Below are 54,053 nucleotides of genomic sequence, written 5' to 3'. Positions count from 1 at the left end.
TACGATCTGGATCAGAACCAGCTGAAGCCCTACTTCGAGCTGAACGCGGTCCGCGCCGGCTCCTTCGCCATGGCCGAACGCCTGTACGGCTTCCAGTTCAAGAAGTTGCCCAAGGGATCGGTGCCGACCTTCGAGCCCGACGTCGAGGCCTACGAGGTCTATGACAAGAGCCGGGACGGCCGACTGATCGGTTTGTACTACACCGACGACTACGCCCGTCCGGGCAAGCGTTCGGGCGCCTGGATGACCACCTATCGGTCGTTCTCGCAGCTCGACGGCTCCAAGGTCATCCTGGCCTCGAACAACAACAACTTCACCAAGCCGGAGCCAGGCGAGCCCGTTCTGATCTCGCTGGACGACGCCGAGACCCTGTTCCACGAGTTCGGCCACGCCCTGCACTATCTGTCGTCGGTGGTGACCTATCCGTCGTACGGCAACACGCCGCGCGACTTCGTCGAATATCCGTCGCAGGTGCACGAGCACTGGGTGCTGAGCCGCCCGATCTTGGACGGCTATCTGAAGCACTATCAGACAGGCGCGGCCATGCCGGCCGAATTGGTCAACAAGATCGAGGCCGCCGCCACCTTCAACCAGGGCTATGCGACGGTCAGCTATCTGTCCTCGGCCATCGTGGACATGGACCTGCACACCCAAGCCGTACCGCCGACCGATATCGACGCGTTCGAAAAGGCCAGCCTGGCGCGGATCGGCATGCCCAAGGAGATCGTGATGCGGCACCGCCTGCCGCAGTTCAATCACCTGTTCACGTCGGACGCCTATTCGGCGGGCTACTACAGCTATCTGTGGTCCGAGACGATGGACGCCGACACCTGGGCCTATTTCGAAGAGTCGGGCGACGTGTTCAATCCGGACATCGCCGGCCGCTTCAAGTCGATCATGCTGGCCCCCGGCAACACCACCGATCGCGCCGAAGCCTATCGCGCCTTCCGCGGTCGCGACCCGAACGTGGCGGCCCTGCTGAAGGTCCGGGGCTTCCCGGTTTCCTGATCTTGGAGGTTATCGCCTTTCGGGCGACTTGAGCCTGATTGGTGACTGAATAAGCGAACGGCCGGTGGAGCGATCCGCCGGCCGTTTCGTTTGGCGAAAACCTGGCCTAGAGCAGGTCGAGACCCGCGCAGATCCCGGAACCCCGCATGACCGTCGTCGCCTCCTACGTTTATCGCGACGGTCAGCGCGTGCGAGAGGCGCCGCTGACGCCCGAGGGGCTGGCGCTGGAGCCGGGCGAGTTCGTGTGGATCGGCCTTTACGATCCGACGGACGCCGAGATCGAGATCCTGGTCGATCGATTCAAACTGCATCCGCTGGCGGTCGAGGACGCCCTGGCGGCGCACCAGATGCCCAAGGTCGAGGTCTATGGCCGTGAGCTGTTTGTCGTGGCGCGCACGGCGATGAAAATCGATGACCGGCTGGCCTATGGCGAAACGCACGTCTTCGTCGGCGACGACCATGTGGTCAGCATCCGTCACGGCTCGGCCCGCGCCCACAACCATTTGCGCACACAGCTGGAAGCCTCGCCCCTGCAGCTCAAGAAGGGTCCCGACTTCGTCCTGCACGGCATTCTGGATTTCATCGTCGACGCCTATGCCCCCATCGTCGACGATGTCGAGGACAGCGTTCTGGAGATGGAGCAGCGGACGCTGGACGCTTTTCTGTCACGCCTGGAAATCCGCCGGCTCTTCACCCTGCGTCGCGAGCTGCTGAAGTTCAGGCGCATCCTGGGGCCGATGGAGGAGGTGCTGGGACGGCTTCAGTCGCTGGACCTGCCCTGTATCGACCCGGACGTGCGGCCCTATTTCCGCGACGTGGGGGACCATGTGCGGCGGGTGAACAGCCGGCTGGGGGGCTTGAACGACATCCTGTCGTCGGTGTTCGAAGTCGCCAACCTGCTGGAGCAGCAGCGTCAGGGCCTGATCACCCGCAAGCTGGCCGCCTGGGCCGCCATTCTGGCCGTGCCGACCGCCATCGCCGGCATCTACGGCATGAATTTCGAGCACATGCCCGAGCTGCGCTGGGAATACGGATACTATGCGGTTCTGGGCGTGATCGCGGCCATCTGTGCGGCGCTGTATGTGACGTTCAAGCGGACGAAGTGGCTGTAGTCAGCCGCTGTTTCTTAATCCCGCCGCCACGCCGTTGATGGCCAGAAGGATGCCCTCGCGGACGCGGGGGTCGTCGTCGCCTGCGCGGCGGCGGCGGATCAGTTCGATCTGGACGTGGTTCAGCGGCTCGACATAGGGCATGCGCAACCGGATGAGCCGGTCCAGCTCGGGCTGGCCGCCCAGCAGGGCGTCATGGCCGGTGATGGCCAGGATGGCGTCGTGGGTCCGCTGCCATTCCTCCCGGATCTCGCCATAGATGCGGGCGGCCAGAGAGGCGTCGGGGACCAAGGTGGCGTAGCGACGGGCGATGGTCATGTCGGACTTGGCCATGACCATCTCCATGTTCTGGACCAGCGTCTTGAAGAAGGGCCAGGCCTCGGCCATCGCCTTCAGCTCGCCCATGTCCTTACCCTGCACCGCCGAACCGAAGCCGAACCAGCCGGGCAGCATGACCCGGCTCTGCGACCAACTGAACACCCAGGGAATGGCGCGCAGATCCTCGATCCGCGTCGAGGCGGTGCGCGACGACGGGCGCGAGCCGATCTTCAGATCGGCGATCTCGGCGATGGGGGTGGCGGCGCGGTAGTAATCGACGAAGCCGTCGGTCTCATAGACCAGCTTGCGATAGGCGGCCATCGAACGCGCCGACAGGTCCGACAGGGTCGCGCCGTGTTCGGCGGTGAAGGCGTGATCCGTGCCCTTGCCCAGAGAGGCCAGCATGGCGCCGCAGGTCAGGGCGTCCAGATTGCGAAGCGCGATTTCCGGCTCGCCGTATTTGTTGGCGATGACCTCGCCCTGCTCGGTGGTGCGGATGCGGCCCTGGACCGTGCCTTCGGGTTGGGCCAGGACGCCGGCGAAGGACGAGCCGCCGCCACGCCCGACCGTGCCGCCTCGTCCATGGAACAGTTGCAGTTTCAGCCCGTGCTTCTGCGTCACCTCGACCAGGGCGCGCGAGGCCTCGTGCAACTCCCAGCCCGAGGTCAGATAGGAGCCGTCCTTGTTCGAATCCGAATAGCCGATCATCACCTCCTGCACGCCTCGCGCCTTGGCGACGGCGAGGGCCGACGGCTCCTGCAACAGCCGCTCCAAGGTAGGGCGCGCGGCGCGAAGGTCTTCGATGGTCTCGAACAGAGGCGCGGCCTGAATCGGGCAGGCGGCGGGGTCTTCGGGTCGGTAGAGACCGACCTCCTTGAGCAGCAGATAAACTTCCAGCAGGTCGGAAGCCGCGTCGGTCTTGGACACGATATGAGTGCGGATGGCCTGCGGGCCGAAGGCGGCGAGCGCTGTCGCGGCGGCCTGAAGGATGGCGCGTTCCTTCAGCGTTTCCGGCTCATAGTCGGCATAGGGGCTGAACAGCAGGCGCGACGAGGCTAATTCGGCGGCCAGCACCTTCAGGCGACCTTCCTCGTCCAACGCCAGATAGTCGGACTGGACGCCCGCGACCTTGAGCAGGTCGGCGACGACGCGTTCATGGACGTCGGCGTTCTGGCGCATGTCCAGGGTCGCCATATGGAAGCCGAACACCTCGACCGCCGTGATCAGGTCGCTGAGCCGGTCGTCGGCGAAGACACCGCCGTGGTGTAATACCAGGCTGTCGTGAAGCGTCTTCAGATCGGCTTCGAAGGCGTCGGGGCCGGGATAGGGTTCGGCCTGGACCGCGGGGCGACGGGGCGGGGGGGCGTCGCCCAGCTTCTCGTGCGTGGCGGCCAGGCGAGCATAGACGCCGGTCAGGGCGCGGCGATAGGGCTCGTCCGCGCGGTGGGGCGAGGGGTCGTGGGCGGCGTCGGCCAGGGCCTGAAGCTCGGGCGACACCTGCGCCAGTTCGGCGGCGAGGCTGAGTTCGGCGCCCAAGGCGTGCACCTCGTCCAGATAGAAGGTCAGCACAGCCCGCGCCTGGGTGCGGAAGGCGGCGGCCATCACCGTGGCGTCCACGTTGGGATTGCCGTCGCGGTCGCCGCCGACCCAGGTGCCGACGCGCATGAAGGGCTTCAGCTCGGGCGCCTCCAGCAACCGCCGCCAGGCCGACAACTGCTTGGGCGCGACGTGCAGGAAGATGCGGTCCAGGAAGGAGACCACGGTGTCGATCTCGTCCTGCACCACCAGCCCCTGGGTGCGGACCAGGCGCGTGGCCCACAGGATGACAATCTGGCGGCGCAGCGGTTCGGCGATGGCGTCCAGGGTGCAGGCGTCGCCGGCCTTGTCGCAGGCGTCCAGCAGGTCGGTGATGGCGGCGATACGGTCGATGACGCTCTTGCGCCGGACCTCGGACGGGTGGGCGGTCAGGACGGGCGAGATCAGCGACTGATCCAGCAGGGCGCGCACGGCCTCGCGGTCCACGCCTTGATCGGCCAGACGCTTCAGCGCGCCTTCCGGAGTGTCGGGCCGGGCGCCGGCCTCGGCCTGGCTCTGGGCGCGGCGGCGGGTCGAGCGGTCTTCGGCGATATTGGCCAGCAGAGAGAATAGGGCAAAGCCGTGCGCCAAGCCGGCCGCCTGATCCACTGACATGGCGGTCAGCAGCTTCTCCAGCCGCTTGGCGGGGTGCGAGGCCGGGTCGCGGTGATAGGCGATCGAAGCCTGTCGCACCGCCTCGACATGGTCGAACAGGGCCTGACCGCCCTCGTCGCGGATGATGTCGCCCAGAATGCCGCCGAGCAGTCGGACCTCGTCACGCAGGGCGTCGTCGGCGGCGGGGCTCATCATCTCAAATATCCTAGGACCGCTCTGGGTCGGCGCGGGGAGGTCGGCATCTGGAAGGGCGAAGTCGCCCGCGTCAACGCACGATCCGTGACAGCCGCTCCCGGAAATCACCGCGTCGATCATGGTGAACCGCCCGTTAGGGTTTCTTAACCGACGGCGCCCGATGATGCGGGCGTAGGATTCCAGATCGGTTCCACTCTTGCCCATGTTCGCCAAACGCCAATCCGCACTCGCCGCCACCGCCGGGACCGCCCCGCGCGGCAAGGACGGCCCGAGCCTGAAACCTGTCGTCGACGCCCTGAAGAAGCCGCCGGTCGCGGCGGGTCTGGCAGGCTTGCTGCTGCTCAGCACTAGCGCCCTATTTTTGACGGTGCTGGGTGATCCCAAGGCGGGAACACCCTCGGCCCATGTCGCGCTGGAACGCGAGGCGGCCGCAGCGCCAGCGCCGGCGCCGACGGGCTTCGAAGCCTTCTCCATGGGCGCGATGGGGCTGTATCAAAATCTGGCGGGCGGCGCCGATCCGGCCGCAGGCGGCGACGCCGTCATCACCCTGCCGGACGGCGGCAGCGTCTCGGGTCAGGGCGCGCCCATCACGGCGCCGGTCCACGCCGCCTCGCCCCTGGCCAAGGCCCCCATCGCCGGCCTGTCGCAGCCCGGATCGAACGGTCCCCTGCCGATGATCGCGCCCGACGGCCGCGTGCCGGCCCAGGCCTATGCTCGCCCGTTCCGTCCCAACGGCAAGCCGCGCGTGTCGCTGATCGTCGGCGGGCTGGGCCTGAACGCCGTCACCACCCGCGCGGCCATCGAACGGCTGCCGCCGGAGGTCACGCTCAGCTTCGTGCCCTACGCCGACAATCTGCAGGGCTGGATCGACCAGGCGCGCGCGCAGGGCCATGAGGTCATGCTGGAAATGCCGATGGAGCCGACCGGCTATCCCGACAACGACCCCGGCCCCTATACGCTGCTGGCCGACGGCGGCGCCGACGACGTGACCGCCAAGATGGACTGGCTGCTGAGCCGCGCCACCGGCTATTTCGGCGTGACCAACTATCTGGGCGACCGGTTCGCCGGCTCGGACACGGGCATGAACGCCTTCCTGAGCGTCCTGCGCCAGCGTGGCGTCGCCTTCCTGGACGACGGCTCGTTCCAGCGTCGACCGGGCGCCTGGGCGCGGGCCAGCGCGGATCGCGTCATCGACCGGACCCAGTCGCCCGCCGCCATCGTCGCCGCCCTGAATGGTCTGGAAGCCCAGGCCAAGCTGCGCGGTTCGGCCCTGGGGGCCGGCTTCAGCTATCCGGTGACGGTCGAGGCCGCCGCCCGCTGGACCGCCGGCCTGGAACAGCGCGGCCTGCAACTGGCGCCGGCCTCGTCCATGTCGATGCGGCCGGGGCGCTAGTGTCCGATCTCGACGCCTATCGGCCCAATGTCGGGGTCGTGCTGTTCAACCGCGAGGGCCTGGTCTGGTACGGCCAGCGCCACGCCACGCCCGGCCCGCATAACTGGCAGTTCCCGCAAGGCGGCGTCGATGCGGGTGAGGATCTGGAAGCCGCCGCCCGCCGCGAACTGCATGAGGAGACCGGCGTCACCTCGATCGAACTGCTGGCGCGGACGGACGACTGGATCCTGTACGACTTCCCGCCCGAAGCCATGAACAACGCCAAGGCCTGGCGCGGTTTCAAGGGTCAGAAGCAGCAGTGGTTCGCCTTCCGCTTCACCGGCGACGAGGCGGAGATCGATCTGGCGGCCGACGACGAGGTCGAGTTCGACGCCTGGCGCTGGGGGCCGCTGTCGGACGCCTGCGACCTGATCGTGCCGTTCAAACGCCCGGCCTATGAAAAGGTCGTCGCCGCCTTCTCGCACTTGGCGGCATAGAAAAAGGGCGGCGCGAACGCCGCCCTTTCATAGTTCGCCTTGAAACGGCTTAGGCCGCTTCAGCCTTCTTCTCGGCCTGGCCTTCGATCAGCGGCTGGCCGGCTCCGATTTCGATGCGGCGGGGCTTCAGCGCCTCGGGCAGTTCGCGCTTCAGCGAGATCGACAGCAAACCGTTGACCAGATTGGCGTCGTTGACGACGACATAGTCGGCCAGTTGGAAGCGGCGCTCGAAATCGCGCTCGGCCAGACCGCGATGCAGATAGGTCTTCTGCGTCGCCGTATCGTCATTGGCGGTCTTGCGGCCGGTCACGGTGAGCAGATTTTCCTTCACCTCGATATTCAGCTCGTCGGGGCTGAAGCCGGCGACGGCGATCTCGATGCGATAGGCGTTCTCGCCCGTGGTCTCGATGTTGTAGGGGGGGTAACCCGTGTCCTGGCTGGTCGCGCGCGAGGCGTTTTCCAGCAGATTGGCCAGACGGTCGAAGCCGACGGCCGAACGGTATAGCGGGGTGAAATCATAGGTACGCATCAGCATCCTCCTGAGGATCAGCAAGGTTGAGCCGCCCGGCGTTTTGGCCCGGACGGTAGGAGATCAGATCGACGACCCGAAACCGGCGCCGTCAGTCTGGAGAACCCGAAATCGGCATCCTCGGAAGCAAAGATGGGAACCGGCGAAACGGCGTCAAGGGCGCCGCCGCGACGATTTTGCTTGCGTCAAATCCGCCTGTGTCTCGCGAAGTTCATTTGCGCGGGCGGCCCGCCTGCCTATGGAGAACGACCTGAACCTGGAGCCCTCGATCATGCGCCTTGCCGTCTACGGCCTCGCCGCCGTCCTGCTGTCCGCCGCCCCCGCCCTGGCCCAACAGTCGCCCCAGACCCAGGGCGCGTGGACGCCGCCGCGTTCGGCCCTGTCCAGCGCCATGCCGACGTTCTCCGACGACACGGCCTTGCAGACCGCCATCGCGGCCGAGACCCGGCCCGCCGCCGACCGGGGGCGCGACGTCTATCGTCATCCGTATGAATCCCTGACCTTCTGGGGGCTGACGCCGGGCATGACGGTGGTGGAGATCGAGCCGGGCGGCGCCAGCTGGTGGCGGCACATTCTTGAGCCCTATGCGGCGGCGACCGGCGGTCGTTATGTGCCGGTCAATCGCCCGCTGGAAAGCATGGGCGCGGCGGACGGAACCGCCGACTTCATCCTGGTGGCCCGCGCCTTCCATAATTGGTCGCGCGACGGCCGGACCCAGCCGTATCTGCAGGCCTTCTTCAAGGCCTTGAAGCCCGGCGGCGTGCTGGCCGTCGAGCAGCACCGCAGCGCGGAAGGGCTGAACGTGGCCGATGTCGCCTCCACCGGCTATGTGCCCGAAAGCTATGTGATCCATGAGGCGCGAAACGCTGGCTTCGTGCTGGAGGCGCGCAGCGAGCTGAACGCCAATCCCAAGGACGACCACGATCACCCATTCGGCGTCTGGACCTTGCCGCCGATCCGCCAGTCGGCCGCGCGCAACGATCCGTCCGGCCGCACCCTGACGCCCGAGGAACGCGCCGCCTTCGACGCCATCGGCGAGAGCGATCGGATGACCCTGCGTTTCCGCAAGCCCGAATAGGCCGTCTTGCGTTTTGACCGGACCTGCGAACCCGATTAAGCCCAAGGCGTCAGGGTGCGTCGGACGCGGGTCCCGGCGTCCTGCGGAGGTTTTGAATGGCTGATCGTCTGGCGAGCGCGAGCGGATTGTCGCGTCGGTTTCTGCTGAGCGGCGCTGCGGCGCTGGGGCTGACCGGCGTGGCGGCTTGCGGGCGCAAGGACGAGGCCGCAAAGGCGCCCGCCGCGCCGCCCACACCCGCGGGGCCGCCGGAAGGCTCGCTGGAATGGGCGGTTGAGGGATCTTGGCGCTCGGCCCAAGACAAGGCGCGCGACGCCTTCCGTCACCCGATGGAGACGCTGCGGTTCTTCGGCCTTCAACCCAAGATGACGGTGGTGGAGTTCTGGCCCGGCAGCGGCTGGTACACCGAAATCCTGGCGCCCTATCTGGCCAAGGGGGCGGGCACCTATGTCGCAGCCCTGTTCCCCGAGGGGCCGACCGCCGATCCGGCGCAGGCCGTGCTGAACACCGCCTTCCGCACCCGGTTCTCCAGCGACAAGAAGCTCTATGGAGAACCGCAGTTTTCGGTCTTCGGCGCGGGGTCCGGTCCGGTAATCGCGGCGGGTACGGCCGAGATGTGCCTGTTCATGCGGACCCTGCATGGCTGGATGGCGGCAGGCATTGCGGAAAAGGCCTTCGCCGACGCCTTCGCCGCCCTTCGCCCGGGTGGCATCCTGGGCATCGAACAGCACCGGCTGGCCCCTGCGCAGGATCAGGATCCGGTCGCGGCCAACGGCTATGTGCAGGAAGCCTTCGTGCGCCAGTTGGCTGCCGAGGCGGGCTTCGTTTTCGTCGAGGCGTCCGAGATCAACGCCAATCCGGAAGACACCAAGGATCACCCGTTCGGCGTCGACACCCTGGCGCCCACGCGCCTGACGGCGCCGCGCGGCGAACCGGCGGACCCCGCCTTCGACCGATCCAAATATGACGCGATCGGCGAGAGCGATCGCATGACCTTGAAGTTCAGGAAGCCCGAGTGAACCGCGCCCAAGCCTTCGCCGCCAACGCCCCGTTGATGGGGGTTCCCGGCGCCGCCCCGCCGCCCGGCGGAAAGGGCGACTGGTTTCGCGGCGCGGGCGGAATGCGCCTGCGCGCCGGGCTGTGGAAGCCGTCTCATCTCGCTGCGGACAAGGTGCGCGGCACCGTGGTGCTCAGCCCCGGCCGCACCGAGCCGATCGAAAAATACTATGAGGTGATCGGCAACTTCCTGGCGCGCGGCTGGTGCGTGCTGACCCACGACTGGCGCGGCCAGGGGCTGTCGGCGCGGCTCTTGCCGGATCGGCTGAAGGGGCACGCCCGTGCGGTCGAGGAGTTTCTGGACGACTACAACCGCCTGCTGAACGCCTATGAAGACCAGTGTCCCAAGCCCTGGATCATGGTCGGCCATTCGATGGGCGCCTGTCTGAACCTGCTGACGCTGGAAAGCGGCGAGAGCCGGTTCGCGGGCGCGGTCCTGTCCAGCCCCATGCTGCGGATCAAGACCGGCAAGCGGTCGATGTGGTCGGTCAAGCTGGTGGTGCGCTGGAACATTCGCCACGGCCAGGCCGGCGACTACATCCTGGGCGACCCCGACGATCCGTTCGACCACAACTTCGCCGAGGACGCCCTGACCTCGGACGAGAGCCGATACGAGATGTGGCGTCAGCAGCTTTACGCCTGTCCGCACCTGGCCATCGGCGGTCCCACCTATGGCTGGCTGGCCTTTGCGCTGGACGCGGGCGAGCGGGCCTTAAAGCCCAAGGCCTTGAAGGCGGTCAAGGCGCCGGTCGTGATCGTCCAGGCCAGCGCCGACGACGTGGTGTGGAAACAGACCAACCACTGGGCCGCCAAACGCATCCCGCGCGGCCGCTACGTCGAGGTCGCCGTCGCCAAGCACGAGGTCATCATGGAGGCCGACGACCTGCGCGCGGTCTTCCTGAACGAATTCGACGCCATGGCCGATCTGGTCGCCCCTGCGGCCGACGCGGTCACCGTTTCATCGGCGAGGACTGCGGACGTGACGGCGGAGACGTCGTCGGTCGGCTAGGCGGCTGTCGCGGCGGCCAGAACGCGACGGCCCGCCGCCAGAATGTCCTCGGCTTCGGGCACAGCCACGTCCGGCTGCATCAGCCAACGGGGCTGGCCTTTCACGTCATAGACGGGTTCGGCGGAATACTGGGCTTTGACGCCGGTACGGTCGAGGGTGATGGGAAAGACCGCCGCGCCCAGCCCCATCATGGGCGTGCCGACGACCGTGGCGCGACCCAGCCCCCGCATGCCCATGGGAAAACCCTCGGCCATGCTGCCGCTCCAATGGTTCGTCAGGACGACGACCGGGCGGGCGTAGGTAAACGGCCCGCGCGGCTCGACCGTCTCGGTCCAGAAGTCGCCGAGGCCTCGCCCCTGCCGCCGCCGCATCAGGGCGTAGGGCTTCGTCTCGCTGATGAACCGGCCCATGATCGGGCGCGCGATGGCGGTGTCGCCCCCACCATTGTCACGCACGTCGATGATGAGGCCTGGCGCGTCGCGGAACTCGGCCAAGGCTTGATCAAAGCTTTCCGTCACCGCATCGTCCGCAAAGCTGCGAATGGCGACATAGCCGACGCCGTCGTCCAGCCTGCGCCATTCGACATTCGGCTTGGGCGCAGATTGGCGGATCGGAAGAAGCAGGTCGCGCGGCGCGGCTGATCCGGTCGCCACCTGATAGCGACGCGGCTGACCGCGACGGCCGGCGACGGCACTGTTCAGGGCATAGGCCCGGGCCGCCTGATCCGGCCGGCTCAGGCATTTCGGCAGCAGATCGTGGGCCACAGCCGCGACCGGGCGGTCGTCCACGGTCAGGATCACGTCGCCGAGACGAAGGCCGACCTCAGACGCCACGCTGTCCTCATCAATGGCGGTCACCACGGCCTGACCGTTGCCCCAATCGGCGATCAGATCGGAAATCGGCAATCTTGGAGAGCCGGCGGGCGGATCCGCCAGCGAGGTATGGGGATCGTAGAGTTCGGCCAGGGTGCGACGCAGGACCTCGCCGAAAGCGTCGTCAGACTCCGCCGATCGCGCCAGGGGGCGATAGAGGGACCGGACTCGATTCCAGTCCGTGCGCTTGTCCGAAAAGAAGCAGTAACGATCCCGTAGAGTTTCCCACAACTCATCGAAATCGTTTAGGAAGGTGACGTCGTGATCGGGTTCGGCCGCCCACGCTGCGCTACTTATCGCCGGTGTCACCGCAGCCCCCAGCGCGGCCTTTAACATGAGGCGCCGATCCATCTTCGTCCCGCTCCGTAAGCGATTGTCTCGCCACCTTGTGGACCGCGCGGGCGGGATTGAACCAGTTAAACTCTTGTAAGACCCTCGGCGCGCCAGCGTCGGTCGATCGTCTGGGTGACGCCGCATAGCTGCAGGAAGGCGACAGCGACGCCGGGGCCGGTCTCCGCCTTGACCAGCAGCGGCAGAACGATCCACTCGCGCGGGAAGCGCATGACCATCACGTCGTCGCTGGCGCGCAGGTGCGGGCAGTATTTCATCGAGCGGTCGACGCAGCGGCGGTGCAGGGGCGCGATCGAGCCGGCGTCGATCATGACCCGGTCGTCGGCGATGTCGGCGCGAACCTGACCGCCGCGCGCCCTGAGCTGACCGGCGCACCGTCGCGCGGCGATCTGGGTCCAGCGATCGCTATCCTCAGTCGGCTCGCCGCACATCGGGCACAGCATGCGCGCGACTGTCAGGCGTTGTCGGACCAGATGGTTCTTCGAATATTGCGGCTTGCCACTGCCGAGCGCGCTGGCCTGCATCAGGGCGAGACGGCCGCCGACGGTTCGGCACGGCGCGGCGCTCGTGATCTCCTCGCCGCTCCAACTCGTGACCCAGGGCACATCGACGCCGACAACCAGTTTGGACAGCCCAGCCATCGAAATCCGTCCCCTCAACCGTCCGCACCCTGACGCCGTCTCGCGACCTGCGTCAATATGCGCCAGGTGTGAGCGTCAGGCGGCCGCGCGTTTCAGTGTCACCAGGGCCTGATCGATCAGTCGCGCGTCGCCGACGGCCAGGATCTGGCCCTTGTCGTCCGGCGCTGCGCCGCGCCAGTTGATGACCTTCCCGCCCGCCGCCTCGATGACGGGCACGAGGGCTGACCAGTCCCAGGGCTTCAGGCTGGTCTCGGCGACCAGATCCATCTTGCCCGCCGCCACCATGGCGTAGGCGTAGGCGTCGCAGCCCAGGCGCGCCAGGCGGGCGGTCGCTCGCACCTGGGTCCAGGCGCCCAGTTCCGCGCCGTTGAAGATGTCGGGGTCCGTGGTCGAGATGACGGCGTCGGTCAGCGTCTCGCAGGACCGCACGGCCAGCGGCGTCTCGACATCGCCGCGCAACAGGCGCGCGCCGGACGGGCCGCCGATAAAGATTTCGTCCAGATAGGGCTGGGCGATGACGCCGACGGTCGGCTTGCCGGCCGTGCGAAGGGCGATCAGCGTGGTCCACAGCGGCAGGCCCGAGATGAAGGCGCGCGTGCCGTCGATGGGATCCAGCACCCAGACGTGCTCGACGTCCGGCCGATCCTCGCCATACTCCTCGCCGATGACGCCGTGGTCGGGATAGCGGGCGGCGATCAGGCGGCGGATGGCGGCCTCAGCCTGCTTGTCGGCTTCTGTGACGGGATCGAAGCCAGCCGCGCCGCCCTTGTCCTCATGCCCAATGTCCGAGCGGAAGAAGGGCAGGGTCACGCGCGCGGCTTCGCGCGCCAGTTCGATGGCGAAGGCTTCGTATTCGGTCATGGGATTCCCTTACCGCGCTTTCGCCGGCATGGGCGCCCCTTGAGACGTGCAGATCGGGGAGACGCGCAGATCAGGCGGCGGCCGCGTCGCCCGCATGCAGGGACTTGGCCAGATCCAGCAAACGCCGGCGGGGCCGTTCGTCCAGCTGATAGTAGGCTTGGATCAGATCCAGCGTTTCCTTGCGCGAAAAGACTTCGCCGGCCTTGGGAGTCGGTGCGTCGGCCTCCATCGCCTCGGCCAGGCCATCGTAGAAATAGGCGACGGGCGTTTCCAGCGCCTCGGCCAACTGCCACAGGCGCGCGGCGGAGATGCGGTTGGCGCCGCATTCGTACTTCTGGATCTGCTGAAAGCGGATGCCGACCTGGACGGCCAACTGCTGCTGGGTCAGGCCCAGCAGGCGGCGACGGCGGCGCAGGCGGCGGCCCAGATGAAGGTCGATGTCGTCGGCCATGACGGTGATCCTCGTCTCAACGTCTGTCCCGATGCGGGACGACACACGTCGATCACGGCAATCGCCGTGCCGGATCGCGCCTGACGCGAATTCGGCCTTATTGCGGCGAGGTTGGAACGAGGACGCAACCGTATGGCCCGAGCCGCATTTACTGCAACAGCTTGGCTTTTAAAGGAAGGAACCACAGCATGGGTCTCGGAATCATTGGTTGGCTCGTCATCGGCATCGTCGCCGGCTGGCTGGCTGAAAAGGTCATGGGTCGTAATCACGGCCTGCTGACGAATCTGATCGTCGGCGTCATCGGCGCTCTGCTCGGCGGCTTCATCTCGAACAACATCTTCGGCACGCCGGTCGGCGGCTTCAACTTCGTCACTCTGATCGTGGCGTTCCTCGGCGCCTGCCTGCTGCTGTTCCTTCTGGGACTGGTCAAGCGTCGCGCTTGATCCGGCAGTCGGTCGATAAGGAAAAAGGGCGGCTCTTACGAGCCGCCCTTTTTGCTGTGCTACTGTCGCCGCTGGGTTGCGGACAGACGAAAGGGCGGCCGGGAAACCCGACCGCCCTTTTTCATTGCGCCTTGGAAGACTGGCTTACTGCGGCTCGGTCGGAGCCGGCGAGGCGCTGTCCGGAGCCGGGGTCGCCGGTTCTGTGGTCGCCGGATCGGTCGGTTCGGCCGCAGGTTCCGCGGTCGGCGCGGGAGCGGCGGCCGGATCAGCGGCGGGGGCCGCCGGGGCGCCGGCGATAGGAGCGGCGGCGTCAAACTCGGCCTTCGTGTAGGCCACCACGACGCCGGTTCCTTCCTGACGGATGCCGCTCAGCGGCACGGCGCGAAGTTGGCCGTCGGCGCCGCGGACGGTAAGCTCCTGCTTGCCTTCAGCATTGTTCTGAACGCCTTCCAGCTTGCCCAACTCGCCATCAGGACCGGAAACGCTCGATCCGGGGTTCAGCGACAGCGATTGCTGCGAGGACGCGGCGGCGGCAGGGGCGGCGGCAGGGGCGGCGGCGGGAGCGGGCGTGGTTTCTTGCGCCAGAGCCGGCGCGACGGTCATGAAGGCGGCTGCAGCGCCAGCCAGAAGAGCGGTCTTGATATTCATGGGTCATCCCCAGTTGCACGGGCCCGACGCCCGCACCCCTATATACTCGCTCTGTTACGGATTGTTTCGTATGCCCCGAAATGACCTTGGCAGCGCCCCGGTTGGACGATTCTTGGTCTATGTTCGGGCGATCCGCGATTCGAGAGGCCACGTTTGTCCAGCCGCCCCCGGCACACATCCGGTCTGATCCGCCGACTGGCGGGTCTGGCCTTCGAGCTGACGCCCCAGATCTTTGCGGTGGTGGCCTTTGGCGCAGGCGCGCTCATGCTGGCCTCTGCGGTGACGCCCGAGTTCGACAGTCGGCTGCGTCAGCTGACGGGCGTCGTGTCTCCCATCCTGATCGACCTGTCGCACTTCGTCGGCAGCATCGCCGGTTTCCTTCTTCTGCTCTTGTCGGCGGGTCTATGGCGGCGTCGACGCGGCGCCTATTGGGCCGCCCTGCTCGTCCTGGCGGCCGGGGCGGTGTTCTCGGTGCTGAAGGGTCTGGACTGGCAGCAGGCGACGGATTTGCTGGTCGTCGCCGCCCTTCTGGCGCCGTGCCGTACGGCCTTCAACCGGCGCTCGCGTCTCAGCGAGCCGCTGCGGCCGAGCTGGCTGTTGCTGCTGACGGCGGTAGTGGCGGCCATGCTGTGGCTGGGCTTCTTCGCCTATCGCGACGTGGCCTATAATGACGAGCTGTGGTGGCGCTTCCTGAGTGATCGCCAAGCGTCCGGCTTCCTGCGGGCCGGGCTGGTTCTGGCGATCCTGACGCTGGTGGTGGCCGGCCGCTCGCTGTTGAGCTCACCCGGCGCCCACAGTCACGGCCCGGCCAGCAAGGCCGACATCGATCGCGCGCTCCAGGCGCTGCAGACCGCCGATACGGCCACGCCCGAGGCCTGGCTGGCCATGCTGGGCGATAAGGCGCTGATGTTCAGCCCGTCGGGTTCCAGCTTCCTGGCCTATCACGTGCGGGGGCGGCGCTGGATCGCCATGGGCGAGCCGGCGGGGCTCAAGAGCGAACGGCTGGAGCTGCTTTGGTCCTTCGCCGAGATGGCCGACAGCTATGGCGGGGCGGCGGTCTTCTATTCGGTCAGCGAAGAGGTGCTGGGCGATCTGGCGACCATGGGACTGGCGGTGCGCAAGGTCGGCGAGACGGCCGTGATCGACGCCCACCGGTTCTCCATCGAGGGCAAGGGCAAGCAGAACCTTCGCACAGCCATCAATCGCGCCGAGCGTGAAGGCTCCTCGTTCGAGGTTCTTCCGCCCGGTTCGGCCGCAGCGATCGCGGACGAGCTGCGCGAGATTTCGGACGCCTGGCTGGCCATGCACGAGGGCTCGGAGAAATCCTTCTCCTTGGGGCGCTTCGACGTCGACTATCTGGACCTGACGCCGCTGGCGGTGGTCAAGGAGGGCGGCCGCATCGTCGCCTTCGCCAATCTGCTGACCTCGCCGGACGAAGCGGCGGTGGATCTGATGCGCCATCGGCCGGACGCGCCGCATGGGGTGATGGACTATCTGTTCATTCGCTGCGCCCAGTGGGCCAAGGCGGAAGGCTTGGCCAGCTTCGACCTGGGCATGGCGCCGCTGGCTGGGCTGGAGGATCGTCGCATCGCGCCGGTCTTCGCTCGCGTCGGCGCCCTGGTGTTCGAAGAGGGCGGGGCGCTCTACGGCTTCCAGGGTTTGCGCAGCTACAAGGCCAAGTTCGGCCCGGACTGGCGTTCGCGCTTCATCGCCGCGCCGGTTTCGACGCCCCTGCCGCTGGCCCTGCTGGATGTCGCTCTTCTGACGAGCGGCGGCTGGCTGGGGATGCTGGGGCTGAAGAAGGCCTAAGTCAGCAGCGCCTTCAGCACGCCGTCCAGCACCGGGCGGCCGCGCTCGGTGGCGATCAGTCGCTCGGCCTTCAGCATCAGGAACCCGTCGCCGATCAGGTCCGCGACCGGCGCGCGTTCTGCCGACAGGCCGAGCGGCGACAGCAGGGCGACAGGCGCGCCTTCGGTGGTGCGCAGGGCCAGCAGCAAACGTTCTTCTGCGGCGTCGACCGGCGTCTGGGCGTCGCGCTCGCACCAGGGCGTGAGGCCCGAGACGCCCGCCACATAATCGGCGATGCGGCGGTGGGCGACGGTCGCGGTCCTAACGCCGTCCAGCGTCAGCCGGCCATGGGCGCCGGGGCCAAGTCCCAGATAGTCGCCGCCGCTCCAGACATGCAGATTGTGCGACGACCGGGCGGCGGGACCGCGCGCGTGGTTGGACACCTCATAGGCTTCGAAGCCGGCGGCCGAGAGGACATCCTGGGTGGTTTCGTAGAGGGAGGCGGCCCGGTCCTCGTCAGGCGGGGTCAGGGTTCCCCGTGCGAAGGCCCGGCCAAAGGCGGTCGTCGGCTCTATGGTCAGCTGATAGGGCGAGACGTGTTCGAACCCGAGCGCCAGCGCCGCGGTCAGTTCGGCGGCCCAATCTTCAGGCGTCTGGTCCGGGCGGGCGTAGATCAGGTCGATGGACAGACGGTCGAAGGCGCGGCGGGCTAGATCGACCGCGCGCAGGGCCTCGGCCGCCGAATGGTCGCGACCCAGAAAACGCAGGGCGGCGTCGTCCAGCGCCTGGACGCCCATCGACAGGCGGTTGATCCCGGCGTCGGCCAGGGCGGCGAAACGGCCGGCCTCGGCGTCCGTGGGATTGGCCTCCAGCGTGATCTCGATGTCGCCGGCGGGCGGGAACAGGTCGCGCGCCGCCGCCACGATGCGCGCGACGGCGTCGGGCGCCATCAGCGACGGCGTGCCGCCGCCGAAGAAGATCGAGGCCAGGCGACGCGGACCTGTCAAATCTCTCTGGGCGCGCAGATCGGTCAGGATTGCCTCGACCAGCCCGGCCTGTTCCTCGGTGCGCCCGCGATCGCGCACGACGTTGAAGTCGCAGTAGGGGCAGATGCGCGCGCAATAGGGCCAGTGGACGTAGAGGCCGACGTCCGATCCCGGATCAAGAGGATCAGTCAATCAGGGCCGCTCTCAGCTTGGCGAAGGCGACGGTGCGGTGGCTGATGGCGTCCTTGGCCGCCGGCTCCATCTCGCCAAAGGTCCGGTCGCCGCCAGTCGGAATGAAAAGCGGGTCGTAACCAAACCCCCGATCCCCGCGTGGGGGGAAGGTTAGCTGGCCGTGAACCTCGCCCTGCACCACCACACAGGGGCCGTCCGGCCAGGCGACCGCCAGAGCCGAGGTGAACCAGGCGGTGCGGTCCGTCGCGCCGATCTCTTCCAGCCGCTCCTCGACCTTCTTCATGGCGACGGCGAAATCCTTGCCCGGCCCGGCCCAGCGCGCAGAGAAGATGCCCGGCGCGCCATCCAGCGCCGCGACCGACAGGCCGGAATCGTCGGCCAGCGAAACCTCTCCCGACAGCTCAGCCGCGTGACGCGCCTTCAGCATGGCGTTGCCGGTGAAGGTGCTCTCCGTTTCGTCGGGTTCGGGCAGGTTCAGCTGGCCGGCCGTGACGAGTTCGTAATTTCCGCCGAGCAGCGCCGAGATTTCGGGAACCTTGCCGGCGTTATGCGTCGCCACGATGATCCGCATCCCTTTGATAAGCTTGAGATTCATCGTCGATCACGCTCCTGAAACAGTCTATTGCCAAAGTTTAATATCGTTAAACGATATGTAACGTGCCTTTTTCGCCCGCACGGCCTATCTATTGATCGTCAGGAACGAGGTCGCAGCGTTCAGGACTTCCGGAAAAACGGGAACGATCATGCGGCTAACAAATCCAAACGGCGATAATCGCCCAAACACGAAAGACGGAGAACCACAATGCATACGATGAACACCTCGATGTGGCTCGACAAGGTCGGCGCTGCTTTTGTCAGCACCGTTCTGATCGCCGCCCTGCCCACCGCCCTGGTCGTCACCCTGTTCCAAGCTCTTTGATCCCTCTCTTTTCGATCACTGGAGCTTTGACGACCTGCATGAAGACCGCGATGTATAGAGCCGCGCGCGGGTTCGCCGGACCCCGCGTGGCCATCGCCCCGCCTTCCCCGGCTTGAGATCAAAAAGACCATGCGCCTGCCCCTGCCGCCAAATCCGCTGAAGCGAGGCGAGGCAAGCGTTCCGAACTGGCTGGCCGCGCCGATCAAAGCGCTCGGCCCGGGTTCGGTGTCCAGCGTGTTGAAGGTGGTTCTGGACGTCGCCTATATCCTTCTCTGGTTGATCACCGGCATTCTGCTGTTGCTGGTTATCGCCGCGATCTTCATTCCCCTAGACAATGTGAACATCACCGTCAGCGGGGATTCCGGCGGCAAGCAACTGCCGCTGACGCGCACCCTGCTGCTGTTCGGTTTGGGCGCCGCGACCGCCTATTTCGGCGGGTTCATGCTGATCTTGCGCAGCCTGCGCCGCATCATCCGCACCCTGACCATGGGCGACCCGTTCCAGCCCGATAACGTCCGTCGCCTGCGCCAGATCGGCCTGACCCTGGCGGTCGTGACCGGCGGCGTCTGGGTGGCTCAAGGCTTCGTCGCCAAGCGGCTGGCGCCCGGCGTCATGGATCCGCAGGGCTTTGGCGAACTGCTGACCCCCATCTTTTCCGTGCTTATCGTCTTCGTGCTGGCGGAGGTGTTCCGCGAGGGCGCGCGCCTGCGTCGCGAATCCGAACTGACGATCTGAGCCGTTTCGAAGTAGGATTTGCGCATGGCCATCCGCGTCCAGCTCGACCGCGTCCTCGTGGAACGCCGCATGTCGTTGACCGAACTCGCCGACCGGGTCGGGGTCACGGTGGCGAACCTGTCGATCCTGAAGACGGGCAAGGCGCGCGCGGTTCGGTTCTCGACCCTGGACGCCCTGTGCCGCGAGTTGGACTGCCAGCCCGGTGACTTGCTGGCGCACGAGCCTGGTCCCGGCGACACGATCGAGGACGACGGCGAGGCATGAGGCGAAAGGGCTCGAGCCGTGATGAGAACGGACTGACGCCCGAAGACCGTCGCATCTGGACCCGTGTGGCCGGATCAGTCGTGACGCCGAGGACGCGCAAGGCCGCCCGCGTCACGCCCGGCGCCGAAACGCCGCCCGAGATCGTGGTGACGCCGATCGAGCGGCCGCGCCCCCTGATCAAGGCGTCTCCCAAACGCGCCGCTCTCGCGCCGCCGGCGGAAAAGCGACCCTCGCCGAACAAGCCCAAGCCCGCGCCCGAGGATCTGGAGCCGCGCCGCAAGCAGCGGCTGTCGCGCGAACGCGATCCCATCGAGGCGCGCATCGACCTGCATGGCTTTGGCCGATTCGAGGCTGAGGATCAGCTTCGAGGCTTCCTGACATCCTGCCAGGCGCGCGGAATGCGTGCGGTGCTGGTCATCACCGGACAGGGTCGGATGGGCGGCGGGGTGATCCGCTCGGCCTTTGCGGAATGGATGCATTCGCCCGCACTGCGCGGCGTCGTGTCGGGCTTCACCATCGCCCACCAGAAGCACGGCGGAAACGGCGCCTTCTACGTCACCCTGAAACGCCGGGCCTGACGCTCACGAAAAAGGCCGGGCCCGCGCTGGCGGACCCGGCCTTTCGAAAAGCGGCTTTGCTCTGGCTTATTTGGCGGCGATGGCGCCGGCCAGGATCACGTCGATCTGCTTGCCCATATGGTCCGACAGGGCCTGCGCGTCCCACTCGTCATAGGCGGCGCGGCGGTAGTTCGACAGATAGGCGTCCCAGATCAGCTCGACCAGCAGACGGCTGTCGGCGTCCTTGGACAGCTCGCCCTTGGCCACTGCATCCTGAAGGATGTTGCTGATGGCGAGCAGCAGGTTCTTGGTCGCGGCGCGGGCGCGCATTTCAGCGGCCAGGGGCTGGAACCACGAGCGGGCCACGATGGCCTGGAACAGAGGCAGTTGGTCCAGCGACGAGTGGTAGCCGGCGCTCAGCGCGCTGACGAGGCGCTGGCGGACGGGTTCGCCTTCGGGCGCCGCGGCCTCGACCACCTCGGCCAGACGCGTCATGTCCTCGGTCAGGACCGCCTCGAACAGTTCGGCCTTGTCCTGGAAGTTGGCGAAGACGGCGCCGGTGGACATGCCCGCGCCCTTGGCGATGTCGCGGATCGTGGCGGGCTCATAGCCGCGCTCGGCGAAGAGCGAGCGGGCGGCGTCCAGAACCTTTTGTCGCGTGCGGATCTTGGCGGCCTGGCGGCGGTTCAAGCGGGGCTCGACAGCGAGGGAGGCGACGGTATCTGTCATATAATCAGGCTTTTACTCTACTTTCGGTCTCTGGTCGGGGGCGCCCGGCATCGACCTCGAATGAATGTCTGAGCCCTTGGGTCGGACCTGAAGGGCGCGTCTGCTCCGCAGATGCAGTCATGGAGAGGCGCGCTTGCATCACGGAACCATGACGAAAATGGGTCCGGCGACCGTCTGTAAGGGGCTTCCCTTACTCCGGCGCGGGGTCGACGCGCACCGGGCGCAGCGTGCGGCGCAGCGCGCGGCTGGGGCGATTGCGACGCTCGATCGGGATGGCCGACTGGAAGGCCTTGCGAAACTGATCGCGACGTTCGTGGACCGAGGCGAGCACCAGACCCATGGGCACGCCCAGATCGACCAGGGTGTTTTCGGCGAGCTGGAGACTGGCCTCGGTCGTCTCCGGCACGGCGTCGGTGACGCCCAGTCCATACAGCCGGATGGCGTGCTGGTCGTCACGGGCGCGGGCGATCAGGATCAGGTCGTCGCGCATGGACCGCGCCGTGGTGACCACCTCGTCCACCTTGGTCGGCGCGTCCATGGTGACGATCAGGGCGCGGGTGGACTGGACGCCGCAGTGCTGGAGCATCTCGCGCCGCCCCGCATCACCATAGAAGACATCGAATCCGTCACGCCGGCCGCCGGCGACCGCGCCCGCATCGGTGTCCAGGGCGATGAAGGGCTGATCGTGCGCCTTCAGCATTTCACCGATCAGCCGACCGACGCGCCCGAAGCCGACGATGATGACCGCACCGTCGGCCGCCTCCAGCGTTGGTAGCTCGACGGGCTGGCCTGCGGCTGCCGACTTGCGCGCCAACTTCTGGCCCAGCAGGGCGAGCAGGGGGATCGAAAAGATGCTCACGGTCGCCGACAGGGCCACGGTGTTGGTCAGCTGCGGCGGCGCAAGCCCCTCGACCAGGCCGGTGGCGAAGACCACAAAGGCGAACTCGCCCGCCGGCGCCAGAACGAGCGCCGTCTCCAACGCCGGGCGGGCGCCCAGGCCCCAGAAGCGGGCCAGGCTGAAGATGACGGCGGTCTTCACGATCGTCAGGGCCAGGGCCAAGCCGAACACGCCGACCGGATCGGCGGCGATGGCGTCCAGATCCAGGCCCAGGCCGACGCCGACGAAGAAGACGCCTAGCAAAAGCCCCTTGAACGGTTCGATGGAAACCTCGACCTCGCGCCGAAATTCGGTCTCGGCCAGCAGCACGCCGGCCAGAAGCGCGCCGATGCTCATCGACAGGCCGCTGGCCTGGGCGGCGAGACCGGCGCCGACCACCACCAGCAGCGAGGCGGCGACGAACAGTTCGCCGCCCTGGTCGGCCTTGCGCGCCTTGGCCACCGACCGGAACATCGGCCGCAGCACGACCCGTCCTAGCAGCACCATCAGCCCCAGGCCGATGGCGGCCGGAACCAGGGTGAATAGGGCGCGACCCAGCACGGCGGGATCCAGACCGCCGCCCTGTTGGGCCAGGGCCGCCAGGACGGTGACGGTGATCAGGATCGGCGCGACCGACAAATCCTGAGCCAGCAGGATGGCGAAGGTGGAACGGCCGACCGTCCCCTTCAGCCGCCCCCGTTCGGCCAGCACGGGCATGACCACAGCCGTCGAGGACAGGGCGAGGCCCATGCCCAGCACCACCGCGCTGGCCAAGGTCTGTCCCATCAGCATGAAGCCGCCCGCCAGCACGGCGGTGCAGACGACGACCTGCATCAGCCCCAGGCCGAACACCAGCCGACGCATGGCGCGCAGCCGCTCCCACGACAGCTCCAGACCGATCATGAACAACAGGAAGGCGACGCCTAGTTCCGACAGCTGCGCCAGCTGGCCCGGATCGCCGATGGTCAGCCACGACAGCCAGGGCAGGCTTTGCGCGAACCGGCCCAGGCCGTCCGGGCCCAGCAAAACGCCCGCTGCAAGAAAGCCCAGGATGGGGCTGACCTTCAGCCGATTGACCAGGGGCACGATGACGCCGGCGGCCGCCAGAAAGACCACCAGATCCTTATAGTCGCCGCCCTGACCGTGCATCCGCCCTCCTCGCGTCGGCGTATCTGACCCTGATCCCCCCGCCGTGGCGAGAGGTCGCATCGCAATCATGAACTTTTTTTAAGGCGACACCCCCCCTCGCCGGACTAGGGTCTGCGCCGAACCATCCAAATGCCGGGTGGGAACAGGGACATAGTGATGAAACGTCTGCTTATCGGGGCCGCCGTCGGCGCCCTTCTTCTGCCCGCCAGCACGGTTCTGGCTCAGGATATCGGTCACGACCACGCCTGCATCGACGACGCCTGCACCATCGTTTCGCTGTTCTCGGGCGAAGAGACGGCAGCCGGCTGGCAGGGCGTCGACGCGCCCCGCTACGGAACCTGGGGCTTCGACATGGCCGGTCGCGACACCTCGGTGAAGCCGGGCGACGACTTCTTCCAGTACGCCAACGGCAAGGCGCTGGAAAAGCTGGTCATTCCGTCGGACCGCACCAGCTACGGCTCGTTCGCCCTGCTGCGCGAACTGTCGGACAACCGCATGAAGGAGCTGGTGCTGGGCCTGGCCAACCGCACCGACCTGGCGCCCGGATCGGACGAGGCCAAGGTCGCTGACGCCTATCGCTCCTACATCGACGAGGCGCGCATCGAGCAGTTGGACGCCCAGCCGCTGCAACCCTATCTGTCTGCGATCCGCGCCGCCGACAGCCACGACAAGATGGCCGTCTATATGGGCCAGACGGCCGGCCGCTTCGGCTCGTCCTTCTTCGGTACCGGCATCACGATCGATTCCAAGCAACCGACCCGCTACGTCGTCTCGACGGGCCAGTCGGGCATCGGCCTGCCGAACCGCGACTATTATCTGGACGCCCGTTTCGCCGACAAGAAAGAGAAGTATCAGGCCTATGTCGGCCGGATGCTGGAGATGATCGGCTGGACCAACCCGACTGAGACCGCCGCCCAGATCGTCGCGCTGGAAACCAAGATCGCCGAGGCCCACTGGACACCGGTCGAGAACCGCAACCGCGACCGGACCTACAACGAGTTCACCATCGCTAAACTGGCTGAGGACGCGCCGGGCTTCGCCTGGCAGGCCTACTACGATGCGGCCAAGCTGGGCGGCGTGCCGCGCCTGATCGTGCGCCAGGACACGGCCATGCCCAAGATTGCGGCCATCTACGCCGAGACGCCGGTCGAACTTCTGCAGGCCTGGCAGGCTTTCCACACCGCCGACGACATGGCGCCCCTCATGTCGAAACGCTTCGCAGACGCCCAATGGGAGTTCCGTTCGCGCGATCTGTCGGGTCAGCCTGAGCAGCGCACCCGCGAGAAGCGCGCCATCTCCTTCGCCGAAGGGTCGCTGGGCGAGGCCACGGGCCGGCTCTACGTCGCCCAGTATTTCCCGGCCGAATCCAAGGCCAAGATGGAAGAGCTGGTCGCCAATTTGCGCACCGCCCTGTCGCACCGGATCGACAACCTGACCTGGATGGGGACCGAGACCAAGGCGGCGGCGCAGGAGAAGCTGCGCAAGTTTACCGTCAAGATCGGCTATCCCGACAAGTGGCGCGACTACTCCGGTCTGGACATCCGCGCGAACGACCTGGTCGGCAACGCCGAGCGCCGCGGCCTGTTCGAATGGAACTATGATCTGGCCCGTCTGAACGAGCCGGTCGACAAGTCGGAGTGGGGCATGACCCCGCAGACCGTCAACGCCTACTACAACTCGGCCAACAACGAGATCGTCTTCCCAGCCGCAATCCTGCAGCCGCCCTTCTTCGATCCGAATGGCGATGCGGCGGTCAACTACGGCGGCATCGGCGGCGTGATCGGGCACGAGATCGGCCACGGCTTCGACGACCAAGGCTCCAAGTCCGATGGCGACGGCGTGCTGCGCAACTGGTGGACGCCGGAAGACAAGGCCAACTTCGAGGCCCTGACGGCGCGTCTGGGCGCGCAATATGCGACCTACGAACCGATCGCCGGCTATCACATCAACCCTGGCCTGACGATGGGCGAGAACATCGGTGACGCGTCTGGCGTGGCCGTCGGTCTCGAGGCCTATCACCTGTCGCTGAACGGCCAGCCGGCGCCGGTTCTGGACGGCGCGACCGGCGACCAGCGCTTCTTCTATGGCTGGGCCCAGGTCTGGCAGTCGAAGTATCGCGACGAGGCGCTGAAGCAGCAGGTCGCCACCGACCCGCACTCGGCCGCACAGTTCCGCGTCATCGGCCCGCTGCGCAACGTCGACGCCTGGTACGACGCCTTCGACGTCCAACCGGGCACGAAATACTATCTGACGCCCGAGGAGCGCGTCCGTCTCTGGTAAGGCGACGCTTGTTCGAGAATCGAAAGGCCGGGGTTCGCCCTGGCCTTTTTTCATATCGAGACCGGGCTGCTCGATCTCGACGCCGTATCAAGAATTTGTCGAGGTTTCAGAGGAGTTTGTCTGGGCTTCAGACGCGAAAAAGCCCGCTGCGGGGGATACATCGCAGCGGGCTTTCGCGCTCTTTAAAGAGCGGACGTTTCCTCCCCGAAACGCCTTCGAGTGCTGCGCGCTTGAGCAACGCTTGCCCTCGAGTGGGGTCATTTGACGCAAGGGCCGGTCGGTCGTCAACGACCGGTTTCGCAAGAGTCGAACTTTCTTCGACTTATCACTGATAACCCATTTTAGGGACGGGCCATTATCGAAGCTTATTCGATAATGGACTTTATGGCGGCGACCAGGCCTTCGCGGGCGATCTTCATCTGGCCGGGGCGTTCGGCCTTCCAGGCGTCGTTGTCCGTGATGGCGGCGGCGGCGGCGCGGCCGGCGTCCAGATCCTTGATCGTGACCTCGCCGGCGGCGATCTCATCGCCGCCCAGGATGACGACAGCCGGGGCGCCGCGCCGGTCGGCGTATTTCATCTGCGCCTTCATGCCGGCGCGACCCAGATAAAGCTCGGCGGCGATTCCGGCGGCGCGCAGTTCCGCCACGGCGGTCAGATAATGGGTCATGTCGTCCTCGGAGAAGACGATGACGACCACGGGGCCGCGCACGGCGTCCTCGGCGCCCCGTCCCGCCGCGCGCAGGGCCGAGGCCAGACGCGAGACGCCGAAGGAGAAGCCGGTCGCCGGCGTGCTCTGACCGGTGAAGCGGGCGACCAGATCGTCATAGCGACCGCCGCCGCCGATGGAGCCGAAGCGGACGGGACGACCCTTGTCGTCAACCGTGTCGAGCAGCAGCTCGGCCTCGAACACGGCGCCGGTGTAATATTCTAGGCCGCGCACGATGGTCGGATCGAACTTCACGGCGTCCTGACCGACCGACATGGCGGCCAGCGCCCGGTCGATGGCGGCCAGTTCGTTCAGCGCCGCCTCGCCCGCCGCGCCGAGGTCGCCGGAGCGCGCGACAGCGTCCAGCGTCTCGGCCCGCGACAGGCCGGGGGTATTGGCCGAGGCCAGAAACGCCTCGATGGCGGCCGTGACCTTGGCGGGCAGCTGGGCGCCCTTGGTGTAGTCGCCCGAGTCGTCCAGACGCCCTTCACCCAGCAGTTGGACCACGCCCTCCCAGCCCAGGCGGTCGAACTTGTCGATGGCGCGAAGCGCCGTCAGTCGCTGACCGGCCTCGGTCACGCCGCCGGCGTCGAACAGGCCGTCGAACAGCTTGCGGTTCGAAACGCGGATCTGGGCCTGGCCGGCGTCCAGCCCGGCGGCGCGCAGGCCTTCGCAGCCCATGGCGATGATTTCGGCGTCGGCCTCGGGCCGGTCCGAGCCGACGGTGTCGGCGTCGCACTGCCAGAACTCGCGGAATCGGCCGGGGCCAGGCTTTTCATTGCGCCAGACGGGGCCATAGGCATAGCGGCGGAACGGCTTGGGCAGGGTTTCCCAGGTCTGGGCGGCGAACCGGGCCAGGGGCGCCGTGTGGTCGTAGCGCAAGGCCATCCATTCGCCCGGCTCGTCCGATCCGGCGTCGTCCTGAAGCGCGAAGACGCCCTCGTTCGGGCGGTCGGCGTCGGGCAGGAACTTGCCCAGCGCATCGGCATATTCGAAGGCTGGCGTCTCCAGCGGCTCGAAGCCCCAGCGCTCGTAAACCTCGGACACGCGCGCGACGATGCGCCGCTCGGCTGTCAGGTCGCGGCCGCGCTTGTCGGCGAAGCCGCGCGGATTGCGGGCGAGGGGGCGGGGAGGCGCGGCGTCGGTCATGGCGCGCGCTTAAGCCAAGGCGCCCTTGATCGCAAATTCTGCACGGCGGCTGACGTAAAGACAGCGTCCGTCGGCGCCATGCAATGGTCTGTTCCTAAAGACGAAATCCTGATCTCGGCGGAACCGCTGTGCGGATTTTTCGTTGATGACGCATGACGCCCCACGCCCTTCTCGTTCCGCGCACCTGCAACACCTCCGATCGCCGCACGATCCGGTGGTGGGAGTGCGAACTGATCGATGACGCCGGATCGCGCCGCTTGCAGAACCAGGCCTTCTTCTCGATCCGTGAAGCCCGGTCCTGGGCGTCGGCTCAAGGCTATCCGGTCAGTGATGACGCCGCCTCTGCGGCTGAGCTTTAATGTCCGACGCTGCGCCGAGCGGCATTCTGACCGCCGAAGCTTTCGATACGCCACGTATCCTGCTCGCCGGCGCGGTCGATTACGCCATGTACGAGCGCTTTCGCCAACAGATGGCGGAGGCGCCCGACACCGGGCTGACCGTCATCGAACTATCGACCTTGGGCGGTGATCCGGAGGTGGCGCGCATGATGGGCGAGGATGTGCGCTTTCAAAGCGACATCAATCCGTCCCGCCGGCTGGTCTTTCTGGGCAAGGCGGCGATCTATTCCGCCGGCGCCACCTTCATGAGCTTCTTTGCGGTGGAAAACCGCTATCTGACGCGCGGCGCCCGGGTGATGATCCACGAGCGCAAGATGGACACGCAACTGCACGTCACGGGGCCGCTGACGACCTGCATCGCCTCGGTTCGCGCCATGCTGAACGAGCTGGAACACTCCATCGCCATCCAGAACGAGGGTTTCGAGAACCTGGTGCGCGGATCGTCGGTGACGATGGAGGAAGTGCTGAAACGCGCCCCTGCCAACTGGTACATTGAGGCCCAGGAGGCAAAGGCTCGCGGTCTGATCGCCGAAGTGATCTGACCCGTCGGCCAGATCAGGCCTGAAGCGTTTCCACGGTCAGATTGCCATTGGTGTAGACGCAGATTTCGGCGGCGATCTTCATGGCCTTGCGCGCGACCTGTTCGGCGTCCAGATCGGTTTCCTCGATCAGGGCGCGGGCGGCCGACAGGGCGTAGTTGCCGCCCGAGCCCACGGCGGCGACGCCATACTCCGGCTCCAGCACATCGCCGACGCCCGTCACGGTGAAGATGGACGACTTGTCCGCCACCAGCAGCATGGCCTCCAGCCGGCGCAGATAGCGGTCGGTGCGCCAGTCCTTGGCGAGGTCGACGCAGGCGCGCGCCAGTTGATCAGGATACTGCTCCAGCTTGGCCTCAAGCCGTTCGATCAGGGTGAAGGCGTCGGCCGTGGCGCCGGCAAAGCCGGCCAGCACCTTGCCGCCGGCCAAGGTGCGCACCTTGCGGGCGGCGCCCTTGACGATCGTCGGGCCCATCGAGACCTGGCCGTCGCCGGCGATCACGGTGCGTCCGTTCTTGCGCACCGCCAGAATGGTGGTGCCGTGCCAGTCGGGGAAGTTGGATGCGGTCTGGGTCATGACGATCAGATGGCGCGGCCGGGGGCCGGCATCAAGTCTGTCGCGCCTTGGTGTAACGCTGTCTTATTTTGACCCCAATATTAGCTAGAAGGCGCAATCCGCTTTCGCGGTTCTTAGACATCAAGGGCCAGGTTTTGCTTTATCGCGTCGTTTTCGTGAGTGAAATGATCGGTGGTGCGAACCACACGACCCAATCGCTTGCCGAAATCCTCGGCGCGTCGGAGCGAAACAATCGCCGCGACGAGATCGGCAGCGCCATGCTGTTCCACGAGGGCGAGGCGGCCCAGGTGATTGAAGGCGCTCGTGCGGACCTGGACCGCTTGATGTCGCGCCTCTGGAAAGACCCGCGTCATCACAATATCCGCGTCCTGGATGATCGACCCGTCATGCAGCGGCGGATGCGCGAACCCGCGCGGCTGTGCGCCCTCAGCACCCAGCAGGCCGCCGACATTCTGCGCGGACGGCGCCTGAGCGATCTGTCCAGCGCGGGTCTGGAAAAGCTGCTGTCGTGCGAACACGTCCGGATGGCCGCTTAAGGCGATAGGCGACAGGCCCCTCGCGCCGGAACCTCTGCGGCGCTAGATAGGGCGGTGATCTTTTCCGAAGACGAAGTCGAACGCTATGCACGCCATCTGGTCCTGTCCGAAATGGGCGGGCCGGGGCAGCAGGCGCTGAAGCGCGCGCGGGTGCTGATCGTCGGGGCGGGCGGCGTGGGATCGCCGGCGGCGCTCTATCTGGCGGCGGCGGGTGTCGGGACGCTGGGCCTGATCGACGACGACGTTGTGGGCCTGTCCAACCTTCAGCGGCAGATCGCCTTTTCGACGGCGCAGATCGGTCGGTCGAAGGTCGAGGCGGCGGCGGAACGGCTGGTCGGCCTCAATCCGCATGTCGCGATCGAAACCTTCGCCGAGCGGATCACCGCCGAGAATGCGGCGGCTCGGATCGAAGCCTTCGACATCGTGTTGGACGGGGCCGACGATTTCCAGACCCGGCTGTGGGTCAACGCAGCCTGTGTTGCGGCGGGCAAGCCGCTGGTGTCTGGGGCGCTGGGCCGCTGGAACGGGCAGGTCGGGGTGTTTGAGGGCCAGCCCTGCTATCAGTGCCTGGTGCCCGAGATCCCGCCGGATGCGGAGACCTGTGCGCGCGTCGGCGTCGTGGGCGCTCTGACCGGCGTGATCGGGTCGATGGCGGCGCTTGAGGTCGTCAAGCTGATCACCGGCGCGGGCGAGGCCCTGACGGGACGGCTGCTGCTGTATGACGGTCTGGCGGGCTCGGCGCGGACCGTGCGGGTCGCCGCTGATCCGGAATGCCCGGTCTGCGGCTGACGATCAGGCGGCCGTCGCGAAACGGATGTCGGCCAGATCCAAGTCAGGCAGGGGCGGAGCGAAGCCCAGCGCCGGGTTGCTGAGCACCGTAACCAGACGTTCGCCGCAATAGAGATAAAGGGTCTCGAACCCGACCCAGTTGCGGGCGATCGCGTCCAGCGCCTGATTGGCCGCCGTGTCGTTCGCCGCGTCGAGGACGCAGATGTCCCGCACCGGAACGCCGGGCAGGTTGACGATGCAGTAGTAGGAGTCCAACGCACACTTCCTCGATCAGGACGCCGGAAACGAAGCGCGTTTACGACGGTTCCTCCCCTGCCAGCGGTTTTCGACAGCCGTGTGAGTTCGGTCCGACAGACTTGTGAAAAGGAGGCCTGATGGCCCGACGTCCCGCCTCGCCCAAACGGCTGAACGCCGCAAATCTCAGCGGCTTAGGGGCAGAGCGTCTGGGCGAACTGCTGATGCAGGCGGCGGATGCGGATGCGATCCTGAAGCGGCGGCTCAGGCTGGTGATGGCGGCCGAGGCAGGGCCGGACCTGATGGCCCTGGAAATCGACAAGCGATTGACGACCATCGCGGCCAGCCGCGCGCGCGTGTCGTGGCGAAAGCGGCCGGACCTGCTGCGCGATCTGGAGATACTGCGGGCTGCAATCGTCGAGGATCTGGCCGAGGACGCGCCGGCGATGGGGTTGGAGCGATTGATCGGCTGGTTCGACCTGTTTCGCGGCCTGGCAACGCGGGTCAAGGATCAGAAGGGCGAACTGGCCGACGCGTTCGAAACGGCGGCCTCGGACCTGTGGCGGATCGCCGAGGCTGCGCTTCGGACGGACGACAGCACAGTGGCCCTGATGGCGGAGGCGGTGGCGCGGCAACCGCTCGAATACGCCCGCTGGATAGGGGCGGGCGGCGACGATCTGACGGCGGACATGGCCAAGAGGCTGCTGGATCGCCTCGATACTGCATCCACCGCACGCGGCATGCGGACGGTCGTGAGACGACTGGCGGACCGGGCGGGCGATCTGGACCTGTGGCTGTCGATGACGACGCCGGAGGAGCGAGGCTCGCCGGATTCTGCGGCGGTGATGGCCAAGCGGCTGCTGGTCGCTGATCGCATTGCAGAAGCGCGTCAGGCGCTGGAGGCGGCGCTCAAACCGTCGGCCGGCAACCGGCGTTGGACCTTCGGGCGATCCCCGCAGGCCGGGCCGCCGGTCCTGACGCCGGCGTGGGAGGCGACCTCGATCGACCTCTTGGAAGCCGAGGGCCGCAAGGACGAGGCGCAAGACCTGCGCTGGGCGATGTTCGAGCGCGACCTGTCCGCGCCGGTGCTGCGGGCCTATCTGGCGCGCCTGCCGGACTTCGACGATGTGGAGGCGCTGGACCGCGCCCTGGCCCATGCCGCGACCTATGCCGATGTCGAGACGGCGCTGGGGTTTCTGATGGACTGGCCCGCGCACCGCGAGGCCGCCGCCCTGGTCGAACGCCGCATCCGCGAGGTGCGCGCGCCGCTGCCACTCAAGGCCGACTGGGCGGCGCGGCTGGGGCAGAAATATCCCAATGCGGCCGAGCGGTTGCTGGCTGCGCCCTAAAGCATTGCGGGGATGACGCGGTCAGGCGGCCGGTGGCCGTTCTGGTAGGTCATGACGTTGGCGATGACGCGGTCGCCCATGTCCTGGCGCGCCTCCAGGGTGGCGGACCCCAGGTGGGGCAGCAGCACGACATTGGATTGGCCCAACAGGCCATGATGGATCGCGGGCTCGTTCTCGAACACGTCCAGGCCCACGCCGGACAGGGCGCGCATGGCCACCGCCTGGGCCAGAGCCGCCTCGTCGATCAGCTCGCCGCGCGCGGTGTTGATCAGGATGGCGTGGGGCTGAAGCCGGGCCAGACGCTCGGCCGACAGCAGATGGTGGGTGTCCTTCGTCGCCGGACAGTTCAGCGAGACGATGTCCATCCGCGCCAGCATCTGGTCCAGGTCGTCCCAGTAGGTCGCGCCAAGCTCTTCCTCGATCAGGGCCGGGACGGGCTTGCGATTGTGATAGTGGACTTGAAGCCCGAAGGCCTTGGCGCGACGGGCCAGGGCCTGGCCGATCCGGCCCATGCCGATGATGCCCAGCCGCTTGCCCCAAAGCTTGCGTCCGCACATCCAGGTCGGGGTCCAGCCCTCGAACCGGCCTTCGGCCACGACCTGTGCGCCCTCGACGATGCGGCGGCTGACGGCCAGGATCAGGCTCATGGCCAGGTCGGCGGTGTCCTCGGTCAGGACGCCGGGGGTGTTGGTGACGATGATGCCGCGCGCCACGGCCGCGTCGACGTCGATATGGTCGACCCCGGCGCCGAAGTTGGCGATCATCTTCAACTGCTCGCCTGCGCCATTGATAAGGTCGGCGTCGATGACGTCTGTGATGGTGGGCACCAGAACCTCGGCCCGCTGGACGGCGGCCTGCAACGCGGCGCGGTCCATCGGCTGATCCTTCAGGTTCAACTCGGCGTCGAACAGCTCCCGCATCCGCGTTTCGACCGCGTCGGGCAGGCGTCTGGTTAATACGACCTTAAGCTTGCGGGGGGACATTCTCGGCCTTGGTTAGCGGGCGGCGATTCAGACGGATCAAAGCCCGCGCGACGGGTCGTTCCAATCAGTGTCTAGCAAAGCCGCCGCCATCTTCCAAAGCCTGCGACGCTGCATCGCCATCGTTGGAGCCATTCTCGGCCTCGGCGTGATGGCCAGCGCCGGCGCGACCATGCCCGACGGCCGCCCGACCCCGACCGGGCTTGAGGTGCCGCGCTGGATTTCGCTGAAGTCCTCGCACGTCCGCGCGCGCCAAGGGCCGGGCCTGGATTATCCGATCCTGTGGGAATACCGCGCCGCCGGCCTGCCGGTTCAGGTGATCGCCGAGACGACCGAATGGCGCAAGATCTGCGATCCCGACGGCGCCGTGGCCTGGATCCACCGCACGGTGTCGTCGGGCCGGCGCTATGTTTTCAACACGACCGCAGAGGAAGTGCCGATCCGGTCGGGCCGATCCGAGACCGCGTCAGTGCGCGCGCGCCTGTCGCCACGCGCCCTGGTGATGCTGGAAGAATGCGAGGAGGGCTGGTGCAAGGTCCGGGCGCGACGACTGGAGGGTTTTGTGGCCCAGCGGGCGGTGTTCGGAACCCAGGAGCGGGCACTGTGCAACGCCAATCGCCCCGCAGGCACGGGTCGCAACTGACCGCACGCTGTTGAGCGAAGCGGCGCGGTCGTGTAACCCGCGCGCAACGTCTCAAGAAACGGAAGCGCCTTGACCCAGTCCCAATATCCTTCGTCCTTCGATCATGAGGCCCTGCTGGCCTCGGGCCGCGGCGAGCTGTTCGGTCCCGGCAACGCCCAGCTGCCCGCCCCGCCGATGCTGATGTTCGACCGCATCACCACGATCAATGCGGACGGCGGAGAGCACGGCAAGGGCTATGTCGAGGCCGAACTCGACATCCATCCCGACCTCTGGTTCTTCCAGTGCCACTTCATCGGCGACCCCGTCATGCCGGGCTGCCTCGGCCTGGACGCCATGTGGCAGCTGGTCGGCTTCTATCTGGGCTGGATCGGCGGTCCTGGTCGCGGTCGCGCCCTGGGCGTCGGCGAGGTCAAATTCACCGGCCAAGTCACCCCGGACATCAAGAAGGTGGTCTACAAGATCAACCTGAAGCGCGTCATCAATCGCAAGCTGGTCATGGGCATCGCCGACGGCGTGCTGGAGGCCGACGGCCAGGTCATCTACACCTGCAACGACATGCGGGTCGGCCTGTTCGGCGCCAAGGATGAGGCGGCGGGCGGTTAACGCCCCTATATAACCGCGAACAAGGCGGACGGTCCTCGGACCAGGAAGCATCAAGAAGGAAACACCATGCGTCGTGTCGTCGTCACCGGCCTGGGCATCGTCTCTTCCATCGGCCACGGCGCCGAGGAGGTCACCCAGTCCCTGCGCGAAGCCCGTTCGGGCGTCGTTCATGCTCCCGACCACGCCAAATACGGCTTCCGCAGCCAGGTCTGGGCGCCGCCCAAGATCGGCCCGTGGGAAGAGCTGATCGACCGTCGCGCCGCGCGCTTCCTGGCCAACGGCACCGCCTGGGGCCACATCGCCTTCGAAGAGGCGCTGAAGTCGTCGGGCATGACGGCGGACGAGATCAAGGATGACCGGATCGGCCTGATCGTGGGCGAGGGCGGTCCTTCGACCCAAGTGATCTTGCAGGCGGCCGCGACCACGATCGAGAAGGGCGCGCCCAAGCGCATCGGCCCGTTCGCGGTGCCCAAGGCGATGGCGTCGGGCCCGTCGGCGGTGCTGTCGACCTGGTTCCAGATGCGCGGCATCAACTATTCGATCAGCTCGGCCTGCGCGACGTCGGCCCACTGCATCGGCGCTGGGGTCGAACAGATCCAGTGGGGCAAGCAGGACGTGGTCTTCGCCGGCGGCTGCGAGGACATCGACTGGTCCATGTCCAACATGTTCGACGCCATGGGCGCCATGTCTTCGGACTTTAACGACAATCCCTCGGTCGCCTCCAGAGCCTATGACGCCAACCGCGACGGTTTCGTCATTGCCGGCGGCGCCGGCATCGTGGTGCTGGAAGAGTATGAGCGGGCCAAGGCGCGCGGCGCAACCATCTATGCCGAAGTCACCGGCTATGGCGCCAATGCCGACGGCTACGACATGGTCGCCCCCTCGGGCGAGGGCGCCCAGCGCTGCATGAAGATCGCGCTGGAACAGGCCGGCAATCCGAAGATCGACTATCTGAACCCGCACGGCACCTCGACGCCCGTGGGTGACGCCAAGGAGATGGAGGCCGTGCGCGCCGTCTTCGGCGACCAGATGCCGATGATCTCCTCGACCAAGTCGCTGACCGGCCACTCGCTCGGCGCGGCCGGCGCTCAGGAAGCCATCTATTGCCTGCTGATGATGCAGAACGGCTTTGCCGCCGAGAGCGCCCATATCGAAAATCTGGATCCGGCGTTCGAAGGCATGCCGATCCTGCGCCAGCGCCACGACGGCGAACTGACGCACGTGATGTCCAACAGCTTCGGCTTCGGCGGCACCAACGGTACGCTGATCCTGTCGAAGGTCTGATACGAGACCGTTCGGCTCCGTCATCCTAGGGTCAAGCCTGAGGATGACGAGACGGAAGTGAAATCGACGGCTTTGTTGCGCAGGCAAGCCCGCGATCATGCTTGCGCCGTCGATTTTTCCGTGATCAGCCGTTTACACGACCGGTTCTCACCCTTAGAGAGCGTCGCCGTGACGCAGCGCCTGACCAAAGCGATGACCCTGAAAACCACCGGCTTCGGCGGGGCGGTTTCGGGTGCGCGCACGGTCTAGCGTCAAACCCGATCCCAAGCCCCGCCGATGCGCGGGCGGTCGATCCGGCTGAACCCCGCGCCTCCATCCTTTCAGGAGACGCCTGAATGTCCTTTTCCCCGTCCAATCCGCCCCATGTGGGCATCGTCGGCGCCACCGGTCTGGTCGGCGAGATGATGCGCGGCCTGTTGGCCGAGCGGAACTTCCCGCTGGCTTCGCTGCGCCTGTTCGCCTCGGCCCGGTCGGCGGGCAAGACGATCCGCTTCGGCGAGACCGACATCGTGGTCGAGGATGCGGCGAGCGCCGACTACGCTGGTCTGGACATCGTCTTCTTCTCGGCCGGGGGCGAGACGTCCAAGGCCCTGGCGCCCAAGGTGGCGGCCGCCGGCGCCGTGGTGATCGACAATTCCTCGGCCTGGCGGTCTGACCCGCAAGTGCCGCTGGTGGTCGCCGAGGTGAACCCGCACGCTTTGGCCAACCTGCCCAAGGGGATCATCGCCAACCCCAACTGCACCACCATGGCCGCCATGCCGGTGCTCAAGCCCCTGCACGACGCGGCGGGGCTGAAGCGTCTGACGGTCTCCACCTATCAGGCCGTCTCGGGCGGGGGGATCGAGGGCATCCGCGTGCTGGAGGACCAGTCGCGCGCCACCGTGGGGCAGGGTGCGGCCCTTGCCCGCGACGGCGGGGCCGTGGACTTCGGCCCGCCCGAAAAGTGGGTCGTGCCGATCGCGGCCAACGTGGTGGCATTGAACTATACGCTGGGAGAAGACGGCTATACCGACGAGGAGCTGAAGCTGCGCGACGAAAGCCGCAAGATCCTGGAAATCCCCGGTCTGCCGGTCTCGGGCACCTGCGTGCGGGTGCCGGTCTTCACCGGCCATTCGCTGTCGATCAACGTTGAGTTCGAGCGCCCGCTGTCGGCGGCTCAGGCGCTGGACCTGCTGGCCCAGGCGCCCGGCGTGGTGGTGACCGCGGTGCCGAATCCGCTGGAGGCGTCGGGTCAGGACCCGGTCTTCGTCGGCCGGGTGCGCCCTGATCCGACCGTCGAGCACGGCCTGGCGCTGTTCGTCTCGAACGACAATCTGAGGAAGGGCGCGGCCCTGAACGCGGTCCAGGTCGCCGAGGTGCTGGTCCAGCAGCGCGGCTGACTGGCGAGGTTAATCGTAGCGCACGCCGCTGAGATAGAGCCCTGCCGAGGGGGCGACGGGGCCGCACCGGGCGCGGTCCTTCGCCTCCAACGCGGCCTTGACGTCGTGGGCGGTCCAGCGGCCCAGCCCCACCTCGACAAGTGTGCCGGCCATGGACCGGACCTGACGGTGCAGGAAGCTGCGCGCCTGGAACACCAGATGCACCTCCTCGCCGAACCGAGTGACGCGCGCCACGTCCAGCGATTTGACCGGCGATTTGGACTGGCAACCGACGTCGCGGAAGGTGGTGAAGTCGTGATGGCCGACCAGCACCTGGGCCGCGTGATGCATGGCCTCGGCGTCCAGGGTCTTCTTGACGTGCCAGACCCGGTCGCGCTCCAGCACCGGCTGGGGGCGGCGGTTGAGGATGCGGTACAGATAGCCCCGGCCAGTCGCCGAGAAGCGGGCGTGCCAGTCGGGATGAGGCGCGTATTCGGCCGCCAGGACACAGACGTCCTGGCGCACGAGATGGGCGTTCATGGCGTTCAGCACCGTATCGACGGGCCAGTCGCGGTCCAGATCGGCATGGATGACCTGGGCCGTCGCATGGACCCCGGTATCGGTGCGGCCGGCGGCGGCGATGCGGATTCGTTCGCCGGAGAAGGCGTGAATGGCCGCCTCCAGCGCGCCCTGCACCGTCGGTTGGCCATCCTGCGCCTGGAAGCCGTTGTAGGCCGTGCCGTCGTATTCGATAGTAAGTTTATACCTAGGCACTCAGGACTCCACATGGCCGTCATCGACCAGTTTCAACCGCTAGACCGAGAGCGGGAGCTTAAGCTGCACCCAACTCACGTTGTGGGCCACTATGGCGTGTTCAGGCGCGATGGGCGCTCGTTCTTGCAGATCGATACACTTGGATCAGCAGATAGAGCGAAACCGAACAGCCAGAGCCAGACTTTCCAACTGACTTCCGAAAGCGCAAAGGCGCTTTGGGAAATCCTGGGCCGCGAGTTCAACCTCTCAGCCTAGGCTGGTCCCGACCGGCAGGGGGAAGCCGCGCAGCATCTCCTCGGCCGATTGCGCCGCCTTGCCTTCGCGCTGGACGCGGATCAGACGCACCGCGTCGTCGCCGCAGGCCACCGTCAGGGCGTAATCCAGCACGGTTCCGGGCGCGCCCGATCCGTCCGCCAGACCCGACAGCAGCGCCTTAATCCGCACGGGGCCGGCCTCTGACGGAGTCTCGAACCAGGCGCCGGGGAAGGGCGACAGGCCTCGGATATGGGCGTCCACCTCGGCGGCGGGGCGCGTCCAGTCGATCCGGGCCTCGGCCGGGGTGATCTTCTTGGCGTAGGTCGGCTCTCCAACCTGTTCCGAGGGGGTGACGCCGCCCCGGTCGATGGCGGCCAGCGCGCGCGGCCACAGGCCCGCGCCGACATGGGCCATCCGTTCGGACAGGCTGGCGGCCGTGTCGTCGGGCAGAATGTCCATCAGTTCGCTGAGCAGGATGGGGCCTTCGTCCAGACCCAGGCTCATCTGCATGATCTGGACGCCGGTCTGTTTGTCGCCGGCCATGATGGCGCGCTGGATCGGGGCGGCCCCGCGCCAGCGCGGCAACAGGGAGCCATGCAGGTTCAGACAGCCCAGGCGTGGCGCCTCCAGCACCTCGGTCTTCAGGATCTGGCCGTAGGCGACGACGCAGGCCGCATCGAGATCCAGGCTTCTGAAGGTGTCGATCGCCTCGGCGTCCTTCAGGCTTTCGGGCGTGAAGACGGGCAGGCCCATGGTCTCGGCGAAGGCGTGGACGGGCGACGGCGTCAGCTTCTGGCCCCGGCCCTTGGGGCGTGGCGGCTGTGAATAGACGGCGACGATTTCGTGACCCGAGGCGATCAGCTCGGCCAGGGACGGCACGGCGAAGTCGGGAGTTCCCATGAAGGCAAGGCGCATGGGCACGCCTTTAGAGGTTTACTGCCAGCGGGTGAAGACGCCGCCGCCCTCGTCCCATTCGCCGCCCGCATCCAAGGCGTCGTCGAAATCGAGCAGACGGTCCAGCAGAAGGCCGGCGACAACACCCAGCAGGGCCACGCCGGCCAGGGTGGTGACGCCGGCGACGCCGACCTTCTGGCTGCGCGTCAGGCGACGACGGCCCGAGGAGTCGATGATCAGCGAGCGGCCGCGCGGGATGGACGGCGCGATACGACGTGCGGCGCGTTCTATACGTTCGGGGCGGACGATCTTGGTCATCAGGCGGCGATCCTGTCGCGGGCGGCCTTCTTGACCTTGGTCACGGCGCGGTCCCGCTTGAGACGCGACAGATGGTCGATGAAGAGCACGCCGTTAAGGTGGTCCATCTCGTGCTGAATGCAGACGGCGTAGAGACCCTCGGCCTCTTCCTCCACCGACTGACCGTCACGGTTCAGATAGCGAATGCGGACGCGGGCCGGGCGTTCCACCTTGTCGAAATACTCGGGGATCGACAGGCAGCCCTCTTCATAGGTGTAGAGCTCGTCCGAGGTCCACAGGATTTCCGGATTGGCGAAGAAGCGCGGGTTCTTGCGCGCCTCGACGTTCTCGGCCGCCTCTTCCTCGGTCTCGCAGACCACGCCGTCCTTGTCGCCCAGGTCCATGACGATCACCCGGTCCAGAGCGCCGATCTGCACGGCGGCCAGGCCGATGCCCGGCGCGTCGTACATCGTCTCCAGCATATCATCCATAAGGGTGCGGACGGCGTCGTCCACGGCCGCGACGGGCTTGGATACCTGCTTCAGGATCGCCAGGTCGGCGGCGTTGTCGATGGTGAGGATGCGTCGAATGGCCATGGCCGGGACGTAGGCCCGCCCCGGCGCAAGGTCAAGATTTGCGCCCCTTGCCGCGCTCTACGCCTTGCCGGGCAGAGGGCGAGGTTTGCGGTTCTCGTCGATGGCCACATAGGTGAAGACGCCCTGGGTCACGCGCACCGACGCGGCCTGGGGCTGGCCCCGCGCTCGCTTCCACGCCTCGACCTGGACGCGGATGGATGTGCGGCCCGAGCCGATGACATGGGCGTAGATGCTGACCTCGTCGCCGACCGAGACGGGCTGGTGAAAAACCATGCCGTCCAGGGCCACGGTGACGCAGCGCCCGCAGGCCAGTTCGAACGCCGGGGTCGCGCCCGCGAGGTCCATCTGGGCCAGCAGCCAGCCGCCGAAGATGTCGCCCTCGGGGTTGGTGTCTGCGGGCATGGCGATGATCCGACCGACGGGCTGGAATTCGGGAGGCTGTTCGGGGGCGTCGGACATGGAGGGGCCTGCAGTTCGGGGAGGCGGGCTCTCTAGCGCGGCTTCGGCGGCTTGTCGCCCTTGAGCGCCTTTGGACGTGCGGGCTCTGGGACGGACAGGGTCAGACGGGAAGTGCGAAAAGCCTGCGCATCGCGCAAGGCGCGCCAAGCGGCGCCTAGCTCCAAGGCGGTCAGCAGATGTTCCTGGGTGAGGACGGTGCGCCGAGACGCCCGCAAGGTCGCGACATCGGCCATCAGACGCGCAGCGGCCTGCACTTCCTCGCGGTCCGACCGCGCGCCCAAATCCTCGAGGCGGGCGAAGCGCCATCCCTGTTCGGGCGGATAGCGCAGGGCCAGGGCGAAGCGTTCGGACGGCTCGATCTGGCGGGCAATGAAAATCCAGTCCGCCGTGTCGGGATCGCGGCGATAGTGGCCCGGCTGAGTGGGAAGGCCGGCCTGGGCGTAGATTTCCAGCGCCCAGGCTTCGATTTCCGCCAAGGCCAGGCTCAGGGCGTCGGGTTCTTCCGGCTCAAGCTCGGTCGGCCGCTCGAACGGGTTTGTCGTGTCCTCGGCGGGCGCAGCCGGGGACTTGCGTGAAAACAGTCCCGAAAGCAGCGTCCGCCGTCTGGCCATGACGTCAGTTGTTGAGCGTGCTGGTCACCGACACGTCATAGATGACGCGGGTCAGGCTCTGAACGACCTCGAAGAACTTGCGCATCTCCGCGGCGCCGGCCAGGGGCACATAGATCACGTCCTCGGGCATAACCTGCATATTGGTGGCGGCGAACACGTTGGCGGCGTCGCTGAAGTCCAGCTCATAGACGACCGGCACGCCGCGCGGTGTGGCCGGCTGATTGATGCCCAGCGCCTGGGCCACCTCGGGACGTTCGAAGCGGAAGATCAGAACGCGACGCGCATTGGCCGTATTGGTGTTCAGCCCGCCGACCTTGGACAGGGCGCCGGTCAGGGTCACGGGACCGGCCGGCATGTCGACCTGGGCCACGGCGTTCAGGCCCCCGAAGGTCGAGAAACGACGGGGCTTGTACTGAACATTGACCACGTCGCCGCGCTGCAGACGCACGTTCTCGCCGAACTCGGTCGTCACCGCCGACAGGGGCGCGGTGTAGGTGCGGCCCTCGCGCTGGATTGAGATGGTCAGGTCGTCGGTGGTGCGGGCCGAGCCGCCGGCTGCAGCGATCACGTCCAGGATGCGGTCGCTGTTGACGCCCAGCGGTGCACGACCGGGCTGGCGCACGTCGCCCAGCACGTTGACCGTGTTGGAGGCATTGCCGGCGATGGACACCAGCACCTGCGGATTGGCGACCTTGCCGACCAAAGCGCGCCGGATCGCCGCCGCCGCCTGGGTGGAGGTCAGACCCTGAACACGAACCTGCCCGCCGAAAGGAATGGTCACCGAGCCCGACCGATCGACCGTCGCGCCGGGAAGGGCCTGGTTGCCGCCAGACATGGTTGCGGCGTTACGGCCCGACGCAGAGCTGGAGCCTAGGCTTCCACCGAACAGCGCGCCTGACGGATCGAAGATCGAGATCGCCAGGGTGTCGCCTTCGCCGATCACGTCAGCGGGTTGATTGCTCGATCCTGCGGCGAGACTGCCGAAGAACTGCGGCGGAATCTGCTTCATGCGTTCGGTGGCCTCGAACGTCAGCGGCACCAGCGCGTAGCTGCCCAGAGCCGAGGCGGTCGTGGCGCCGGCGTTGACCGAGGCGCCCGACGGCCCGTCGCGCGGCAGGGTGGAGCAGCCGCCGAGAATGGCGACAATGGCAAGCGGCAGAATGGTGCGCGTCATGAAGCTGGATAGCCCTCGTTCGCGGATTGATTACAAGCCTTTGGCCGCGCTCGCCAGTGGCGAAACGGGCTGCAGGCCAATGGCGTCGGCGACGATGCGGAAATGCTCCGACCAGGACGGCGCTTGGTAGGAAGGCGGCGTCGGCGGAGGAACAAACGTCGCCCGCTCGATGGCGGCCAGCCAACCCAGGCCATCGAGCGGATCGATCAGTTCGGCGTGCGGCGTCAACTCGCGGTGCGGCGGAATGTCGGAGGCGATCAGCGACAGGCCCATGGCACAGGCCTCTACGGCGGGAAGGTCGAAGCCCTCGACGGAGGACGGGGCGAGTACGGCGCGCGCCCCGCGCATCAGCCTGGCCAAGACAGCATCGGACAGATTTGCCGCCTGGTGAACGACCCCTTGCAGATTGGGCGAGCGCTGAAGGTGATCCAGCACCGCCTCGTTCTCCCAGCCGTAGCGACCGACAAGCACCAGGGACGGCGTCTGATCGCCCATCCGTTCTTCCAGTCGCCGCCATAGTGTCAGCAGCAGAGCCAGATTCTTGCGCGCCTCGATCGTGCCGACGTGGACGAAATAGGGACGTGGCGCCGCAAAGGCGTCCCCTGCGACGAAGGCCGGCTCCAACCCGAGGTGGGCGACGTGGACCGGCGGCAGTGGCAGGCCCTCGCGCTCGGCGAAAGCGCGCAGTTCATCGCCTGTATAGGCGGAGTTGACGATGATCCGGCTGGCCAGGCGCAGGGTGTTTGACACCCGCGCATGGTGTTTGTCGCCGTCGCCAGGTCGGCAGAACTCAGGATGGGTGACGGGGATCAGATCGTGCAGCAACACGACGCGTTCGATCCCGGCGGCCTTCAACTCTTCCAGCGCCGTTGGCTCATGCAGGGTGGTGTGGCCCACGGTCAGATACAGGTCGGCCTGCGGCAGCGGGGCGACGTGGCGCGAACGGAAGAACTGTTTGAACACCCGCGTCTTGTCGGCGGGCTTCTCCTTCTCGGGCGCGGGCGCCGGGCACAGCACCGAGGCGGCCGGCCGTCGTTCCGCCGTCAGGGCGGCGAGCAGCCGCTGCTCGTGCGCCAGATCGGCCGCCGTGCTGGCGGCGCCGTTCCACTTGGCGCGCAGGTCGGCCACGAACCGCCGGAACCAGCCGATCTCGACGGCGACCAGCCGGTTCTTGCGGCCACGCACCGGGATGGTCGTGACATCGGGCGAGGCCAGCAGCCATTCGGCATAGGCCAGACATACCCGGTCCACGCCCGTCGGGGCCGACCGTTCGGCCCGGCTCATCAGCCGGCTGGCGTCGTAGAGGATGCGCATTAGGCGACGTAGCCGGCCTGCATCAGTTCGGCGATATGGACGATGGCTGTGGGTTTGCCGTCCTCGACCACGAACAGATTGGCGATCTTGTTGGCGGTCAACAGATCGACGACGTCGCTCATGCGCGCATCCGGATCCACGGTGATGGGATTGGCGCCCATGATATCGGCCGCCGTAAGATGGGTGGTGTCGCGCTGGAAGGCTCGGCGCAGGTCGCCGTCCGTGACGATGCCCGCGAGCGCGCCATCGGCGTCCAGGACGGCCACCGCGCCCTTTCGGCCTTCGGTGATGGTCGAGACCACGTCGCCGAAGCTGGCGTTCAACTGCACGCTGGCCGGGACGGCGGCATTGTCGCCCATCCATTCGCGCACGCTTTGCAGGCTCATACCCAGGGCGCCGCCGGGGTGGTGCAGGCCGAAGTCCATGGCCGTGAACTCGCGGCGATCCATCAGCACCATGGCCAAGGCATCGCCCAGGGCCAGGGTCATCAGGGTCGAGGTGGTGGGCGCCAAGCCGTTGGGGCAGGCCTCGGCCACCTTCGGCATGGTCAGGCAGACAGCCGCGTTTCGACCTAGGAAGCTAGCCGGCCGCTGCGTGATGGCGATCACGGGAATACCGTTGCGTTGGCAATAGATCAGCGGATCGCGCAGCTCGCGGCTCTCGCCCGAATTGGAGATGGCCAGCACCGTCACGTCCGGACGAAGCATCCCCAGATCGCCGTGGCTCATCTCGGCCGGGTGGACGAAAAAGGCGTTGGTGCCGGTCGAGGCCAGGGTGGCGGCGATCTTGCCGCCGATATGGCCCGACTTGCCCATGCCGGTGACGACGACATAGCCCGGGCGGCTCATGATGACATCCACCGCGCGGGCCAGCGAAACGTCGATCGAGCGTTCCAGCGCCTCCAGCGCTTCGATGTTCAGGCGCACGACCTCGCGGGCGCGGTCTGTCATCACGGCGATGTCGTCGGGGGTCGAGTGAGCGATCTCGGTCATTGTTTCCTGGCCCGCAGCCGGGCTCTCCTTCTTTGACGAGCGCGATCCGCCGTGAGTGCGTTTCGCGCGCCGCCTCCCTTTCAGACGACTTTGTCGGTTTCTGGTCAACCTTTGCCGCTCTGGCGCGTTACGCCGACCGGGGAACTAAAACAAAGAGTTTGATCGTCAATGCCGTCTCATGCCGGAGCCGCCTCGCTATTGCTCCCGACGCCGCCCGTCGTCGCCGACGGGATCGCACTGTTCTTGGACATGGACGGTGTGCTGGCGCCGATGGCCCCCACGCCCGACGCTGTGGCGCCGACGGCCCGTCGTACGGCGGCGCTGAAGGCGGTAGAGGCGCGACTTGCGGGCCGCGTCGCCATCGTCAGCGGCCGCACTATCGCCGAGATCGACCGCATTTCCGATCACGCCCTTGTCTCGGGCTCGGGCGTGCATGGCCTGGAGCGGCGTCTGAAGGACGGCTCCATTGAACGCAAGACGCCCGACGCCGGCGTCGCCCACGCGCTGGATGCATTCGAGGAATTCGCCGCCGATCGTCCCGGCGTAATCGTCGAGGACAAGGGCGTCTCCGTCGGTCTGCACTATCGTCAGGCGCCGGATGAAGCCGGCGCCGCCAAGGGGCTAGCGGCCGAGCTTCAGGCCGAAACGGGACTGACGCTCCAACCCGGTCATATGGTGCTGGAGCTGAAGACGCCCGGCGCCGACAAGGGCACGGCCGTCACGGCCTTCATGCAGGAGGCGCCGTTCAAGGGCGCGGTCCCAGTCATGCTGGGCGACGACCTGACCGACGAATATGGGTTCGAGGCTGCGGCGGCGCTGGGCGGATACGGCGTGCTGGTCGGCCCCAAGCGCGAGACGGCGGCCCGTTACCGACTGGACGATGTGGATGCTGTGCTCACCTGGCTTGAAGCCGTAGCGAAGGCCTGAACCGATGAAGCCCAATCTGGATCTGTTTCCCATCGGCAACTGCGGCGTCAGCGCCCTGATCGACCGCCAAGGACGTTTCGTTTGGGCCTGCGCGCCGCGCGTGGATGGCGACCCGGTCTTTTCCGCCCTGATGGACGGCATGGCGCCCGAGCATGGCTTCTGGGCCATCGAGATGGAGGACGTGAAGTCGATCGATCAGGCCTATGTCCGCAACACGCCGGTTCTGCGCACGGTCATGACGGCCGAGGACGGATCGTCAGCCGAGATCATCGACTTCGCCCCGCGTCATCCGAAGCACTCGCGCACCTATCGGCCGCTGGCTTTCGCCCGCATCGTGCGGCCGCTGTCGGGCACGCCGCGCATCCGTGTGCGGTTGCGGCCATCGACGGACTGGGGCGCGCGCCGGGCGCCGCATACCTCCGGATCCAACCACATCCGCTATATGTGCGCCGACGTCACCTTCCGGCTGACGACCGATTGTCCCGTGTCGCATGTGCTGGAGGAGCGCGTGTTCCGGCTGGAGCGGTCGCACGCCTTCTTCCTGGGTCCGGACGAGGGCTACGACCAGGATGTCGGCCACGGCGTTCAGGGCGCGCTGGATCGCACGGTGGCCTATTGGCAGGACTGGGTGCGCAAACTCTATCTGCCGCTCGATTATCAGGAGGCAGTGATCCGTGCGGCGATCACGCTGAAGCTGTGCGCCTATGAAGAGACCGGCGCCATCGTCGCCGCCATGACGACCTCGGTGCCCGAGTTCAAGGAGAGCGGGCGCAACTGGGACTATCGCTACTGCTGGATCCGCGACGCCTATTACACGGTGCGGGCGCTGAACCGGTTGGGTGCGGTCGACATCCTTGAGAACTACCTCGTCTATCTGAGGAATCTGGTCGACGACTCCGCCGGCGGTCATGTCCAGCCGGTCTATGGCGTGGGTCTGGAGCCTGGAATCGGCGAGAGCATCATCGACAGCGTCGAGGGCTACCGCGGCATGAAGCCGGTGCGGATCGGCAATCAGGCGCACGAACATCTGCAACACGACGTCTACGGACAGATCGTGCTGCCTCTGGTCCAGGCCTTCTATGACGCACGGCTCCTGCGTCCGGGTACGCTGGAGGATTTCCACGCGCTGGAGGCGATCGGCGAGCGCGCCTTCGCCATGCACGATCAGACCGACGCGGGCCTGTGGGAGTTCCGCACCATCGCGCGGGTCCACACCTATTCGTCCGTCATGTGCTGGGCCGCCTGCGATCGTCTGGCCAAGGCGGCCGACCACCTGAACCTGCCAGATCGGGCCGCCTTCTGGCGTGAGCGCGCGCAAATCATCCGTCAGCGGATCGAAGCCGAGGCCTATCTGCCCGACGAGGGTCGATTCGCCGCCAGCTTCGGCGGCCGCGAGTTGGACGCTTCACTTCTGCAGATGACCGATCTGGGCTTCCTAGAGGCGCACGATCCGCGTCAGGTCGCCACCTTCGACGCCATCGAGCGCGATCTGAAGAAGGGCAGCCACCTGTTCCGCTATGTGGAGCCGGACGACTTCGGTGAGCCGGAGACCGCCTTCAACTTCTGCACCTTCTGGTTCATCGAAGCCCTGCACCAGAACGGCCGCATCGAGGAAGCCCGCACCATCTTCCAGGAGATGCTGAGCCGGCGGACGGCGGCAGGGCTGTTGAGCGAAGACATCTCGATCGACGATGGCGAACTGTGGGGCAACTATCCGCAGACCTATTCCCTGGTCGGCATCATCAATTGCGCCGTGCTGTTGAGCCGTTCCTGGACCGATGTGCGTTAATGTCTGGACCCCGGGGCTGGGGTCGCCGTGTGAAGTGAAGTCATGAGCCGCCTGATCGTTGTTTCGAACCGGGTTTCGGCCCCGACCGACCCCGCCGCCGGGTCCGCCGGCGGCCTGGCCATGGCTCTGTCCGCCGCCCTTAGAAAATACGACGGCCTGTGGTTCGGCTGGTCGGGCGAACGGGTCGATCACTACACGGGCGAGGTGAAGATCGAGGACCGGGCCGGCGTCACCGTAGGGCTGGTCGATCTGGAGGGGCAGGACGTCGACGAATACTACAACGGCTACGCCAACAAGACGCTATGGCCGCTATTTCACCACCGCATCGACCTGGCCCAATATGAGCGGTCCTACGGCGAGGGCTATGAGCGGGTGAACCGGCGTTTCGCCGAGGCGCTGGCCCCGTTGATCCAGCCGGACGACATGATCTGGATCCACGATTATCACATGATCCCGATGGCGCGGGATCTGCGCCGCTTGGGCGTGCGCAACCGGATCGGCTTCTTCCTGCACACGCCCTGGCCGGCACGGCAGTTGCTGGTGACCCTGCCGCATCACCGGCGGCTGGTGGAATCGATGTTCGATTTCGACCTGATCGGTTTCCACACCCAGGAATGGAGCGATCTGTTCACCGACTATGTGGTGTCTGAGGCTCAGGGCGAGTTGGACGGGACCGGCGGGCTGGAGTGTTTCGGTCGCAAGGTCCAGACCGGCGTCTTCCCCATCGGCATCGATGTGGATGGTTTCCTGGCGGCGCGAAACTCGGCGCTTGGGGCGCGAACCTATGATCGAATGGCGGCGTCGTCGGCTTTCCGCTCGATGATCGTGGGGGTGGACCGGCTGGACTATTCCAAGGGGCTGGAAGAGCGGCTGCTGGGTTACGAACAGTTCCTGCACGACAACGCCTCGATGCGGGGCGAGGTCTTCCTGTTGCAGGTCACGCCGATCTCGCGCGACGACGTGGACAGCTATCAGGACATTCGTTCGCGGCTGGACGCCCTGGCGGGACGGATCAACGGCGCCTTCGCCGACATGGACTGGCAGCCGATCCGTTATCTGAACCGCACCTATCGCCGGGATCAGCTGGCGGGCATATACCGCGCGGCGCGGGTGGGGCTGGTGACGCCTTTGCGCGACGGTATGAATCTGGTGGCCAAGGAATATGTCTGCGCCCAGAACCCGGACGATCCCGGCGTGCTGATCCTGTCGCGCTTCGCCGGGGCGGCCGAACAGATGGGCGAGGCGCTGCTGGTCAATCCCTACAGTCGCGAAGAGCTGTCGGACGCCATCCAGAAGGCGCTGACCATGCCGCTGGCCGAGCGGATCCGGAAATGGGAAGCCCTGATGGATGTGGTTCGCGCCACCGATGTCGGCATCTGGCGCGATGATTTCGTGCGCGCCCTGCAAGCCGATGAATCGACCTCGCAACCGACGCAGTGGGCCGGCGCGGCCTGACGCCTAGCGCAGGTCGAAGGCCAGCATCAGGGTGCGCTGGGCCGGATTGAAGTTGTCGTCGGACAGGATGTAGAGGCGGGTCCCGCCGTTTCGCATCTCTGCGGCGATCCCCTCGAAATTGTCGGTCGTGCCGGGCAGTTTCAGCTCGATCAACACCGGCCCCAGCGTTCCGTCGGGGGCCATGCGGCGCACGCGCGCGCGCATGTCGATGGGCGCCCGGTACAGGCGCTGGACCACAAACCATCCGGCGCCGGACGGATCCCGATCTAAACCGGTGATGCGGTATTCGCTGTCGGGGATCGGCGTCTGCGGAGGCGTGCTCACACCCGTGCATCTCGCAGCTGAGCAATCCCAGACGCCGCCGGCCTCGCCCGAGACGCGCCAGCCGCCGGGAGCAACGGCCAACCCCTCCATCCCGTCGTTCTCGGTGAAGGCGAAGTCGGGCGACCGCACCGGCGTCGGCTTGGTCTTCAGCGCCGACAAGGGACCGTAGTTCCAGATCCGGTGACGCCGCTCGAAACTGACCAGCAGATCGCCGGAGGGGGTGATGGTCAGGCCCTCGGCGTCGCCATCCGACTTGTCGGAAATCGCGGCGCCGTCCTGAAGCGTCAGCCGACGCGAGCGGAAGCGATCCAGGCCGACCACCCGCCCCCGGGCGTCCAGGCGAATGTCGCCGCGCACCAGATCACCGGTGTCTGACACCGTGACGAAGCCGCCGTCGCCGGTCAGCTTCAGGTCCGACAGGCTGTGCAGCGGCGATGTCGGGGCCGCGCTGATCTGCAGGCCGCCGGCGAACGTGACACTGTCAGCCAACTGCGTGCCGCCGGGCAGGCCCAGGCTGACGCTTCGCAGTTCCGCGACCTGGGGCGTCCAGCCGTCCGATGACAACGGATAGGGACGCGGCGCGCCCAGCCAGGCGGCGCAGGCCGACAGCGACAGCGCGACCCAGACACTGGCTAGCCGGCCGAAACGGCTCATGCCGCCAGCTTTCGCTTGGTGCGACGGGTGGGACCCGCCGCGCCCTCGTTCTCGAACAGTTCAGCCAGCTTCTCGGTCATGGCCCCCGCCAGCTGTTCCACATCCACGATGGTCAGGGCCTTGCGATACCAGCGGGTCACGTCATGGCCGATGCCGATGGCCAGCAGTTCGACCGGCGAGCGATCCTCGATCTCGGCGATCACCTGACGGAGATGCTTGTCCAGATAGAGCGCCGCATTGGCCGACTGGGTGGAGTCGTCGACCGGCGAACCGTCGGAAATGACCATCAGGATGCGGCGCTGCTCGGTGCGGGCCAGCAGGCGATTGTGCGCCCATTGCAGGGCCTCGCCGTCGATGTTCTCCTTCAGCAGGCCTTCGCGCATCATCAGGCCCAGGTTCTTCTTGGCCCGGCGCCAGGGCGCGTCGGCGGCCTTGTAGATGATGTGGCGCAGGTCGTTGAGGCGGCCGGGATTTTGCGGCTTGCCGGCGGTGATCCAGGCCTCGCGGCTTTGTCCGCCCTTCCAGGCGCGGGTGGTGAAGCCCAGAATTTCGACCTTCACCCCGCAGCGTTCCAGCGTTCGCGCCAGGATGTCGGCGCAAACCGCCGCCACCATGATCGGCCGCCCGCGCATCGAGCCGGAGTTGTCCAGCAGCAGGGTCACGACCGTGTCGCGGAACGGGCTTTCGCTCTCGGCCTTGAACGACAGGGGGGCGGTCGGGTCAGTGACGATCCGGGTCAGCCGCGCGGTGTCCAGCATCCCCTCTTCAAGATCGAAGACCCAGGAGCGGTTCTGCTGGGCCAGCAGGCGACGTTGCAGCTTGTTGGCCAGGCGCGACACGACGCTGGACAGGATGGCCAACTGGCCGTCCAGAAGGGCGCGCAGCCGGTCCAGCTCGACCGGGTCGCACAGGTCGGCGGCGTCCACCACCTCGTCGAAGGCGGTGGTGAAGACGCGGTAGAAATCGACCGCGCGGCCGTCGTCAGCCGCCTGCTGACGGTTCGGCTGCTGACCCTCCTGAATTTCCGGGCCATCGTCGGCGCCTTCGCCGTCGGGATCGGCGGGCGCGCCCTCGGGGCGACTTTCGCGCTCCTGCTCGGAAGACTGATCGTCGGCGTCGCCCTCCATCGACTGGGAGCCTTCGCCGCCGTCCTGCTCTTCGTCCTCATCCTGATCGTCGTCAGCCGCGGGGTCCTGAGGATCCGGTTCCTCGTCGCCGGGATCTTCGGACGTATCTTCGCCGCGCCCGTCGCCGGGGTCGAGGTCCAGCGCGCGCAGCACTTCGCGCATCTTCAGCGCGAAGCCTTCCTGATCGCCCGCCGTGCCGGCCAGGGCGTCCAGCTTGGCGCCGGCCTTGGCCTCGATGTTGGCGCGCACCAGATCCAGCATGGCCCTGGCGCCGTCCGGGGCGGGGCGTCCCGTCAGCCGCTCGCGCACCAGAAGCGCCACGGCCTCGGACACGGGCACGCGCTCAGCGTCGCTGATGCGCAGGGCGCCGGTCTTTTCCAGCCGCGTGATCAGGGCGGCGCCCAGATTGTCGCGCACCCCGGCCAGATGTTCCGAACCGAAGGCCTCGACCCGCGCCTGTTCGACCGCGTCGAACACCTCGGCCGCCCTGGCGTCCGCCGGCCGCATCCGGCTGTTCACCGCCGCATCGTGATTGGCCAGACGCAGCGCCAGCCGGTCAGCCTGGCCGCGCAAGGACGCGCTCTCGGGCCCGGACGGATCGCGCGGCGGATGGGGCAGGGTCAGGACGCCGTTCGACAGCTTGGGCCCGTCGGACCCGAACACCACCTCCAGTTCGGGCTGTTCGGCCAGCGCCCGCGCGGCATGACCCAGCGCGCGCTTGAAGGTTTCGGCGGGAGTATCCGGGGCGGCCATGGCCCTCAGTTAATCGCTTCGCGCCTGCGATAAAAGCGCCGTCAGCCGCCTTTTGAAATCGGCACCCGCCGGCCGTAGGTCAGACAGCGCCAAACCCACTCCAGCGGCCCCATGCTGAACCGCGACAACCACAGCGGCGACCAGATCAGTTGCAGCGCCCAGACCGCCAGAACCAGGCCCCACATCTGGACATAGTCGACCCGTCCGAACAGGCGCGGCCCCCACGGCATGTAGAAGATCGACGTCATGATCAGGGTCTGGGTCAGATAGTTGGTGAAGGCCATCTGTCCCACCGGCCGCAGCGCCGCCGTGATCCACGCCAGCCCCCGGGTCGTCGCCAGCACGATCAGGCTGACATAGGCCAGGGTGACGAAGACGGGGAAGGAGGCGACGACCTCCGCCAGGCCGCGCGTCGGGTGGGTTCCGGCCGGGGCCAAGGCCTCGCGCCATTCCAGCACGCCCAGCAGGGCCAGTACGGCTCCGCCGACGCCGATCAAGGCGACATAGACCCCGTTGGGCGCCCGGCCGCTGAACACGCCGGCCTTGAACAGGCCCAGACCCAGCATCATCAGGGCCACGGTCGAGAACACGAACATCGTCAGGCTAGCGCCCTGCAGCAGCAGCCAGTTCTGCAGGTTCTGGCCCATCGCCCCGGTCCAGCCGCTGCGATAGGCGGCGATCGACTCCGTCACCATGGCGGCAGTGTAATGTGGCCCGCCCTGGTTCATCGCCTCGGTGATCGCCGGCGGCCCGGCGACCATCAGCCAGGTCGCGCCCGCCTGCATCGCGCCCAGCAACAGGGTCACGCCCAGGCCGATCCCGATCAGCGTTCCGGCCCGCATCGACCGCATCAGCATCACGAACAGGCCCGACCAGGCGTAGAGCAGGAGCACGTCGCCATACCAGAAGGCCAGGCCGTGGATCAGGGCGATGACGGCCAGCCAGAACAGGCGGCGCCGCAGCAGTTTGCCACGCGCCGCATCGTCCCGCTCACCCCCGACCAGATAGATCGAGGCCCCGAACAGCATCGAAAACAGGGTGATGAACTTCTGATGGAAGAAGACGTCCATCGTCCAGCGCGCCACGGCGTTCGCGCCGATGACTGGAAACGGGCTCAGGCTCGCATCCTGATAGACCATGACCGGCAGGCCAAACGAGACGACATTGACGGCCAGAATGCCCAGCACCGCCAGCCCCCGCATGACGTCCAGGCTGGCGATGCGCGAGGTCGCCGCGACGGGCGACAGGATTTCCGCCGCATCCTTGTCCGTGTCGTCCATGGTCATTCTCGGATTCCCCAATCCTCGAACTCAGGCGTCAGGCGCGAATACCAACCCTGCTTCTCAGCTTTTGGGCATCAGGCCCAGTCTGTCCTTGACCGCCGGTCGCGCCTCGAAGGCGATGAAGGCGGCGCACAACCCGGCCCACAGGGCGTAGCTGACGCCCACGATCATGGCGATGGGCAGGCCGCCGACGCCGAAGATCAGCAGGGTGGTCTCGGTCGCGCCCAGGGCCTGCATGACATCGCCGGCCTCGAACCAGCCCATCACGCTCATGCCCAAGGCGACGACGATCTGGACCAGGGCCGCCGCCAGGCCGCCGTACATCATGAAGCGCCAGACGACACCCAGCCGTGTGCCGGGTCGCCCGTCGCGCTTGCGCTCGTTCAGCACGCGATACAGCGCCAGCGGCACGGTGATCAGGCCGATCAGCATCACCACCAGCCGCCAGTCCATGTCGCGGCCCGGCAGATAGGCGTGGGGCCGCCAGAAGGGGAGGGTCAACCACAGGGGCGGCCAGGCCGCGCCGGCCAGGCACGCCAGAATCCGGGGCGTCCGCCCAGGCCGCGCGGCGATGGTCGCCTGACCGGGCAGGTCGGAATAGCTCTCGAACCGGCTCATCGCGTCGGCGCCGGCGCAGCGCCGGAATAGTCGTAGAAGCCGCGGCCGCTCTTTCTGCCCAACCAGCCGGCCTCGACATATTTCACCAGCAGGGGGCAGGGGCGGTACTTGCTGTCGGCCAGGCCGTCATACAGCACGTTCATAATGGCCAGGACGACGTCCAGACCCATGAAGTCCGCCAGTTCCAGCGGGCCCATCGGATGGTTGGCGCCCAGGCGCAGCGCCTTGTCGATCGAGGCGACGTTGCCGACCCCTTCATACAGGGCGAAGATGGCCTCGTTCATCATCGGCACCAGGATGCGGTTGACGATGAAGGCGGGAAAATCCTCGGCGTCCGTGGTGGTCTTGCCCAGGCTCTCGGCGAAGGCGACGGCGGCGGAATGGGTCTCGGCCGAGGTGGCGATGCCGCGAATGATCTCCACCAGCTTCATCACCGGCGCCGGCTTCATGAAGTGCAGGCCGACGAACCGGTCCGGCCTGTCCGTCGAAGACGCCAGGCGCGTGATGGAGATCGACGAGGTATTGGACGCCAACAGGGTTTGCGGCCCCAGGTGCGGCACCACCTGCGCATAGATGGCCTTCTTGACGGCCTCGTCTTCCAGCGCCGCCTCGATGACCAGATCGGCGCCGGCGACGGCCTCGGCCATTGCGTCGCTGGTCGTGATGCGGGCCAGGGCCGCATCGGCGGCGGCCTGATCGACCAGACCGCGTCCGACATGCCGCGCCAGGCTGGCCGCGATCTCGCCCTGCGCCAGCGGCAGCCGGTCGGCGACGACGTCATAAAGGCGAACCGAATAGCCCCCGAGCGCGACCGCCTGAGCGATGCCTGCGCCCATCTGTCCGGCGCCCAGAATGGCGACTGTGGTGATCGTGGTCATGAACCGTGGTCGAAAGTGGTCGGGCGGGCACCTTTAGAAAGGAAGGCGCGCGGCGCAAGAGCGGATCAACCCTCTCGCATCAGATTTCCGCCCGCCGTGTCGCCTCAGCCGAGCAACTGGATCAGGGCCGGCGCCGCCGTGCGGTTGAACAGCACGCTGATGAACTGCAGCAGCAGGATCACCACGATGGGCGAGATGTCGATGCCGCCCAGGTTCGGAATGATGCGGCGGAACGGCTCCAGCAGGGGCGCGGTGACCCGGTCCAGGAAGGTCCCGACCGAATAGACGAAGCGGTTGCGATAGTTGACGACGTCGAACGCCACCAACCAGCTCAGAATGGCCTGGGCGATGATGAACCAGATCATCAGACTGATGATGGTGTTGATCAACCAGACGAGCGCATAGCCCATGAACGGTAACTCCTGCTTGGATCGGCGCTTCTAGCCTGTTCGCCCCTGCTCCGACAACGGCCGTATCCGACCTGCGCGCTTTGCGCGCACAAGCCCGTTGACACCACGCCCGCCCGCCTTCTATGTCCGCCACGCCTGTGAAACCCGATCCCACGCTGGAAACGGGGCCGTAGCTCAGTTGGTAGAGCGCGTCGTTCGCAATGACGAGGTCAGGGGTTCGAC

General features: G+C 67.0%; 57 protein-coding genes (1 of these 57 running past the window's edge). 27 read left to right on the top strand and 30 right to left on the bottom strand.

Annotated elements, in window-relative coordinates; genetic code table 11:
- Positions 1 to 1,008 carry the final stretch of a M3 family metallopeptidase gene (locus BVE01S_RS12615; protein ID WP_066628112.1) on the top strand. The gene continues 1,179 nt to the left of window position 1, outside the view, so the window shows 1,008 of its 2,187 coding nt (coding positions 1,180–2,187); the start codon falls outside the window, past its left edge; its stop codon occupies positions 1,006 to 1,008.
- 146 nt (positions 1,009 to 1,154) lie between these two features.
- A complete protein-coding gene (locus tag BVE01S_RS12610) occupies positions 1,155 to 2,120 on the top strand; it encodes a magnesium and cobalt transport protein CorA (protein ID WP_066628109.1) in 966 nt (321 codons plus the stop codon).
- Here the strand turns inward: BVE01S_RS12610 and ppc are convergent, their stop codons facing one another.
- Complete coding sequence (ppc, locus tag BVE01S_RS12605) at positions 2,121 to 4,820, bottom strand: phosphoenolpyruvate carboxylase (protein ID WP_066628106.1); 2,700 nt, start codon at positions 4,818 to 4,820, stop codon at positions 2,121 to 2,123.
- 202 nt (positions 4,821 to 5,022) lie between these two features.
- On the opposite strand from ppc, the gene BVE01S_RS12600 reads away from it, so the two are divergent.
- Both BVE01S_RS12600 and BVE01S_RS12595 read left to right on the top strand, forming a co-directional pair.
- A complete protein-coding gene (locus BVE01S_RS12600; protein ID WP_066628103.1) occupies positions 5,023 to 6,213 on the top strand; it encodes a divergent polysaccharide deacetylase family protein in 1,191 nt (396 codons plus the stop codon).
- Positions 6,213 to 6,689, top strand: a complete 477-nt coding sequence (locus tag BVE01S_RS12595; protein ID WP_066628099.1) for an RNA pyrophosphohydrolase — start codon at positions 6,213 to 6,215, stop codon at positions 6,687 to 6,689. The genes BVE01S_RS12600 and BVE01S_RS12595 overlap by 1 nt, the downstream gene beginning before the upstream one ends.
- A 49-nt stretch (positions 6,690 to 6,738) precedes the next feature.
- On the opposite strand, the gene BVE01S_RS12590 is transcribed toward BVE01S_RS12595, so the two are convergent.
- Positions 6,739 to 7,218 carry an Hsp20 family protein gene (locus BVE01S_RS12590; protein WP_026108379.1) on the bottom strand — a complete coding sequence of 160 codons (480 nt, stop codon included), beginning with the start codon at positions 7,216 to 7,218 and terminating at the stop codon, positions 6,739 to 6,741.
- Positions 7,219 to 7,489: 271 nt separating this feature from the next.
- Between BVE01S_RS12590 and BVE01S_RS12585 the strand changes: the two genes are divergently transcribed.
- From BVE01S_RS12585 to BVE01S_RS12575, 3 genes are all read left to right on the top strand, one after another.
- Positions 7,490 to 8,296, top strand: a complete 807-nt coding sequence (locus tag BVE01S_RS12585; protein WP_066628210.1) for a class I SAM-dependent methyltransferase — start codon at positions 7,490 to 7,492, stop codon at positions 8,294 to 8,296.
- 95 nt (positions 8,297 to 8,391) lie between these two features.
- Complete coding sequence (locus BVE01S_RS12580) at positions 8,392 to 9,312, top strand: class I SAM-dependent methyltransferase (protein WP_066628098.1); 921 nt, start codon at positions 8,392 to 8,394, stop codon at positions 9,310 to 9,312.
- Positions 9,309 to 10,358 carry an alpha/beta fold hydrolase gene (locus BVE01S_RS12575; RefSeq protein ID WP_066628096.1) on the top strand — a complete coding sequence of 350 codons (1,050 nt, stop codon included), beginning with the start codon at positions 9,309 to 9,311 and terminating at the stop codon, positions 10,356 to 10,358. The genes BVE01S_RS12580 and BVE01S_RS12575 overlap by 4 nt, the downstream gene beginning before the upstream one ends.
- Here BVE01S_RS12575 and BVE01S_RS12570 read toward each other — a convergent pair.
- From BVE01S_RS12570 to BVE01S_RS12555, 4 genes are all read right to left on the bottom strand, one after another.
- Positions 10,355 to 11,566 carry a S41 family peptidase gene (locus BVE01S_RS12570; RefSeq protein ID WP_205678539.1) on the bottom strand — a complete coding sequence of 404 codons (1,212 nt, stop codon included), beginning with the start codon at positions 11,564 to 11,566 and terminating at the stop codon, positions 10,355 to 10,357. The genes BVE01S_RS12575 and BVE01S_RS12570 overlap by 4 nt on opposite strands.
- Positions 11,567 to 11,646: 80 nt before the next feature.
- A complete protein-coding gene (locus tag BVE01S_RS12565; protein WP_066628090.1) occupies positions 11,647 to 12,222 on the bottom strand; it encodes a hypothetical protein in 576 nt (191 codons plus the stop codon).
- A gap of 75 nt (positions 12,223 to 12,297) precedes the next feature.
- Positions 12,298 to 13,083 (bottom strand): histidinol-phosphatase, encoded by a 786-nt coding sequence (hisN, locus tag BVE01S_RS12560; RefSeq protein WP_066628087.1) that lies wholly within the window; start codon positions 13,081 to 13,083, stop codon positions 12,298 to 12,300.
- A gap of 70 nt (positions 13,084 to 13,153) precedes the next feature.
- Positions 13,154 to 13,534 (bottom strand): helix-turn-helix domain-containing protein, encoded by a 381-nt coding sequence (locus BVE01S_RS12555; RefSeq protein WP_066553047.1) that lies wholly within the window; start codon positions 13,532 to 13,534, stop codon positions 13,154 to 13,156.
- Positions 13,535 to 13,722: 188 nt separating this feature from the next.
- On the opposite strand from BVE01S_RS12555, the gene BVE01S_RS12550 reads away from it, so the two are divergent.
- A complete protein-coding gene (locus BVE01S_RS12550) occupies positions 13,723 to 13,977 on the top strand; it encodes a GlsB/YeaQ/YmgE family stress response membrane protein (protein ID WP_055754335.1) in 255 nt (84 codons plus the stop codon).
- A gap of 144 nt (positions 13,978 to 14,121) precedes the next feature.
- Here the strand turns inward: BVE01S_RS12550 and BVE01S_RS12545 are convergent, their stop codons facing one another.
- Complete coding sequence (locus tag BVE01S_RS12545; RefSeq protein WP_066628078.1) at positions 14,122 to 14,625, bottom strand: hypothetical protein; 504 nt, start codon at positions 14,623 to 14,625, stop codon at positions 14,122 to 14,124.
- Between the two features lie 153 nt (positions 14,626 to 14,778).
- On the opposite strand from BVE01S_RS12545, the gene BVE01S_RS12540 reads away from it, so the two are divergent.
- Positions 14,779 to 16,434, top strand: coding sequence for a GNAT family N-acetyltransferase (locus BVE01S_RS12540; protein WP_066628076.1), 1,656 nt, complete (start codon positions 14,779 to 14,781; stop codon positions 16,432 to 16,434).
- Here the strand turns inward: BVE01S_RS12540 and hemW are convergent.
- Positions 16,431 to 17,591, bottom strand: a complete 1,161-nt coding sequence (gene hemW / locus BVE01S_RS12535) for a radical SAM family heme chaperone HemW (protein WP_066628074.1) — start codon at positions 17,589 to 17,591, stop codon at positions 16,431 to 16,433. The two genes, BVE01S_RS12540 and hemW, sit on opposite strands and share 4 nt — an antisense overlap.
- Positions 17,584 to 18,186, bottom strand: coding sequence for an RdgB/HAM1 family non-canonical purine NTP pyrophosphatase (rdgB, locus tag BVE01S_RS12530; protein WP_066628072.1), 603 nt, complete (start codon positions 18,184 to 18,186; stop codon positions 17,584 to 17,586). Before rdgB ends, hemW begins: the two co-directional genes overlap by 8 nt.
- Positions 18,187 to 18,639: 453 nt before the next feature.
- Between rdgB and BVE01S_RS12525 the strand changes: the two genes are divergently transcribed.
- The 3 genes from BVE01S_RS12525 to BVE01S_RS12515 are packed head-to-tail and all read left to right on the top strand — an operon-like array spanning position 18,640 to position 20,087.
- Positions 18,640 to 19,245 (top strand): DUF2975 domain-containing protein, encoded by a 606-nt coding sequence (locus BVE01S_RS12525; RefSeq protein ID WP_066628070.1) that lies wholly within the window; start codon positions 18,640 to 18,642, stop codon positions 19,243 to 19,245.
- 24 nt (positions 19,246 to 19,269) lie between these two features.
- On the top strand, positions 19,270 to 19,509 hold the full coding sequence (locus BVE01S_RS12520; protein ID WP_017504942.1) for a helix-turn-helix domain-containing protein: 240 nt from the start codon (positions 19,270 to 19,272) through the stop codon (positions 19,507 to 19,509).
- Positions 19,506 to 20,087, top strand: a complete 582-nt coding sequence (locus tag BVE01S_RS12515; RefSeq protein WP_066628068.1) for a Smr/MutS family protein — start codon at positions 19,506 to 19,508, stop codon at positions 20,085 to 20,087. Before BVE01S_RS12520 ends, BVE01S_RS12515 begins: the two co-directional genes overlap by 4 nt.
- Positions 20,088 to 20,153: 66 nt before the next feature.
- Here BVE01S_RS12515 and BVE01S_RS12510 read toward each other — a convergent pair whose 3' ends face one another.
- Both BVE01S_RS12510 and BVE01S_RS12505 read right to left on the bottom strand, forming a co-directional pair.
- Positions 20,154 to 20,795: a TetR/AcrR family transcriptional regulator gene (locus BVE01S_RS12510; RefSeq protein WP_039243898.1), complete on the bottom strand. Its 642-nt coding sequence runs from the start codon at positions 20,793 to 20,795 to the stop codon at positions 20,154 to 20,156.
- Positions 20,796 to 20,985: 190 nt separating this feature from the next.
- Entirely contained in the window at positions 20,986 to 22,821 is a 1,836-nt protein-coding gene (locus BVE01S_RS12505) for a cation:proton antiporter domain-containing protein (protein WP_066628066.1), read from the bottom strand.
- Positions 22,822 to 22,977: 156 nt separating this feature from the next.
- Between BVE01S_RS12505 and BVE01S_RS12500 the strand changes: the two genes are divergently transcribed.
- Positions 22,978 to 25,101 carry a M13 family metallopeptidase gene (locus BVE01S_RS12500; RefSeq protein WP_066628064.1) on the top strand — a complete coding sequence of 708 codons (2,124 nt, stop codon included), beginning with the start codon at positions 22,978 to 22,980 and terminating at the stop codon, positions 25,099 to 25,101.
- 365 nt (positions 25,102 to 25,466) lie between these two features.
- Here BVE01S_RS12500 and hisS read toward each other — a convergent pair whose 3' ends face one another.
- Entirely contained in the window at positions 25,467 to 26,957 is a 1,491-nt protein-coding gene (gene hisS, locus BVE01S_RS12495) for a histidine--tRNA ligase (protein ID WP_066628062.1), read from the bottom strand.
- 152 nt (positions 26,958 to 27,109) lie between these two features.
- Between hisS and BVE01S_RS12490 the strand changes: the two genes are divergently transcribed.
- Together BVE01S_RS12490 and BVE01S_RS12485 are read left to right on the top strand one after the other, a co-directional pair.
- Positions 27,110 to 27,316, top strand: a complete 207-nt coding sequence (locus BVE01S_RS12490; protein WP_055807478.1) for a hypothetical protein — start codon at positions 27,110 to 27,112, stop codon at positions 27,314 to 27,316.
- Positions 27,316 to 27,897 (top strand): ClpP family protease, encoded by a 582-nt coding sequence (locus tag BVE01S_RS12485; protein ID WP_066628059.1) that lies wholly within the window; start codon positions 27,316 to 27,318, stop codon positions 27,895 to 27,897. The genes BVE01S_RS12490 and BVE01S_RS12485 overlap by 1 nt, the downstream gene beginning before the upstream one ends.
- Positions 27,898 to 27,910: 13 nt before the next feature.
- Here BVE01S_RS12485 and hslV read toward each other — a convergent pair whose 3' ends face one another.
- Positions 27,911 to 28,471: an ATP-dependent protease subunit HslV gene (gene hslV / locus BVE01S_RS12480; protein WP_017504950.1), complete on the bottom strand. Its 561-nt coding sequence runs from the start codon at positions 28,469 to 28,471 to the stop codon at positions 27,911 to 27,913.
- A gap of 68 nt (positions 28,472 to 28,539) precedes the next feature.
- Here hslV and BVE01S_RS12475 point away from each other — a divergent pair, with 68 nt between their 5' ends.
- Entirely contained in the window at positions 28,540 to 29,007 is a 468-nt protein-coding gene (locus BVE01S_RS12475) for a BLUF domain-containing protein (protein WP_280513216.1), read from the top strand.
- Positions 29,008 to 29,061: 54 nt separating this feature from the next.
- Positions 29,062 to 29,796 carry a HesA/MoeB/ThiF family protein gene (locus BVE01S_RS12470; protein WP_066628056.1) on the top strand — a complete coding sequence of 245 codons (735 nt, stop codon included), beginning with the start codon at positions 29,062 to 29,064 and terminating at the stop codon, positions 29,794 to 29,796.
- Positions 29,797 to 29,799: 3 nt separating this feature from the next.
- Here BVE01S_RS12470 and BVE01S_RS12465 read toward each other — a convergent pair whose 3' ends face one another.
- Complete coding sequence (locus BVE01S_RS12465; RefSeq protein WP_066628053.1) at positions 29,800 to 30,051, bottom strand: hypothetical protein; 252 nt, start codon at positions 30,049 to 30,051, stop codon at positions 29,800 to 29,802.
- A gap of 119 nt (positions 30,052 to 30,170) precedes the next feature.
- Here BVE01S_RS12465 and BVE01S_RS12460 point away from each other — a divergent pair, with 119 nt between their 5' ends.
- On the top strand, positions 30,171 to 31,379 hold the full coding sequence (locus tag BVE01S_RS12460; RefSeq protein ID WP_066628050.1) for a DUF6880 family protein: 1,209 nt from the start codon (positions 30,171 to 30,173) through the stop codon (positions 31,377 to 31,379).
- Here BVE01S_RS12460 and BVE01S_RS12455 read toward each other — a convergent pair.
- On the bottom strand, positions 31,376 to 32,362 hold the full coding sequence (locus tag BVE01S_RS12455; protein WP_066628043.1) for a 2-hydroxyacid dehydrogenase: 987 nt from the start codon (positions 32,360 to 32,362) through the stop codon (positions 31,376 to 31,378). The genes BVE01S_RS12460 and BVE01S_RS12455 overlap by 4 nt on opposite strands.
- A 67-nt stretch (positions 32,363 to 32,429) precedes the next feature.
- Between BVE01S_RS12455 and BVE01S_RS12450 the strand changes: the two genes are divergently transcribed.
- The 5 genes from BVE01S_RS12450 to BVE01S_RS12435 all read left to right on the top strand — a co-directional run bounded on the left by BVE01S_RS12450 (position 32,430) and on the right by BVE01S_RS12435 (position 36,268).
- Positions 32,430 to 33,002: an SH3 domain-containing protein gene (locus tag BVE01S_RS12450; protein WP_240612152.1), complete on the top strand. Its 573-nt coding sequence runs from the start codon at positions 32,430 to 32,432 to the stop codon at positions 33,000 to 33,002.
- Positions 33,003 to 33,071: 69 nt separating this feature from the next.
- Positions 33,072 to 33,605, top strand: a complete 534-nt coding sequence (gene fabA, locus BVE01S_RS12445; protein WP_055754351.1) for a 3-hydroxyacyl-[acyl-carrier-protein] dehydratase FabA — start codon at positions 33,072 to 33,074, stop codon at positions 33,603 to 33,605.
- 66 nt (positions 33,606 to 33,671) lie between these two features.
- Positions 33,672 to 34,889, top strand: a complete 1,218-nt coding sequence (gene fabB, locus BVE01S_RS12440; protein ID WP_066628041.1) for a beta-ketoacyl-ACP synthase I — start codon at positions 33,672 to 33,674, stop codon at positions 34,887 to 34,889.
- Positions 34,890 to 34,946: 57 nt separating this feature from the next.
- Positions 34,947 to 35,138 (top strand): hypothetical protein, encoded by a 192-nt coding sequence (locus BVE01S_RS16845; protein ID WP_146112011.1) that lies wholly within the window; start codon positions 34,947 to 34,949, stop codon positions 35,136 to 35,138.
- A gap of 86 nt (positions 35,139 to 35,224) precedes the next feature.
- Positions 35,225 to 36,268 carry an aspartate-semialdehyde dehydrogenase gene (locus BVE01S_RS12435; protein ID WP_066628039.1) on the top strand — a complete coding sequence of 348 codons (1,044 nt, stop codon included), beginning with the start codon at positions 35,225 to 35,227 and terminating at the stop codon, positions 36,266 to 36,268.
- A 9-nt stretch (positions 36,269 to 36,277) separates the two neighbouring features.
- Here the strand turns inward: BVE01S_RS12435 and truA are convergent, their stop codons facing one another.
- On the bottom strand, positions 36,278 to 37,021 hold the full coding sequence (truA, locus tag BVE01S_RS12430; RefSeq protein ID WP_066628037.1) for a tRNA pseudouridine(38-40) synthase TruA: 744 nt from the start codon (positions 37,019 to 37,021) through the stop codon (positions 36,278 to 36,280).
- A gap of 12 nt (positions 37,022 to 37,033) precedes the next feature.
- On the opposite strand from truA, the gene BVE01S_RS12425 reads away from it, so the two are divergent.
- On the top strand, positions 37,034 to 37,276 hold the full coding sequence (locus tag BVE01S_RS12425) for a hypothetical protein (protein ID WP_045809924.1): 243 nt from the start codon (positions 37,034 to 37,036) through the stop codon (positions 37,274 to 37,276).
- On the opposite strand, the gene fmt is transcribed toward BVE01S_RS12425, so the two are convergent.
- Genes fmt through BVE01S_RS12385 form a run of 8 tightly spaced genes read right to left on the bottom strand, consistent with a single transcriptional unit; the run spans position 37,268 to position 43,613 of the window.
- The gene (fmt, locus tag BVE01S_RS12420; RefSeq protein WP_066628035.1) at positions 37,268 to 38,191 is read right to left on the bottom strand and encodes a methionyl-tRNA formyltransferase; all 924 of its coding nucleotides are present in this window, start codon (positions 38,189 to 38,191) and stop codon (positions 37,268 to 37,270) included. The genes BVE01S_RS12425 and fmt overlap by 9 nt on opposite strands.
- An 18-nt stretch (positions 38,192 to 38,209) precedes the next feature.
- The gene (locus BVE01S_RS12415; RefSeq protein ID WP_084375400.1) at positions 38,210 to 38,488 is read right to left on the bottom strand and encodes a hypothetical protein; all 279 of its coding nucleotides are present in this window, start codon (positions 38,486 to 38,488) and stop codon (positions 38,210 to 38,212) included.
- On the bottom strand, positions 38,488 to 39,063 hold the full coding sequence (gene def / locus BVE01S_RS12410; RefSeq protein WP_066628033.1) for a peptide deformylase: 576 nt from the start codon (positions 39,061 to 39,063) through the stop codon (positions 38,488 to 38,490). Before def ends, BVE01S_RS12415 begins: the two co-directional genes overlap by 1 nt.
- Positions 39,064 to 39,120: 57 nt before the next feature.
- Positions 39,121 to 39,522: an acyl-CoA thioesterase gene (locus BVE01S_RS12405; protein ID WP_066628030.1), complete on the bottom strand. Its 402-nt coding sequence runs from the start codon at positions 39,520 to 39,522 to the stop codon at positions 39,121 to 39,123.
- 32 nt (positions 39,523 to 39,554) lie between these two features.
- On the bottom strand, positions 39,555 to 40,133 hold the full coding sequence (locus tag BVE01S_RS12400) for a hypothetical protein (protein WP_066628027.1): 579 nt from the start codon (positions 40,131 to 40,133) through the stop codon (positions 39,555 to 39,557).
- Between the two features lie 4 nt (positions 40,134 to 40,137).
- Positions 40,138 to 41,307: a polysaccharide biosynthesis/export family protein gene (locus BVE01S_RS12395; protein ID WP_066628024.1), complete on the bottom strand. Its 1,170-nt coding sequence runs from the start codon at positions 41,305 to 41,307 to the stop codon at positions 40,138 to 40,140.
- Between the two features lie 30 nt (positions 41,308 to 41,337).
- A complete protein-coding gene (locus BVE01S_RS12390) occupies positions 41,338 to 42,621 on the bottom strand; it encodes a glycosyltransferase family 4 protein (protein ID WP_066628021.1) in 1,284 nt (427 codons plus the stop codon).
- Complete coding sequence (locus BVE01S_RS12385) at positions 42,621 to 43,613, bottom strand: KpsF/GutQ family sugar-phosphate isomerase (RefSeq protein WP_066628018.1); 993 nt, start codon at positions 43,611 to 43,613, stop codon at positions 42,621 to 42,623. The genes BVE01S_RS12390 and BVE01S_RS12385 overlap by 1 nt, the downstream gene beginning before the upstream one ends.
- A gap of 168 nt (positions 43,614 to 43,781) precedes the next feature.
- On the opposite strand from BVE01S_RS12385, the gene otsB reads away from it, so the two are divergent.
- From otsB to BVE01S_RS12370, 3 genes are read left to right on the top strand one after another with little or no spacing between them, the layout of a single operon-like run.
- Complete coding sequence (gene otsB, locus BVE01S_RS12380) at positions 43,782 to 44,540, top strand: trehalose-phosphatase (protein ID WP_240612151.1); 759 nt, start codon at positions 43,782 to 43,784, stop codon at positions 44,538 to 44,540.
- 4 nt (positions 44,541 to 44,544) lie between these two features.
- Positions 44,545 to 46,329, top strand: coding sequence for a glycoside hydrolase family 15 protein (locus BVE01S_RS12375; protein ID WP_066628012.1), 1,785 nt, complete (start codon positions 44,545 to 44,547; stop codon positions 46,327 to 46,329).
- Positions 46,330 to 46,371: 42 nt separating this feature from the next.
- Positions 46,372 to 47,784, top strand: coding sequence for an alpha,alpha-trehalose-phosphate synthase (UDP-forming) (locus BVE01S_RS12370; RefSeq protein ID WP_066628004.1), 1,413 nt, complete (start codon positions 46,372 to 46,374; stop codon positions 47,782 to 47,784).
- A 3-nt stretch (positions 47,785 to 47,787) separates the two neighbouring features.
- On the opposite strand, the gene BVE01S_RS12365 is transcribed toward BVE01S_RS12370, so the two are convergent.
- The 6 genes from BVE01S_RS12365 to BVE01S_RS12340 all read right to left on the bottom strand — a co-directional run bounded on the left by BVE01S_RS12365 (position 47,788) and on the right by BVE01S_RS12340 (position 53,831).
- Positions 47,788 to 48,762: an esterase-like activity of phytase family protein gene (locus BVE01S_RS12365; protein WP_066628002.1), complete on the bottom strand. Its 975-nt coding sequence runs from the start codon at positions 48,760 to 48,762 to the stop codon at positions 47,788 to 47,790.
- Positions 48,759 to 50,642 (bottom strand): cobaltochelatase subunit CobT, encoded by a 1,884-nt coding sequence (gene cobT / locus BVE01S_RS12360; RefSeq protein WP_066628000.1) that lies wholly within the window; start codon positions 50,640 to 50,642, stop codon positions 48,759 to 48,761. The genes BVE01S_RS12365 and cobT overlap by 4 nt, the downstream gene beginning before the upstream one ends.
- A gap of 41 nt (positions 50,643 to 50,683) precedes the next feature.
- Positions 50,684 to 51,928: a DUF418 domain-containing protein gene (locus BVE01S_RS12355; RefSeq protein ID WP_066627999.1), complete on the bottom strand. Its 1,245-nt coding sequence runs from the start codon at positions 51,926 to 51,928 to the stop codon at positions 50,684 to 50,686.
- Positions 51,929 to 51,985: 57 nt separating this feature from the next.
- Entirely contained in the window at positions 51,986 to 52,543 is a 558-nt protein-coding gene (locus BVE01S_RS12350) for a phthalate transporter (RefSeq protein ID WP_066627996.1), read from the bottom strand.
- Positions 52,540 to 53,421 (bottom strand): 3-hydroxybutyryl-CoA dehydrogenase, encoded by an 882-nt coding sequence (locus tag BVE01S_RS12345; RefSeq protein ID WP_066627994.1) that lies wholly within the window; start codon positions 53,419 to 53,421, stop codon positions 52,540 to 52,542. The genes BVE01S_RS12350 and BVE01S_RS12345 overlap by 4 nt, the downstream gene beginning before the upstream one ends.
- 104 nt (positions 53,422 to 53,525) lie before the next feature.
- Positions 53,526 to 53,831, bottom strand: coding sequence for a YggT family protein (locus BVE01S_RS12340; protein WP_017504977.1), 306 nt, complete (start codon positions 53,829 to 53,831; stop codon positions 53,526 to 53,528).
- Positions 53,832 to 54,053 lie beyond the last annotated feature (222 nt).

This window comes from Brevundimonas vesicularis NBRC 12165 (genome assembly GCF_001592205.1).
Classification (GTDB): Bacteria; Pseudomonadota; Alphaproteobacteria; order Caulobacterales; family Caulobacteraceae; genus Brevundimonas; species Brevundimonas vesicularis.
This window is presented reverse-complemented; position numbering and strand designations above follow the sequence as displayed.

What these genes read in the sequence shown, in the direction of transcription:
- otsB (WP_240612151.1), top strand. Translation starts at nt 43,782, where the DNA reads ATGCCGTCTCATGCCGGAGCCGCCTCGCTATTGCTCCCGACGCCGCCC.
- BVE01S_RS12515 (WP_066628068.1), top strand. Translation starts at nt 19,506, where the DNA reads ATGAGGCGAAAGGGCTCGAGCCGTGATGAGAACGGACTGACGCCCGAA.
- BVE01S_RS12455 (WP_066628043.1), bottom strand. Translation starts at nt 32,362, where the DNA reads ATGTCCCCCCGCAAGCTTAAGGTCGTATTAACCAGACGCCTGCCCGAC.
- BVE01S_RS12365 (WP_066628002.1), bottom strand. Translation starts at nt 48,762, where the DNA reads ATGAGCCGTTTCGGCCGGCTAGCCAGTGTCTGGGTCGCGCTGTCGCTG.
- BVE01S_RS12580 (WP_066628098.1), top strand. Translation starts at nt 8,392, where the DNA reads ATGGCTGATCGTCTGGCGAGCGCGAGCGGATTGTCGCGTCGGTTTCTG.
- BVE01S_RS12415 (WP_084375400.1), bottom strand. Translation starts at nt 38,488, where the DNA reads ATGACCAAGATCGTCCGCCCCGAACGTATAGAACGCGCCGCACGTCGT.
- hslV (WP_017504950.1), bottom strand. Translation starts at nt 28,471, where the DNA reads ATGACCCAGACCGCATCCAACTTCCCCGACTGGCACGGCACCACCATT.
- BVE01S_RS12610 (WP_066628109.1), top strand. Translation starts at nt 1,155, where the DNA reads ATGACCGTCGTCGCCTCCTACGTTTATCGCGACGGTCAGCGCGTGCGA.
- BVE01S_RS12405 (WP_066628030.1), bottom strand. Translation starts at nt 39,522, where the DNA reads ATGTCCGACGCCCCCGAACAGCCTCCCGAATTCCAGCCCGTCGGTCGG.
- fmt (WP_066628035.1), bottom strand. Translation starts at nt 38,191, where the DNA reads ATGCGCCTTGCCTTCATGGGAACTCCCGACTTCGCCGTGCCGTCCCTG.
- BVE01S_RS12510 (WP_039243898.1), bottom strand. Translation starts at nt 20,795, where the DNA reads ATGACAGATACCGTCGCCTCCCTCGCTGTCGAGCCCCGCTTGAACCGC.
- BVE01S_RS12345 (WP_066627994.1), bottom strand. Translation starts at nt 53,421, where the DNA reads ATGACCACGATCACCACAGTCGCCATTCTGGGCGCCGGACAGATGGGC.
- BVE01S_RS12385 (WP_066628018.1), bottom strand. Translation starts at nt 43,613, where the DNA reads ATGACCGAGATCGCTCACTCGACCCCCGACGACATCGCCGTGATGACA.
- BVE01S_RS12435 (WP_066628039.1), top strand. Translation starts at nt 35,225, where the DNA reads ATGTCCTTTTCCCCGTCCAATCCGCCCCATGTGGGCATCGTCGGCGCC.
- BVE01S_RS12485 (WP_066628059.1), top strand. Translation starts at nt 27,316, where the DNA reads ATGTCCGACGCTGCGCCGAGCGGCATTCTGACCGCCGAAGCTTTCGAT.
- BVE01S_RS12505 (WP_066628066.1), bottom strand. Translation starts at nt 22,821, where the DNA reads ATGCACGGTCAGGGCGGCGACTATAAGGATCTGGTGGTCTTTCTGGCG.
- BVE01S_RS12370 (WP_066628004.1), top strand. Translation starts at nt 46,372, where the DNA reads ATGAGCCGCCTGATCGTTGTTTCGAACCGGGTTTCGGCCCCGACCGAC.
- BVE01S_RS12350 (WP_066627996.1), bottom strand. Translation starts at nt 52,543, where the DNA reads ATGAGCCGGTTCGAGAGCTATTCCGACCTGCCCGGTCAGGCGACCATC.
- BVE01S_RS12520 (WP_017504942.1), top strand. Translation starts at nt 19,270, where the DNA reads ATGGCCATCCGCGTCCAGCTCGACCGCGTCCTCGTGGAACGCCGCATG.
- BVE01S_RS12550 (WP_055754335.1), top strand. Translation starts at nt 13,723, where the DNA reads ATGGGTCTCGGAATCATTGGTTGGCTCGTCATCGGCATCGTCGCCGGC.
- rdgB (WP_066628072.1), bottom strand. Translation starts at nt 18,186, where the DNA reads ATGAATCTCAAGCTTATCAAAGGGATGCGGATCATCGTGGCGACGCAT.
- BVE01S_RS12500 (WP_066628064.1), top strand. Translation starts at nt 22,978, where the DNA reads ATGAAACGTCTGCTTATCGGGGCCGCCGTCGGCGCCCTTCTTCTGCCC.
- BVE01S_RS12460 (WP_066628050.1), top strand. Translation starts at nt 30,171, where the DNA reads ATGGCCCGACGTCCCGCCTCGCCCAAACGGCTGAACGCCGCAAATCTC.
- hisS (WP_066628062.1), bottom strand. Translation starts at nt 26,957, where the DNA reads ATGACCGACGCCGCGCCTCCCCGCCCCCTCGCCCGCAATCCGCGCGGC.
- def (WP_066628033.1), bottom strand. Translation starts at nt 39,063, where the DNA reads ATGGCCATTCGACGCATCCTCACCATCGACAACGCCGCCGACCTGGCG.
- BVE01S_RS12590 (WP_026108379.1), bottom strand. Translation starts at nt 7,218, where the DNA reads ATGCGTACCTATGATTTCACCCCGCTATACCGTTCGGCCGTCGGCTTC.
- BVE01S_RS12545 (WP_066628078.1), bottom strand. Translation starts at nt 14,625, where the DNA reads ATGAATATCAAGACCGCTCTTCTGGCTGGCGCTGCAGCCGCCTTCATG.
- hisN (WP_066628087.1), bottom strand. Translation starts at nt 13,083, where the DNA reads ATGACCGAATACGAAGCCTTCGCCATCGAACTGGCGCGCGAAGCCGCG.
- BVE01S_RS12525 (WP_066628070.1), top strand. Translation starts at nt 18,640, where the DNA reads ATGCGCCTGCCCCTGCCGCCAAATCCGCTGAAGCGAGGCGAGGCAAGC.
- BVE01S_RS12565 (WP_066628090.1), bottom strand. Translation starts at nt 12,222, where the DNA reads ATGGCTGGGCTGTCCAAACTGGTTGTCGGCGTCGATGTGCCCTGGGTC.
- BVE01S_RS12375 (WP_066628012.1), top strand. Translation starts at nt 44,545, where the DNA reads ATGAAGCCCAATCTGGATCTGTTTCCCATCGGCAACTGCGGCGTCAGC.
- BVE01S_RS12400 (WP_066628027.1), bottom strand. Translation starts at nt 40,133, where the DNA reads ATGGCCAGACGGCGGACGCTGCTTTCGGGACTGTTTTCACGCAAGTCC.
- BVE01S_RS12490 (WP_055807478.1), top strand. Translation starts at nt 27,110, where the DNA reads ATGACGCCCCACGCCCTTCTCGTTCCGCGCACCTGCAACACCTCCGAT.
- BVE01S_RS12570 (WP_205678539.1), bottom strand. Translation starts at nt 11,566, where the DNA reads ATGTTAAAGGCCGCGCTGGGGGCTGCGGTGACACCGGCGATAAGTAGC.
- BVE01S_RS12555 (WP_066553047.1), bottom strand. Translation starts at nt 13,534, where the DNA reads ATGGCCGACGACATCGACCTTCATCTGGGCCGCCGCCTGCGCCGCCGT.
- BVE01S_RS12600 (WP_066628103.1), top strand. Translation starts at nt 5,023, where the DNA reads ATGTTCGCCAAACGCCAATCCGCACTCGCCGCCACCGCCGGGACCGCC.
- BVE01S_RS12425 (WP_045809924.1), top strand. Translation starts at nt 37,034, where the DNA reads ATGGCCGTCATCGACCAGTTTCAACCGCTAGACCGAGAGCGGGAGCTT.
- BVE01S_RS12395 (WP_066628024.1), bottom strand. Translation starts at nt 41,307, where the DNA reads ATGACGCGCACCATTCTGCCGCTTGCCATTGTCGCCATTCTCGGCGGC.
- BVE01S_RS12340 (WP_017504977.1), bottom strand. Translation starts at nt 53,831, where the DNA reads ATGGGCTATGCGCTCGTCTGGTTGATCAACACCATCATCAGTCTGATG.
- ppc (WP_066628106.1), bottom strand. Translation starts at nt 4,820, where the DNA reads ATGATGAGCCCCGCCGCCGACGACGCCCTGCGTGACGAGGTCCGACTG.
- BVE01S_RS12390 (WP_066628021.1), bottom strand. Translation starts at nt 42,621, where the DNA reads ATGCGCATCCTCTACGACGCCAGCCGGCTGATGAGCCGGGCCGAACGG.
- BVE01S_RS12585 (WP_066628210.1), top strand. Translation starts at nt 7,490, where the DNA reads ATGCGCCTTGCCGTCTACGGCCTCGCCGCCGTCCTGCTGTCCGCCGCC.
- cobT (WP_066628000.1), bottom strand. Translation starts at nt 50,642, where the DNA reads ATGGCCGCCCCGGATACTCCCGCCGAAACCTTCAAGCGCGCGCTGGGT.
- fabB (WP_066628041.1), top strand. Translation starts at nt 33,672, where the DNA reads ATGCGTCGTGTCGTCGTCACCGGCCTGGGCATCGTCTCTTCCATCGGC.
- BVE01S_RS12355 (WP_066627999.1), bottom strand. Translation starts at nt 51,928, where the DNA reads ATGACCATGGACGACACGGACAAGGATGCGGCGGAAATCCTGTCGCCC.